This is a genomic window from Clostridium collagenovorans DSM 3089 (genome assembly GCF_900130005.1).
In the GTDB taxonomy this organism is placed as follows: domain Bacteria; phylum Bacillota; class Clostridia; order Clostridiales; family Clostridiaceae; genus Clostridium_D; species Clostridium_D collagenovorans.
In genome coordinates, this window is the sequence record NZ_FQXP01000003.1 from 922,742 (window position 1) to 971,458 (window position 48,717).

Annotated in this window: 43 protein-coding genes and 1 other annotated feature (1 of these 44 running past the window's edge); of the genes, 20 read left to right on the plus strand and 23 right to left on the minus strand. The window is 28.3% G+C overall.

Going from position 1 to position 48,717, the window contains the following annotated elements:
* The 3 genes from BUA48_RS04315 to BUA48_RS04325 all read right to left on the minus strand — a co-directional run.
* Positions 1–495, minus strand: partial view of a DUF6709 family protein gene (locus BUA48_RS04315; protein ID WP_072830421.1) — the beginning only. The gene continues 564 nt to the left of window position 1, outside the view; 495 of the gene's 1,059 nt are visible here — the first part of the coding sequence; the start codon lies at positions 493–495; its stop codon lies off the left edge, out of view.
* 495 nt (positions 496–990) lie between these two features.
* Positions 991–1,653 (minus strand): hypothetical protein, encoded by a 663-nt coding sequence (locus tag BUA48_RS04320; protein WP_072830423.1) that lies wholly within the window; start codon positions 1,651–1,653, stop codon positions 991–993.
* Positions 1,654–1,725: 72 nt separating this feature from the next.
* A complete protein-coding gene (locus tag BUA48_RS04325; RefSeq protein WP_072830425.1) occupies positions 1,726–2,292 on the minus strand; it encodes a TetR/AcrR family transcriptional regulator in 567 nt (188 codons plus the stop codon).
* Between the two features lie 519 nt (positions 2,293–2,811).
* Here BUA48_RS04325 and BUA48_RS04330 point away from each other — a divergent pair.
* The 3 genes from BUA48_RS04330 to BUA48_RS04340 are packed head-to-tail and all read left to right on the plus strand — an operon-like array spanning position 2,812 to position 6,358.
* Positions 2,812–3,312, plus strand: coding sequence for an NADH-quinone oxidoreductase subunit NuoE family protein (locus BUA48_RS04330; protein ID WP_072830427.1), 501 nt, complete (start codon positions 2,812–2,814; stop codon positions 3,310–3,312).
* 12 nt (positions 3,313–3,324) lie between these two features.
* Positions 3,325–4,563 carry a complex I 51 kDa subunit family protein gene (locus tag BUA48_RS04335; protein ID WP_072830429.1) on the plus strand — a complete coding sequence of 413 codons (1,239 nt, stop codon included), beginning with the start codon at positions 3,325–3,327 and terminating at the stop codon, positions 4,561–4,563.
* Between the two features lie 37 nt (positions 4,564–4,600).
* The gene (locus BUA48_RS04340; protein ID WP_072830431.1) at positions 4,601–6,358 is read left to right on the plus strand and encodes an NADH-dependent [FeFe] hydrogenase, group A6; all 1,758 of its coding nucleotides are present in this window, start codon (positions 4,601–4,603) and stop codon (positions 6,356–6,358) included.
* 299 nt (positions 6,359–6,657) lie between these two features.
* Here BUA48_RS04340 and BUA48_RS04345 read toward each other — a convergent pair whose 3' ends face one another.
* From BUA48_RS04345 to BUA48_RS04370, 6 genes are all read right to left on the minus strand, one after another.
* A complete protein-coding gene (locus BUA48_RS04345; protein WP_072830433.1) occupies positions 6,658–7,200 on the minus strand; it encodes a nitroreductase family protein in 543 nt (180 codons plus the stop codon).
* Between the two features lie 375 nt (positions 7,201–7,575).
* Positions 7,576–9,615, minus strand: coding sequence for a tetratricopeptide repeat-containing diguanylate cyclase (locus tag BUA48_RS04350; protein ID WP_072830435.1), 2,040 nt, complete (start codon positions 9,613–9,615; stop codon positions 7,576–7,578).
* A 98-nt stretch (positions 9,616–9,713) separates the two neighbouring features.
* Positions 9,714–11,849 carry a DNA helicase RecQ gene (recQ, locus tag BUA48_RS04355; protein WP_072830437.1) on the minus strand — a complete coding sequence of 712 codons (2,136 nt, stop codon included), beginning with the start codon at positions 11,847–11,849 and terminating at the stop codon, positions 9,714–9,716.
* Between the two features lie 299 nt (positions 11,850–12,148).
* Positions 12,149–12,892, minus strand: coding sequence for an ABC transporter permease (locus tag BUA48_RS04360; protein WP_072830439.1), 744 nt, complete (start codon positions 12,890–12,892; stop codon positions 12,149–12,151).
* A gap of 2 nt (positions 12,893–12,894) precedes the next feature.
* Positions 12,895–13,548, minus strand: coding sequence for an ABC transporter ATP-binding protein (locus BUA48_RS04365; RefSeq protein WP_072830441.1), 654 nt, complete (start codon positions 13,546–13,548; stop codon positions 12,895–12,897).
* 435 nt (positions 13,549–13,983) lie between these two features.
* A complete protein-coding gene (locus tag BUA48_RS04370; RefSeq protein ID WP_072830443.1) occupies positions 13,984–14,601 on the minus strand; it encodes a DNA-3-methyladenine glycosylase in 618 nt (205 codons plus the stop codon).
* 379 nt (positions 14,602–14,980) lie between these two features.
* Here BUA48_RS04370 and BUA48_RS04375 point away from each other — a divergent pair, with 379 nt between their 5' ends.
* Positions 14,981–15,550 (plus strand): LemA family protein, encoded by a 570-nt coding sequence (locus BUA48_RS04375; protein ID WP_072830445.1) that lies wholly within the window; start codon positions 14,981–14,983, stop codon positions 15,548–15,550.
* Between the two features lie 2 nt (positions 15,551–15,552).
* Positions 15,553–16,386, plus strand: coding sequence for a TPM domain-containing protein (locus BUA48_RS04380; protein WP_072830447.1), 834 nt, complete (start codon positions 15,553–15,555; stop codon positions 16,384–16,386).
* 94 nt (positions 16,387–16,480) lie between these two features.
* Here BUA48_RS04380 and cls read toward each other — a convergent pair whose 3' ends face one another.
* The gene (gene cls / locus BUA48_RS04385) at positions 16,481–17,914 is read right to left on the minus strand and encodes a cardiolipin synthase (protein WP_178138943.1); all 1,434 of its coding nucleotides are present in this window, start codon (positions 17,912–17,914) and stop codon (positions 16,481–16,483) included.
* Positions 17,915–18,148: 234 nt separating this feature from the next.
* On the opposite strand from cls, the gene BUA48_RS04390 reads away from it, so the two are divergent.
* Positions 18,149–19,912, plus strand: a complete 1,764-nt coding sequence (locus tag BUA48_RS04390; protein ID WP_072830451.1) for an ABC transporter ATP-binding protein — start codon at positions 18,149–18,151, stop codon at positions 19,910–19,912.
* 108 nt (positions 19,913–20,020) lie between these two features.
* On the opposite strand, the gene BUA48_RS04395 is transcribed toward BUA48_RS04390, so the two are convergent.
* The 5 genes from BUA48_RS04395 to BUA48_RS04415 form a co-directional block, all read right to left on the minus strand.
* Positions 20,021–20,194, minus strand: coding sequence for a (2Fe-2S)-binding protein (locus tag BUA48_RS04395; protein ID WP_072830453.1), 174 nt, complete (start codon positions 20,192–20,194; stop codon positions 20,021–20,023).
* Positions 20,195–20,249: 55 nt separating this feature from the next.
* Positions 20,250–20,441, minus strand: coding sequence for a ferredoxin (locus tag BUA48_RS04400; RefSeq protein WP_072830455.1), 192 nt, complete (start codon positions 20,439–20,441; stop codon positions 20,250–20,252).
* 266 nt (positions 20,442–20,707) lie between these two features.
* Positions 20,708–21,955, minus strand: a complete 1,248-nt coding sequence (locus tag BUA48_RS04405) for an NAD(P)-dependent oxidoreductase (protein ID WP_072830457.1) — start codon at positions 21,953–21,955, stop codon at positions 20,708–20,710.
* A gap of 449 nt (positions 21,956–22,404) precedes the next feature.
* Positions 22,405–25,944 carry an AAA family ATPase gene (locus BUA48_RS04410; protein WP_072830459.1) on the minus strand — a complete coding sequence of 1,180 codons (3,540 nt, stop codon included), beginning with the start codon at positions 25,942–25,944 and terminating at the stop codon, positions 22,405–22,407.
* 257 nt (positions 25,945–26,201) lie between these two features.
* Entirely contained in the window at positions 26,202–27,545 is a 1,344-nt protein-coding gene (locus tag BUA48_RS04415; RefSeq protein ID WP_072830461.1) for an MATE family efflux transporter, read from the minus strand.
* Positions 27,546–27,874: 329 nt separating this feature from the next.
* Here BUA48_RS04415 and BUA48_RS04420 point away from each other — a divergent pair, with 329 nt between their 5' ends.
* The 4 genes from BUA48_RS04420 to BUA48_RS04435 all read left to right on the plus strand — a co-directional run bounded on the left by BUA48_RS04420 (position 27,875) and on the right by BUA48_RS04435 (position 32,199).
* On the plus strand, positions 27,875–28,705 hold the full coding sequence (locus BUA48_RS04420; protein WP_072830463.1) for a MerR family transcriptional regulator: 831 nt from the start codon (positions 27,875–27,877) through the stop codon (positions 28,703–28,705).
* A gap of 315 nt (positions 28,706–29,020) precedes the next feature.
* Positions 29,021–29,851, plus strand: a complete 831-nt coding sequence (locus BUA48_RS04425; RefSeq protein ID WP_072830465.1) for a Cof-type HAD-IIB family hydrolase — start codon at positions 29,021–29,023, stop codon at positions 29,849–29,851.
* A 17-nt stretch (positions 29,852–29,868) separates the two neighbouring features.
* Complete coding sequence (locus tag BUA48_RS04430) at positions 29,869–31,299, plus strand: NAD(P)/FAD-dependent oxidoreductase (protein WP_072830467.1); 1,431 nt, start codon at positions 29,869–29,871, stop codon at positions 31,297–31,299.
* A gap of 6 nt (positions 31,300–31,305) precedes the next feature.
* Entirely contained in the window at positions 31,306–32,199 is an 894-nt protein-coding gene (locus tag BUA48_RS04435; protein WP_072830469.1) for an FAD-dependent oxidoreductase, read from the plus strand.
* A 63-nt stretch (positions 32,200–32,262) separates the two neighbouring features.
* Here BUA48_RS04435 and BUA48_RS04440 read toward each other — a convergent pair whose 3' ends face one another.
* The 5 genes from BUA48_RS04440 to BUA48_RS04460 all read right to left on the minus strand — a co-directional run bounded on the left by BUA48_RS04440 (position 32,263) and on the right by BUA48_RS04460 (position 35,330).
* Positions 32,263–32,454: a hypothetical protein gene (locus BUA48_RS04440; protein ID WP_072830471.1), complete on the minus strand. Its 192-nt coding sequence runs from the start codon at positions 32,452–32,454 to the stop codon at positions 32,263–32,265.
* A 98-nt stretch (positions 32,455–32,552) separates the two neighbouring features.
* Complete coding sequence (locus BUA48_RS04445; protein WP_072830473.1) at positions 32,553–33,377, minus strand: class I SAM-dependent methyltransferase; 825 nt, start codon at positions 33,375–33,377, stop codon at positions 32,553–32,555.
* A 246-nt stretch (positions 33,378–33,623) separates the two neighbouring features.
* Positions 33,624–34,142 carry a nitroreductase family protein gene (locus BUA48_RS04450; protein ID WP_072830475.1) on the minus strand — a complete coding sequence of 173 codons (519 nt, stop codon included), beginning with the start codon at positions 34,140–34,142 and terminating at the stop codon, positions 33,624–33,626.
* Between the two features lie 236 nt (positions 34,143–34,378).
* The gene (locus tag BUA48_RS04455; protein ID WP_072830477.1) at positions 34,379–34,699 is read right to left on the minus strand and encodes a PadR family transcriptional regulator; all 321 of its coding nucleotides are present in this window, start codon (positions 34,697–34,699) and stop codon (positions 34,379–34,381) included.
* A complete protein-coding gene (locus tag BUA48_RS04460) occupies positions 34,689–35,330 on the minus strand; it encodes a hypothetical protein (protein WP_072830479.1) in 642 nt (213 codons plus the stop codon). The genes BUA48_RS04455 and BUA48_RS04460 overlap by 11 nt, the downstream gene beginning before the upstream one ends.
* Positions 35,331–35,720: 390 nt before the next feature.
* Positions 35,721–35,938: a binding site (T-box leader), on the plus strand.
* A 144-nt stretch (positions 35,939–36,082) separates the two neighbouring features.
* On the opposite strand from BUA48_RS04460, the gene BUA48_RS04465 reads away from it, so the two are divergent.
* The 7 genes from BUA48_RS04465 to BUA48_RS04495 all read left to right on the plus strand — a co-directional run bounded on the left by BUA48_RS04465 (position 36,083) and on the right by BUA48_RS04495 (position 43,446).
* Positions 36,083–36,808, plus strand: a complete 726-nt coding sequence (locus tag BUA48_RS04465) for an amino acid ABC transporter permease (protein WP_242944291.1) — start codon at positions 36,083–36,085, stop codon at positions 36,806–36,808.
* Positions 36,795–37,529 carry an amino acid ABC transporter ATP-binding protein gene (locus tag BUA48_RS04470; RefSeq protein WP_072830481.1) on the plus strand — a complete coding sequence of 245 codons (735 nt, stop codon included), beginning with the start codon at positions 36,795–36,797 and terminating at the stop codon, positions 37,527–37,529. Before BUA48_RS04465 ends, BUA48_RS04470 begins: the two co-directional genes overlap by 14 nt.
* 9 nt (positions 37,530–37,538) lie before the next feature.
* Positions 37,539–38,708 (plus strand): M20 family metallopeptidase, encoded by a 1,170-nt coding sequence (locus BUA48_RS04475; RefSeq protein ID WP_072830483.1) that lies wholly within the window; start codon positions 37,539–37,541, stop codon positions 38,706–38,708.
* A gap of 52 nt (positions 38,709–38,760) precedes the next feature.
* Positions 38,761–39,627, plus strand: a complete 867-nt coding sequence (locus BUA48_RS04480) for a transporter substrate-binding domain-containing protein (protein ID WP_072830485.1) — start codon at positions 38,761–38,763, stop codon at positions 39,625–39,627.
* A 77-nt stretch (positions 39,628–39,704) separates the two neighbouring features.
* On the plus strand, positions 39,705–40,841 hold the full coding sequence (locus tag BUA48_RS04485; RefSeq protein ID WP_072830487.1) for a patatin-like phospholipase family protein: 1,137 nt from the start codon (positions 39,705–39,707) through the stop codon (positions 40,839–40,841).
* 332 nt (positions 40,842–41,173) lie between these two features.
* Positions 41,174–41,881, plus strand: a complete 708-nt coding sequence (locus tag BUA48_RS04490) for an ABC transporter ATP-binding protein (protein ID WP_072830489.1) — start codon at positions 41,174–41,176, stop codon at positions 41,879–41,881.
* Positions 41,881–43,446 carry a putative ABC exporter domain-containing protein gene (locus BUA48_RS04495; protein WP_072830491.1) on the plus strand — a complete coding sequence of 522 codons (1,566 nt, stop codon included), beginning with the start codon at positions 41,881–41,883 and terminating at the stop codon, positions 43,444–43,446. Before BUA48_RS04490 ends, BUA48_RS04495 begins: the two co-directional genes overlap by 1 nt.
* Positions 43,447–43,659: 213 nt before the next feature.
* Here BUA48_RS04495 and BUA48_RS04500 read toward each other — a convergent pair whose 3' ends face one another.
* Both BUA48_RS04500 and BUA48_RS04505 read right to left on the minus strand, forming a co-directional pair.
* Positions 43,660–44,763 carry a uroporphyrinogen decarboxylase family protein gene (locus BUA48_RS04500; RefSeq protein WP_242944292.1) on the minus strand — a complete coding sequence of 368 codons (1,104 nt, stop codon included), beginning with the start codon at positions 44,761–44,763 and terminating at the stop codon, positions 43,660–43,662.
* On the minus strand, positions 44,738–45,418 hold the full coding sequence (locus BUA48_RS04505) for a corrinoid protein (RefSeq protein ID WP_072830493.1): 681 nt from the start codon (positions 45,416–45,418) through the stop codon (positions 44,738–44,740). The genes BUA48_RS04500 and BUA48_RS04505 overlap by 26 nt, the downstream gene beginning before the upstream one ends.
* Positions 45,419–45,942: 524 nt before the next feature.
* Here BUA48_RS04505 and BUA48_RS04510 point away from each other — a divergent pair.
* Positions 45,943–46,380: a MarR family winged helix-turn-helix transcriptional regulator gene (locus BUA48_RS04510; protein WP_072830495.1), complete on the plus strand. Its 438-nt coding sequence runs from the start codon at positions 45,943–45,945 to the stop codon at positions 46,378–46,380.
* Positions 46,373–47,812 (plus strand): MATE family efflux transporter, encoded by a 1,440-nt coding sequence (locus tag BUA48_RS04515; RefSeq protein WP_072830497.1) that lies wholly within the window; start codon positions 46,373–46,375, stop codon positions 47,810–47,812. The genes BUA48_RS04510 and BUA48_RS04515 overlap by 8 nt, the downstream gene beginning before the upstream one ends.
* Before the next feature lie 54 nt (positions 47,813–47,866).
* On the opposite strand, the gene BUA48_RS04520 is transcribed toward BUA48_RS04515, so the two are convergent.
* Positions 47,867–48,526: a YczE/YyaS/YitT family protein gene (locus BUA48_RS04520; protein ID WP_072830499.1), complete on the minus strand. Its 660-nt coding sequence runs from the start codon at positions 48,524–48,526 to the stop codon at positions 47,867–47,869.
* A 119-nt stretch (positions 48,527–48,645) separates the two neighbouring features.
* On the opposite strand from BUA48_RS04520, the gene BUA48_RS15980 reads away from it, so the two are divergent.
* The coding region (locus BUA48_RS15980; protein ID WP_341465234.1) for an IS1 family transposase at positions 48,646–48,717 on the plus strand (72 nt) is incomplete at its 3' end.

Below are 48,717 nucleotides of genomic sequence, written 5' to 3' on the forward strand. Positions count from 1 at the left end.
GCTATATTCATAATTTTCAAAAACTTCTCTATACTTCTGTACAGTCATTTTCATTAAATCCTCTGAAATAAGTTCCGGCATACCTGCTATAGATATCTTCTCAGGAAGTTTTGTGTTTTCATCTGAACTGTAAGTATAATCTACTATTTCATTAAATTTTTTAAACTCATCTTTATCTAAATTTATTACATAAATTGAATTATCATCAAGCGCAAAATGAAATCTATCAATTGGCTCCTTTGTTTCATAGATATACCTATCTCTTTCAAGTGTCGCAAATTCTTCAGTTAATAACTGTACATCAATTTTAGAGTATTGATTTTCATTGACTGCATCTAAAAATTCAATTGGTTCTGGCAAATCATTATTTTGCGTATTTATCCAAAAATACCCACTTATTCCCCCCAATACAATTAAGCATATACATAAAAATATATTTATGTAGTGTTTAGTAAATGTTTTTCTTATTATTTGTCGTCCTTCCTCTTCCTTCATAATAACCCCTCGTTATATAATATTTTAATAAATTATACCACCTTTTTCATTAACATTTAAAGTATTTTTTTTATTTTTTTTACATATAATTTATATTATTTACATTTTTAATATTTTTTATAATAAAACCCTGTTTAATATTGTATCCTTTATGGATAATTTGGATATATAGATATATTTTTTTCTATTACGCTTCATTTATTAAGTGTAAATTCTACTAACTTATAAGTTTATACTTCATTCTAATCCTATATTTTAACTGATTTTATATTTATAATATAAAAAAGAACATTAATTAAAAACTATATCTTCTAATTAATGTTCCTTATACCTTATTTATAGATGTAGTAACTCAATAAAACTATACATCTATATTATATTAAGTTTATATTAAATAAATTTATCCTTAAGACCACAATATGAAACTACAAAGGTAAATATAATTTATTTTATATAGTACTTATTCTAAAAAACTCTTCATTAAATATGCTAAACTTATCTTTGATTTTTAAATTCCTTATATCCCATATAAACTATCCAAACATATGCTAAGGTTTTAGGAATCATTAACATACCTACCCAACTAATTTTACTTGCCCATAATACAACTGGTATGTAAAATCCAAAGGATAAAATTATAGCTAAATACATAAATTTAAAACTATTATCCTTATTTTCTTTCGCTTTCTTATAAAATATGTAAATAATTATTGCTCCTAGTATAGCAAAAGGAATATTTCTATATACCCCCCATGAAACAGGAGAATGATAATTTAACCATTCATTTTGTGGGAAAAGGCATAAAATAATTCTAACTGCTGCTAATAAATAGATGCTTATAGTTAAAGACTTATTCTCTTCAGCTTTATATCTTTCTTTCCATACATAGTATAGAATCACATAAAAAATCGTCATTGTTATAGAAGTAATAAATTTTCCTACTCCTAATGCTGCTGCATGAGCTTCAAGTCCATCGGTTAATAATGCATATGCTCTAGGAACTAAATGGAATGAATCTCCTAATCCTAAAATTACTGCCATAAAACCAAAAAGTTTATGTTCACTTTTTGCTTTACTGTTTTTAATCATTTTAACACCTAAAACTATTACAGTTGTTAAATAAATAACATCAAATAATGTTTCCATAATTGCTTGCATAAAAATCACCTCTTCTTAAATTTGAACATTGTTCATTTGAGATTATATTAAAAATCATACCAAAGTATGATTTTATTCATAACATAACTTTATAAGTAAATTTTTAAAAAAGTTAAAGTCTGAACTTTGTTTTTTTAATAGCAAAATTATATTATCAAAGATAAATTCTGAAAATAACTCCTTTTCCTTTTCAGTCTTAATTAAGCTAGGTTTTATATTTTCGTCCTTAATCATTAAGGATAATATAATAGATTTTACTATAAAAAAGTATTCTTGCTCTTTTTTCTTGCTTAGTAACTTCTCTTGAGCACTTAATATAGATAATTGCTCAAGCCAATCTTCTTCAAATCTACTTAAGTAAGTATTTAATTCATCATATATTTTTTCTAAAGAATCTAAAAAGTTCATATTACTTAATTTACTAAAATCTATTTCAGAAAAAATATCTGACCAAAAGTTTTCTATTACAGCCACAAGCAAATCAGCTTTAGTAGGAAAATAATTATACACTGTACCTATAGAAATATCACTTTTTTTAGCTACCTTTCTAATATTAATACTTGCTATTCCCTCATTAAATGCAATATCCTTTGCTGATGCTAAAATAATTTGTTTTGGGTTTTCATAATGTTTAGCCATGTTTTATCCTCTCTTATTGAACATTGTTCATTATCATTATAATTTACAAGATTTATATTGTCAACTTTCAAATTTTATTCTCTTTTTCTTTTTTTGCATAATTATTAACAATGTTTTCACTTTCTTTAATGTGTCTTTGTACTTTCTTTAACAATGTTTTTCAAATTAATTCCTATTTTTCTTTAAAGTATACTTTTTTAATATATTTTAAATTGACTAAATTATTTAAAAAATAGCCCTGAAGCTAGCTATTGTCTAAAGTCTTTTAAAAAGGTTTTTCATCGAAGAACTTTATTTTTTAAAAAATTTTCTTTGATTAAGTACTTGAATTTACTATTTTAAGAGTGTATTATTAACTCATACACGCACTATATATTTCCATGAAAATCAAATTAATTTTAAATAAAAGAATCATTTTTATAATGTTTTATGAATAAATATATTATTAATATTGCATTTTTAAATTTGTATTGCGTAATATAACAATTTTAATTAATATTCGAAAATGGAGGTAAGGGAATGAACCGATTTACTCAAAAAAACCGAGGTTTAGATAAGGCCTTAGCCAATAAAATTAATAATATTATAGTTGAGCACGACAATGACAATACTCAACTTATAGGTATACTTTTAGATATACAATCAGTAATAGAAAGACATTATATTCCTGAAGAAGTTTCTTATTATCTTTCTGAAAAATTGGACGTGCCTCTTAGTAAAATCTATGATGTTATATCTTTTTACTCTTCTATATCAGATACACCACGTGCTAAATACCCTATACAAGTTTGCAATAGTATAGTTTGTAAAGTTAATGATAGCACTACTTTATTTGAAACATTAAAAGATATATTAGGTATTGAGTTAAATGAAGTTACCTATGATGGCAGATTTACCTTAGAAAAAGTTCCTTGTTTTGGAGCTTGTGATATTGCCCCTGCTATAAGAATCAATGGTATTGTATACGGTAACTTAAATACTAGAGAAAAGATTCAAAATATTTTAAATAATCTTGATTAGGAGGTAATTATTATGGCTAAAACCGTAAACTTTATAAGCAAAAACTTTGGAAAATATGATATAAACTCAATTGACTCCTATGAAAAAATTGGAGGCTTTTCTGCACTTAAAAAAGCTGTTACAATGGATGGCTTTGATATAGCTGCTAACTTATCACTTTATAAGATAAAAGGTCGTGGTGGTGCTGCTTATGAAATGGGTAAAAAATGGTCCCAATCTAAAAAAGTAATTCATCCAGATAAGGTTGTTATCTGTAATGCTGATGAAGGAGAACCATGTACTTTTAAAGATAGAACTGTAATAGAAAATGATCCTTTCAGATTAATTGAGGGAATGATAATTGCTGGTTATAGTGTAGATGCTCAAAACGGCTATATATACCTTCGTGAAGAATATAGTCATTTAAGACCCTTACTTTTAAATGCTATAAAGCAATCTAAAGAAAAGGGTTATCTTGGTGAAAACATTTTAGATAAAGGCTTTAGTTTTAATATACACCTTTATTCTGGTGCTGGTGCTTATGTATGTGGTGAAGGTACTGCCCTTATTGAATCTATAGAAGGAAATAGTGGTAGACCTAGAATGAAACCACCTTTTATAAAACAATCTGGTTTATTTAGCAAACCAACCTTAGTTAATAATGTTGAAAGTTTATCTCTTGTTCCAAGCGTCTTATTAGATGATGATAAAGAATATTTAACATACGGAACTGAAAACTCTATAGGTACTAAGTTAATCAGCGTTGGTGGTAATGTTAAAAATCCAGGTGCTTTTGAAATTCCTTTTGGAACAACACTTAGAGAAATAATTTATGATTTAGCTGGTGGAATAACTGATGATAATGAAATACGATTAATTCAATTAGGTGGAGCTTCTGGTAAAATAGCTGATGGCAAAATCTTAGATATTCCTTATACCTATGAGGATTTATCAAATCTAGGATTAACAGTAGGTTCTGGTGCTATTTTAGTAATTGATAAGCGTACAACTGTTTTAGAATTCTTAAAAACTACTCAAGAGTTCTTTAGTCATGAAAGTTGTGGTCAATGTACACCTTGTAGAGAAGGTAATAGACATATAGCTTTAATTCTAGATAAATGTATAGCTGGAACTGCTACTAAGGAAGATATATCTACTATGAAGAGAATTGCTAAAATTATGTGTAATGCATCCCTATGTGGACTTGGAGAAACTGCTCAAAGTGCTTTATTATCTGCAATGCATTGGTTTAAACAAGATTTCGAAGTATAAAGCTCAAATTATAATTAATGGAATGAGGTGTAACCAAATGGAAGAAAATACAACTATGGTGAACATTAAAATAAATAATATACCCCTAAAAATCAAAGCTGGTACTCGTATAATTGAAGCTGCTAAGCTTGCAAATATTGACATACCTCATCTTTGCTATCACCCTGATCAAAGTGTAAAAGCTCATTGTAGAATGTGTGTAGTTGAAGTTGTAGGAAGTAGAAAATTATTAGCTGCTTGCTCTACTGTTGTTTGGGAAGGTATGGAAGTTCATACTGATACAAAAATAGTTAGAGATACTCAAGTAGGTATTTTAGAATTGATTCTTGCAGATCATAAACAAGATTGTTTATCTTGCTCAAGAAATCAAAATTGTGAATTACAAAATTTATGTAGCCGTTTTAATATATTAAGACCTTCACTACAACCTGTTAACATAAAACATGAAGTTCAGAACTGTAACCCAAGTATTGTACGTGACTTGTCTAAATGTATTAAATGTGGTAGATGCGTTAAGGCTTGTAGTGAAACTCAAGGTGTACATGCTTTAACTTACTCTCATCGTTCTGGTAACTTCACCGTTACTACAGCTTATAATAAACCTTTGGAAGATACAGATTGCGTTTTCTGTGGTCAATGTACTTCTGTTTGTCCTGTTGGAGCTATTGTTGAAAAGGATGATACACAAAAGGTTTGGGATGTAATTCATGATCCTAAGAAACATGTTATAGTGCAAGTTGCCCCTGCTGTTAGAGTTGCTTTAGGTGATTCTTTTGGTTTGAAAAATGGTGATATTGTAACTGGTAAAATGGTTAGTGCTTTAAGAATTTTAGGTTTTGATAAAGTATTTGATACGAACTTTGCTGCTGACCTTACTATTATGGAGGAAGGCTCAGAGTTATTAAATAGAATTAAAAATAAGGGAACTTTACCTTTAATAACTTCTTGTTCACCTGGCTGGGTTAACTATATCGAAAAGAATTATCATGACTTTTTAGATAATTTATCTACAGCTAAATCTCCTCAGCAAATGTTTGGAGCTATTTCAAAAAGTTATTATGCTAAGGTTGCTGACATTGATCCAAAGGATATCGTTACTGTATCAATAATGCCTTGTACTGCTAAAAAATATGAAGCTAGCCGTCCTGAGATGACTAACAACGGAATAAGAGATGTTGATATAGTTTTAACCACAAGAGAATTAGCTAAAATGATTAAATACGTAGGACTAAATTTCCCTAACCTAGGTGAAGATAACTTCGATAGTCCTCTTGGTGCTAGTACTGGAGCTGGTACTTTATTTGGTACTAGTGGAGGAGTTATGGAAGCAGCTCTTAGAACTGTATATGATGTTTATACTGGAAAAGAGTTAAAGAAATTAGACTTTAATGAGGTTAGAGGATATGAAGGTATTAAAGAAGCTTCTATTTCTCTTGGAGATAAGACAGTTAAAGTTGCTGTTGTACATGGCTTAAAAAATGCCAAAATAATGATGGAAAAACTGAAATCTGGTGAATGTGATTATACATTTATAGAAGTAATGGCATGTCCAGGTGGATGTATAGGTGGAGGTGGTCAACCCCTACACTCAACTACTGATATAAAGAAACTTCGTATGGATGCACTTTATTCAATAGATAACTCTAAGAAACTAAGAAAGTCTCATGAAAATCCTGATATTCAGACTCTTTATAAAGAATTCTTAGGAGAACCTCTTAGTGAAGTAGCTCATCATCTACTTCATACTGATTATACTTCTAGAAAAAAAGCTTATGACTTTTCTCATTTAGAGTAATAAGCTTTATATTTACAGAATTTTAGTATATGATGTATAAACTTATTTCTACTATTAAGTAAAAGTAGTATATATTATATAAAATTTTATATGGTAATAAAGACTGTAGGATACTCTTCTACAGTCTTTTTAATTAAAATCATTAAATAATATCTTAGCTTAGTTCTTGAATAATTTAAGAGTAGCGTTCATAAGATGATTTGTAGAATTGCTAATTTTTAATAAGCTCTTTATAAACATAGTATTACAATATTTATAAGGTAAAATAATATTTCAATTTATTCTATGCCTAAATCATATTAATATTTATTAAAAGCTACTATATCCTCTATGTTTTTTCTCTTTTTCTCTCTAGGATTTTCATTATTATTATATCCCAAAGATACTATTAGTTCTATATCCCTATTTTTAGGAATACCTAAGGCTTTTTTTATCTCTTCATTTTTGAACCATCCTATAATACAAGTACCTAATCCTAATTCTGTAGCCTGTAGGCATAAATGCTCTACTGCTATACCAACGTCCATAGAAGTATAATCCTTCTTCTTAATACTTGAGCCTATAGCTGAAGTTAAATTTCTCTTTTCTCCAACTACAGCTATAATAACTGGAGCAGTTAATACAAATTTATTTATTCCAATAACAGAATCATAAATTTTGTTTTTTATTTCACTTAATATTTCTTTATCATTTACAACAACGAACTTCCATGGCTGGGAATTGCATGCAGATGGCGCAAGTCTAGCAGCCTCTATACATTTTAATATCTTTTCTTCTTCAACTTTCTTATCTATATATCCCCTTACACTTTCTCTTAATTTAACTAATTCTAAAAATTCCATGTTTCCTCCTTGATAACTTGACTTATCAATATATTATTACACTGGTTACAAATACCATTATAATTTAATATAAAATAAACTTTCAATATTTATACTATTATTTACATATTACTATTGTTAAAAGTTAACCTATAAGAAATTCAAATAGAAAAGACTAGGTTATAGTATATCTAAACCTAGTCTTTAAACTGCAAAGTTTTCTCTATTCTATCTTCTCCAATTTCAGTGTTACTAAATACTTCAGTAGCATTTTCTAAAAACTCTTTAGGCTCTGCAATAGATAAACTGAAGGCTATTATTCCCCACCACTACCTAAAAGACAAAATTCCACCATAATTATCACCTTTAATACTAAAAATTATATATTTTCACTTATTAGTCAGTTATCTTATAATTATCTCTACCATTTTCTTTAACTTCATATAAATTTTTATCTGCTTTCAATATTACATTATCTATATCATAAATTTTTCCTATACTTGCTCCAATGCTAATAGATACCCTATCCTTCACCTGTGATTTTTTATGTTCAATATCTAACTCTTTAATTTTATTTATTAAATTTTTTAGTTTATGTTCAATATATTCACCATCATAATTATCTAATAATATATAAAATTCTTCTCCACCATATCGTCCAACCACATCATTTTCAAATACCTTATGTAAAGTTTCAGCAACTTGTAGAAGGACCTTATCCCCCTCTAAATGTCCATAATTATCATTATATAATTTAAAGAAGTCTATATCTATCATTATAAAAGTAACTTTTCTTTCCTTATCTAGCTCTTGTAAGTCCTTTATAACTTCATGCAACTTTCTTCTATTCCATACTCCCGTCAACGAGTCTCGTAATGCTAATTCCTTTAGTTTTTTATTATATTCTTCCTTCAACTTTAACTCTCTTCTATATTCTGTTGATTTTAATCTCAACACCACAATTAAAGCAATTATAATAAGTGCCACAATTGTTCTTTGAAACTTTAATCTATTTATATCCTCTTCATTTTCCTCTGCCTTTATCTTCTCACTTACATAGATAAGTGATTGCTTAATATTTTTGTTTCTTATTTCTCCTTCTACTTCTTCTCTTTCCTCTTCTACTTTATAAGCCTTTTCATATTCATTTAAAACACCATAGGTCTGTCTTAGTTTGGTAAGCGAAGTTGATAATCCAGAGGATGCCCTATTTCTCTCTTTTAATGTATCTACTGTTTCTTTATAGGCTTCTAAGGCTTTATCATATTCACCCATATTATACCAACAATCTCCATATCCAGAAGTTATATATACCTCAGCATCTAAATATAACTTTTCCTTACTTCCCTTATTATATTCAGCTTTTGCTTTATCTAAATATTTTATTGCTTCCTTAGGTTTATTAATCAAATTCAAATTGCCTGCAGCCATGGTATATGCCCAAACATATTCCTTTGGTCTCTCATATTCATCTAAATTTTCTATTTCATTTAAAAGTTCCTCTACTATCTCAAGAGATTTATTATACTCTCCATTGCCACAGTACGAATCTGATAAATATGCTAGCGTATTAATTTTTCTTTGCCTTGAAGAGTTTACCTCTTCTAGCATTAAAGCATTATTTAATATACTAATAGATTTTTCATAATCATCACTATAAGAAAAAGTGCTTCCTAATTCAATTAAAGCATCTGCTTCTAAAGCTTTCATTCTACCTTTCCTAGCTATCTTTAATGACTTTATATTATATTCTAAAGCTAAATCTAATTTATTATCTAATAAATAATACTTACTTAATTTTAAATATATATTAGCTAAAATTTCTTTACTTGGTTTAAGTGCCTTAGCCCTATTTAATATTTCTATGGCTATTCCAATTTTCCCCTCTTGATTTTGCAAAATATTAGCTCTGCTTATATACATATTAGCAATTAAGTTATTGTACTTGTGATCGTCTCCTAATTCTATTGCCTTTTTAAAACTTTCACTGGACTCTTCATACCTTCCAAGTTCAAAGTAATTCTTAGACATTTCATTATGACTCATAATTGATATTCCTTTTAAATAAGTACTATCTTCTTTATTAAAATCTAAGGATATTTTTATGTTTTCATTTGAACTTGTGTACTCACCAATAATATTCTCATAATATCCAATTATAAAATATGCCTTTACTTTAGTTTTATTATTATTAGTTTTATTGATAATTTCTTGCAACTTATTATTTAATTCACTAATCTCTTTTGAACTTAACTTTAGCTCCTTATTTTCTTCTATAAAATCAATAAGCCTATTTAACTTCATTGACTCCTTTAAACTTATGTCTCCTGAAAGAATACTACTAAATCCTATTACTATAACAAATCCAAATATAATCCATATACTCTTCTTTCGTTTAAATATATTTTTACTAAAACTCACATTGTTTACTTTCACTTTTACTCTATTTCCCCTTTGTACAAAAGTATACCCATAAGCGTAAACCGTAAATTAATTTAATAACCGTAAATATAAAAATAACATAAATATAAATACTACTTACTAATGTTCATAGTATATTTTAAAATAACATATTTAATAATATCATAAGTTATAGTATATGGTAACGCTTCCTTAATAGGCTTTAATTTGTTATATCCTATTTTCTCTATAACCTGCATTACCTGTTTTTCTTCTTCCTGTGAAAATAAGCTTGAAAAGTCCACCTCAAAATCCACCTTATTTTCTTCAGATATATAATTATTTATATGAGATATAACAGTTGATACAGCAATATTTCTTTCTTTAGCTGTTTCTAAAATAGATTTATTTTCTTTTATGCAATCAATTGTAACCTCATAAGAAGGCTTTTTACTTGAAGTCCTTTTTATAATCTGCCCTTCACTATAATGAAACTCTACTTTTAAATCATTTTTATCAACATAATCCTTGATACTTTGTAAAAATCCTTTTCCATATGTATCTAACTTTTTCTCTCCAACTCCACTTATATCTAAAAGTTGACTTTCATTTACTGGCATTCTTATACTCATTTCTTTTAAAGTTCCATCTCCGAAAACTATATAAGGTGGCACTCCTTCTTTACTTGCAATTTTACTTCTAAGAGCTTTAAGAATTTCAAATAACTCATTTTCCTCAAAGAATTTCTCTACCTTTATCTTTTCTTTTAAAACAATTCTTTCGTTTCCTTTTAATAACTCAAAGGACTTTTCATTCAATTGAATAACAGGATATGTCCCAACACAATTTATATATCCCTGTGAAATTAAAGTATTAATAAAGTTTTTTAATTCTTCCTTTGACACTTCTTGCATTATACCATAAGTAGATAATTCATCTAATGCTAAGTCTAAGAGTTTCTTATTTTTAGACCCCCTTAGTACATCTATAATCATCCCCATTCCATAAGGTCTTTTCATTCTATAAACACAAGAAATAACCTTCTGTGCCTCCACAGTCTTGTCTATAACTTCTCCAGTAAATTCACAATTACTGCAATTATTACAATCCTCTTTTCTTTCTTCTCCAAAATAATTTAATATAAACTTTCTATAACAACCATTGAAATAAACCAAGTCTATCATATTTTGCAATTTACTAAGTTCATTTGATTTTCTAATAGGTGAATTTAATGAACTATCTATCATATATCTTTGAACCTGTACATCACTAGAGGAAAATAAAAGTATACACTCAGACTCATTAGAATCTCTTCCTGCCCTACCTATTTCTTGATAATATCCCTCTATATTTTTAGGCATATTATAATGTATAACAAATCTTATATTAGGCTTATCAATTCCCATACCAAAAGCATTGGTTGCAATCATTACTGAAACTCTATCATAAACAAAATCTTCTTGATTAACCTTTCTTTCATTATCAGAAATACCTGCATGATATCTAGTGCAGCTTATGTTTTGAAGCTTTAATAACTCATATAAAGAATCTACTTCTTTTCTAGTAGCACAGTAAATTATTCCTGACTCTTTGTTATTTCTTAAATAGTCAGTCAAATATCTTCTCTTATCAACAGCTTTTTCTATTACTATCTTTAGGTTTTCTCTATCAAAGCTAGATATAAATACCCTTGGATCCTTAAGTTCTAAAAGTCTTATAATATCTTCCCTAACTTCTTTGGTTGCAGTTGCTGTAAATGCTGATACCACTGGCCTTTTTTCTAATAATCTTATAAAACTAGCTATATGTTTATAACTACTTCTAAAATCATGACCCCATTGAGAAACACAGTGTGCCTCATCAATAGCTATTTGAGAAACTTCTATTTGTGCTATTAAATTTAAGAAGTCATTAGATTCCAATCTTTCTGGAGCCACATAAAGTATCTTTATATTATTCTCTTTAACCTTTGAGAATATCTGATTTATTTCCAGTGTGGAAAGTGATGAATTTATATATGCAGAGTTTATTCCAATATTATTTATAGCATCAACCTGATCCTTCATAAGTGATATAAGCGGAGAAACTACTATAGTTATTCCACTTAGTATCATAGCAGGTATCTGATAACAAATAGACTTTCCTCCCCCTGTTGGCATTATAGCCATAACATCATTTCCTGTAATTATATCATCTATTATCTCTCTTTGATTGCTTCTAAAATTCTTGTACCCATAATATTCTTTTAAAATATCTTTTACTTTATCCAAAACTTATCTCCAATCCATGTACTAATACTCTATATATTTAAATAATCTTTCCTAACATTATAACATAATATTCCTACCCATAAAGCTTCTTAATATTTAATATAATATATTTAACCTTCATTCCATATTTAACAATAACTTTTTTTATCTATAGTTTTATACATTAAAACCTTTATGAAAGTTATAAATAATAATTGAAATAAAATATAAGAGCCCTATTTATAAAGATAGACTTAAAATAATAAAGCTATATTTATAAATAGGACTCATTTTACACCATAGTTTTTATTTTATGTTTTTTATTTCAACTGCTTTCTTTCATTAAAGAAATCCTTATAACATAAGTAAGTTGCCATCATAGTAGCTATAGATGAAGATGATAAAATCATAAAAGTAACCATAATTTGAAACTTAATTGCCATTAAGGGAGATGAACCTGCTAATATAAGTCCTGTCATCATACCTGGCAAGGCCACTATTCCTAAGGTTTTAGCTGAGTCAATAGTAGGTATAATTGCTATCTTTATACTTTCTCTTAAGATATCTTTAGAAGCCTCTTTAATATCTGCACCTAAGGATAATTTAACTTCAATCTCTACTCTTCTATTTTTAAAACAATTATTTAAATTCCTATAACTTAATCCTATTGCAATCATAGAATTACTTATAACCATTCCTGCAACTGGTATAACCTCATTAGGCGTAAATTCTATTGCCTTAGCCACTAACAAAACTGAAAGTACCACCATTGTTCCAATAAACATGGAAATAAAGGATATTAAAACTACATTTTTAATACCTTCCCCTCTTTTTTTAGTATTAACTGCTGCATTTATCATCATTATTATTACTAAAGCTATTGTAAATATTGGTCTTTCTAATCCAAAAATTATATCTAATACGTAACCAACTATTACAAGCTGTATAACTGCTCTTACTATACTAATTACTATTTCTTTTTCTAAAGCTAAATGTTCTTTATATGAAATAAAAATAGGTATTATAATTAATGCTGATGCTATAATTAAAGATATTGTATCCATTATTAAATCCTCTCTATACTCTTTACTTGCCCCTCTGAAATCTCAATTCTTTTGTTAAAAATCCTCTCACTTTGCTCTAAACTATGGGTAATCCATATAACCGTTACTCCCTCTTTGTTTAATTCTTCTATATATTTCTCTATAACCATAGCATTCTCTTTATCTAAAGCAGAGGTAGCTTCATCTAACAATAAAATATCTGGTTTATAAATTAAGTTTCTAATAATTGATATTCTTTGCTTCTCTCCCCCTGATAAAGACTTTATGTCCTTTTCTAAGAAGCTCTCATCTAAATTGAACTTCTCAAGTAACTTAACAATTCTTCCTTTATCAATCTTCTCTTTTCTTATATTATAAGGAAACTCTAAGTTTTCATAAACCTTATCCCCAAAAAGATGTGGTAATTGAACACAATAACTTATTTTTCTTCTAAGTTCAATAGGGTTGTACCTCTTATAGTTCTTCTCTCTATAAATCAGTTCCCCCTTTGATATTGGAATTAAATCTGCACATATTTTAAGTAAGGTACTTTTTCCACTTCCAGAAGAGCCAATTATAGATACACAATCACCTTCTTCTATTTTCATGGAAATTCCCTTTAATATTTTTGTATTATCTGCTTCATAATGCAAATCCCTTATCTCTAAAATACTCATTAAAATCTCACCTCTTAATAACTATAAATTAAAAATATACCTTCAAATATATTTTGAAATCAACATTTATTTTTATTTAACAGTATTGGAACTGTAAATGTTGTTTTATTTTTAATATAATTAAACTTATCTTGTTATTATATCATATTAGCTTCTTTACTCTTTATATTTAATTTATATTTAACATTAGTAGCATAAAATAAATTCACTCTTTATTTTATTAGAGATCTCTATTATTAATTGATATATTATATGTTTTATTACTAACTCGTAAGTATCATTGATATTGCAAAAGTATCTTAACTTAAGTATATATTTTAAAAACAATCCTTATACTTTTTTATAATAAAAAATAAAGAAGCTAATGCCTTAATGTTTCTTTAAAATGCATTAGCTTCTTAATATATATTCCATATTAAACAAGCTATCTATTTTCTATTTTTTAGATACATAGAAATTGTCTTTTATATAAAATCTCCAAAGAAAATCAACAGCTTCCTCTGCATAATCTATGCCTACTCTTTTTGCTTCCACAACCTCATAGTTAAATTCATAGTTTGGATTTTCTTCAACATAAAGAGTGTCATTTTTTATAACGCTTGCGCAATTATAACTCTTATCAATACCCATTGCAATACAAAGTTTAGCTGGACCATTAGTTATAGATCTTTTCTGAGTTTTATTTAAATTATTGAAAAGAAAGTTAAATCTTCTAAGAGACATGGTATTTATTCCTTTTATAGGCTCTATAGCTCTTATAAGTACTCCTTCTGCTTCTCCCTCTTTACCTGCTATTATATTGAAACAGGTATACATACCATATACAGAATATACATATATAGTTCCAGGCTTTTTATAAAGCGCCTCTATACTTGGTGTAATCTTCCCACCATAAGCATGTGAAGCTTTATCTATAGCCCCTATGTATGCCTCTGTTTCAACAATTATTCCCTTTAAACTCTCTCCATTTATCTCATGTACTAATACCTTTCCTAAAAGATCCTTTGCTAACTCTAAAGCACTTTTTTCATAAAAACTTTTATCTAATCTCATTCATTTCACCTTCAAAACAAATACTAGACAATTCTCATTTTAATTATCTCTCTTTGTTAATTAATTATGTCTTATGTCAAAATCTTAATATAAGAATTTAATTATATTTATTTCAAAGTGACTTTACAAGCACTTAAAAAATTGTTCTAATATAAAGATTCTTTTTAATTATCTTCACAATTCATAAAAAATATAACTACTTAAGCTTTATTTAATTTTGCCTTGCTCAATATTAGTGTTTTTATAAATCTTTTTAATTCTTAAGGTATTAATTTTAATATACACCATATAAATTTAAATTTTTCCAATATGGTATATATTATTAAGTATTTGTACATATACTATGATATACTATCATATATAGAATTGAGGTGATTTCATGAAAAAAAGCGTTAAAATATTACTAATTGTTTTAGCAATTATTGCAGTTATAGCTTTTCCTATAATAGGTACATATAATAATTTAGTATCTTTAGAACAAAAGGTAGATGCTGCACAATCAAATATTGATACTCAACTTCAAAGAAGGTCTGATTTGATTCCTAATTTAGTTAGCACTGTTAAGGGCTATGCTACTCAAGAGAAAGATATTTTCACCGATATAGCTAATGCTAGAAGTAAACTTGCTGGTGCATCTAATGTATCTGATCAAGCAACTGCTGATGGTGAACTTTCAAATGCATTATCTAGATTACTTGTTGTAGTAGAAAAATATCCTGATTTAAAATCAAATGAAAATTTTAAGGATTTATCTATCCAACTAGAAGGTACTGAAAATAGAATTGCTATAGCAAGACAAGATTATAATACAGCCGTTACAAATTACAATACTAAGAGAAGAAGATTCCCTAGTAATATAGTTTCATCCTTATTAGGTTTTGAAGAAAAACCTCTATATAAAGCTAGTGCAGGTGCTCAAGAAGTACCTAAAGTAGACTTTACAAAATAAGTATGAACCTTAAATCTTTATCTTCAAAACTGAAAATATTTTTATCTTCTCTCTTTATATTTATTTTTACATTTTCTTTTGTTGCATATGCTGCTACAAATTATCCTACTCCAAGTAATTTAAAGTATATTAATGATTACGTTGGAGTCGTAAATCAAACTGAAGCTGAGAATATTATATCTATAGGCAAGGAGCTAGAAAGCAAAACTTCTGCTGAGGCTACTGTTGTTATAATAGATTCAACGCAGGGCGTACCAATTGAAGAATACGCCGTAAATCTCTTCAGGACCTGGGGAATAGGTCAAAAAGGAAAAGATAATGGTTTACTTATTCTCTTAGCTATAAATGATAAAGCTTGGAGAGTAGAAGTAGGCCGTGGGCTAGAGGGTGCTGTTCCAGATGCTCTAAGCAATAGAATTATGGAATCCCTTGCAAAACCAAGCTTTATTAAGGGTAATTTTGGTGAAGGACTTGTAAATTCCTACAGTAGTTTTTGTGACTATATAGCAAAAGAATATAACGTAACCTTAGATAAATCTCTTAATGTTAAATTACAAGAAAATAACTATGATTCTTCTGAAAATACTGGAGCTGGAATTATCTTTGGAATAGTTATGTTGTTATTTTTCTTAGATTTAATTTTTAATAGAGGTAGAGTATTTTCCTCCCTATTCCAAGCCATTTTCATAAGTAATGCTATTAATAGAAGAAACGGTCCAAGAGGCGGTGGCTTCGGTGGTGGCTCTGGTGGAGGATTTGGAGGTGGAGGTTCTTCCGGTGGTGGAGGATTCGGTGGTGGCTCCTCTGGTGGTGGAGGTTCCTCTGGCGGTTGGTAAGCTTAAAATTAAACCATGTATTTTCATAGTTCTATTGTTCTTAAACAATGATTCTATTTAAATACATGGTTTTTAATATATTATTAAACTATTTTTATATTATAGGTGCTAAAATCCTCAATATAGACTCTACAATTCTTCTTCCATAACTTCTATTATTAAAAAGCTCATAATTTAGTTCTATGGTGTTTTTTAAGTCTTCCTTAAATATATCATAATATCCTATTGTAAATTTATCATCATAAAACAAAGTACAAATCTCATTATTAAGTTCTAAACTTCTAATATCTAAATTTACAGAACCTATACAGGTCAAGTAATCATCAATTATAAGAGTTTTTGCATGTATATATCCCTTATATTGAAATACTTTTACATTATATTTTATAAGTTCATCTATATAATAATCCGATACTGCCTTTAATAAAAAACTAGGTGGTATCAAAGGAATCATAAGATTAACCTCCACACCTGAAGCCGCTGCGGTTTTTAAGGCATTAAGTATAATATCATCTGGAATTATATAGGGAGTTTGAATACATATTCTTTTCTTTGCAGTATTTATCATCTTACAATAGGCCATTTTTATATTACTTTCCTTACTCTCTACTCCACTAGTTAATATCTGTATAGGTAAGATTTCCTTTGTTTCCTTATACTTAAAATACTTTTCTAGATTTTCAACATCTATCTGTACATTACCCTCACGACTTAAATAAAACCAATCCTTAATAAAATAATATTGAAGAATCCCTACACTTTCTCCTAAAAGCCTTACATGGGTATCTCTCCAAGGATTTTTTCTTTTATGCCCATTGGCATATTGTTCTCCTATATTCATACCCCCTGTATAAGCTATCTTTCCATCAATAACTACTATTTTTCTATGATTTCTAAAATTAGTACCTAAACCCCATAATCTAAATTTCCTAATAAATCCTCCATCTTTTATAAGCTTCTCATAAAATTTACTTTTAGTCGCTATATTTGCTATACCATCAAAAATAATTCTAACCTCTACACCCTCCTTTGCCTTTTCTTCTAGTAATTTTATTAATTTCTCTCCTACTCTATCAGGGTGAATAGTGTAATACTCTATATGAATGCTTTCCTTTGCATTTCTTATATCCTCAAATAAAAGCTTGTACTTTTCTTCTCCACTAGTTATTACTGTTGCTTCATTATTTTCTAAAAGTAGACTTTCATTATTTTTAAGATTAAATTGAATCATAGGAAGTAATTCTTTAAATTTTTCTGTACCTTTATTAATATTAAAAGCTTTTATTTCTTGTAATTGTTTATTTAAAACTTCTAAATATCCTTTACACAGATCCTTGTTTCTCTTCCAATAAGATAATTTTATAGTTATAGTACCTCCAAATATTAAGTAAGCAATAAAGCCTACAATAGGAACTGTCCATAATATAATAATCCAGGTTAACATTTCTTCGGGCTTTTTTCTCTCTATAAATATTAGAGATACAGTTAATATTAGGTTAATAAGTGCTATAATACCTATAATCGTCATTTCCATCCCTCATTTACTTTTTCTTTTAAGTTTATATTATAGTATAGTATAAATCGCAATAAATATCTTTAAAGTTTTTATGAATAATATTTCATAAAAATATCTGAGATATTGATAGAATTTTCTTTATTTTCTTGTAATTATTTCTTCAAAATGCTAAACTGCAAAAGGTATATCTTCAAAATCAAGTTATATACCTGTAATCTTAAAACTTAAAACAAAGGAGGATAAAATATGAAATTAAAAAACTCTAAATTTATATATCCATTATATAAATTATTCAAATTATGTAAAGACTTAAAACTTCAAATTTGTATTACAGCATTAGTACTTTTACTTAGTAGCTTTTTTGCAATATACCCTATTCAGTACCTTCAAAAAGCAATAGACATAAGTGTTAATTCTTTACATGGTGATTCCATAAAAAGCTTTTTATTAGTAAGTGCTGTTTATCTTATACTTCATATATTAAATGTATTTTTCACTGGAATATTTCAATATCTAAGTGCAAATTTAGAAGCTAAGATAGGTCATAAAGTGCGAATAGAGTTGTTTTCTAAGTTGCAAAGTTTACCTTTATCTTTTTATGATGACTCTACAACCGGGGACTTATTAGTTAAATTAATGCAGGACAGTACTATAACCGTAGACGGTATACTAAAACCTCTAATTTTCATATTGAAAGAACTATCTATGTTTGTAATTGGCTTTTATTATATGGCTAAAATAGATATTGGTATAACCTTAATTATGATTCCAATAGGAATTTTATTATGCTTCTTTATAACTAAAACAGGACCTAAAATACACTCTTTATCTCAAGATGAAAGAGATTCTAATTCTATTTTATGGAGTAAATTTAATGAATTTATTCGTGGTGTAAAAGAAGTAAAATCCTATGGGCAAGAAGAAAACTCTTTAAATGAGATATCACAAAGTAGTCTATGCACTAATAAAAAAATACTGAATCTACAAAAATACACAATAGTAACTGGTAGTATAAATAGTGCGTTTTTTATGGGAATAATATGTTTAATTATAGTTTTAGGTGGTTATAAAGTTGGGACAGGCACCCTTTCTATAGGTGGCTTAAGTGCCCTTATGATGTATAACGGCTTGCTTATAGATCCTATGCTTAATTTCACATCCTTTTATCAAGAAACCCAAAGAATTTTAGTAAGTATAGAACGAATTTTTTCTATCCTTGATAAAGAAGGTGAGTATATTTCAAAAGAAGATTCCTTCAATGAAAATATTTTTTATAATAAATTAGAAGTTAAAGAGTTATGTTTTGCTTATAAAGATACTAAAATTTTAAATAATGTGTCTTTCACTATCAATAAAGGAGAAAAAGTTGCTTTTGTTGGTGAAAGTGGTTCTGGTAAAAGCACTATGTGTAAATTACTTATGGGCTTTTATACTGCCCAAGAAGGTAAAATAAGTTTTGATAATAAAAACATTAATGATATTAGCTTAAGCAAGATTCGAAGTACTGTTGGAATTGTTTTTCAAGATACATTTTTATTTTCTTCAAGCTTAAGAGAAAATCTTTTATTTGTAAATAAAACAGCTACTGAAGAAGATCTAAATAGAGCCTTAGAAATATCCGGTATCAACCTATTTTTAGATAAACTTCCTAAGGGACTAGATACCCCTTTAGGTGAAAATGGAATGCAATTATCCGGTGGGGAAAGACAGAGAATATCCATAGCTAGAGTAATATTAAAAAATCCTGAACTTATAATTTTAGATGAAGCTACCTCATCTTTAGATCCAATTACTACTTCCAAAATAATAAGAGATTTGCTCATTTACTTTGAAAATAAAACTATAATATTTACAGTTCACAAGTTAAGTAATATAGCTCAGATATGTGATAATATTCTTTTATATAATAAAGGTGAATTGCTTGAAGAAGGCACACATGAAGAATTGATGCGTAAAAAATCTATGTATAGTAAGTTATACTTAGCACAATTTATAGAGGAAAACTCTTAAAATAAAGGGGCTGTAACACTAATAAATTCATGTTCAATATTATATATTTCTAAATATATAATATTATGAAACTTACTCTTGGTGTTACAACCCCTTTTTAATATTTTATTATTTATTTTCTTCTATTAAAGTATTAATTTTTCCTTTACATCTTGCACCACGACAGCAACCTTTACCTGCGGAAGTTGTTTCTTGTACTTGCTCGTAAGAAGTTGCTCCTTCTTTTATAGCCTTTATTATTTCTTCTTCTGTTATTCCTTTACATAAACAAACCTTTGACATAATAATCTCTCCTTAATAATTAAAGTTTACAACTTAAATTTAAAAATTTGTTGTCTTAAAAATTCTCTAAACTTATTGCATGTACTGGACAATATTCATAAGCTAGCTTAACATAAAACTCTAACTTTAATGGTATTTCTTCTTTTATAGCTACTGCTACTCCATTTTCTATTGAAAATACATCCTCACATGCACCTTTGCACATACCACAAGCAATGCAAATATTTTTATTAATATATGCTTTCATAAAATTCCTCCAAACCTTGAAGTATAATTTATCATAGCGTTTTCTTATACTCTGCTTTTCATATGTATCAAGAGGTCTATACTTATATTATTAACTAATAATTATTATTTGTCAATATATTTTATTCTTATTTTTATATAAGATCCTTCATATATATTCTAAAAATACTCTTTAGTATATTTATATTTCATTTTTCCTATTAAATAACTCCAAGTTTAACTATAGAAAATTACTTATATAATAATCTAAAAAGTTATACTTCCTCTCTATTTCTTTTCTTCACAATAATTATCTATGGCATCTGCAACTATTTTAGCATGTGCCACAGCTTCCACCACAGTTTTAGCACCTGTTACTACATCCCCTGATGCAAAAACTCCCTCTCTAGTTGTATTCCCATTTTCATCTACAAGCAAAAGCCCTTGCTTATTAGTTTCTAGCTTAGTTGTATTAGCTACTATATTATTTTTAGGGTTTTGACTAACTGCTATAATAACATCATCACACTCTATGACCTTTTCTGACCCCTCAATTACTTTAAAGCTTACAGTTCCATCATCAGCAACAACTTTTTCAACATCTTCAAACTTAACACCCTCATCTAAAATTTCTACTGGTGATTTAAAAAGCTCAAACTTTATTCCATCTTCTTTAGCTTCTTGTATCTCAAGCTTTGTCGCAGTCATATGATCAAAATCTTTTCTATAATATACAAATACTTCTGAACCATTTCTTTTAGCAACCCTAGCAGCATCCATAGCAACATTTCCTGCTCCAATTACTATAACTTTTTTCCCAAGATGGAAAGATTCTGGAGACTTAAGATAGTTAATAGCATAATTTGCATTGCCTAAAGTTTCTCCCTTTATGTGTAAAGGTTTTGGATTCCATACTCCTGTTCCAATAAATATTGCATCATATCCATCCTCTAATATTTTATCTATTGTTAAAACAGGACCAACTAGAGTGTTATATCTTATTTTAACATTTAAACTTAAAAGCTTTTCTTCAATTAAATCTAAAATATCCTTTGGCAATCTAAATCCTGGTATTCCGTATCTTAAAACTCCACCTAATTTATCATTCTTTTCGAATATAGTTATTTTATATCCTCTTTGTGCTAGTATAAATGCTATAGCTATACCCGCTGGTCCTGAACCAACAATAGCTACTCTATGATTCTTTTTATCTAATTGCTTTAATTCTGTATTTTGTAGGTATTTCATAGATATATAGTGTTCTATATCTCCGAAATTTATAGGCTCCCCTTTTATCCCTCTTATGCAATTACCAGAGCATTGCTTTTCATGTGGACAAACTAAAGAACATATTACTGAAAGAGGATTATTTTTAAACAAAAGCTCTCCAGCTTCTTCAATCTTATTTTCTTTATAAAGGTTAATAACTGTAGGAATTTCCGTACTTATAGGACAGTTATTTTTGCATCTAGGCTTTTTACATAAAAGACATCTATTTGCATCATCATTAATTTTGCCTAAGTCAATTTTTATCATAGTAGTCTCCTCTTTTTAATGTCTTTCCATTAAGTATTTATTATTAATTGATATTTACTATTGTATATTTTTATAATACTAAGTTTTTATAATTCCTTCAATACCAATTGAAATAATTTCAATTTTAAAATTATTCTGAATTAGTATTAACCTAAATTTATAAATTTAATTACTTTATTCTATTTTATTCTCTCATTTAAAATAATGTGTATATTATTAAATAATCTTTAATCTCGCTAAGTTAAGTTTAGACAGTGAGAAATTAGAGCTTAAGTCTATATTTTTTAAATTTAAGTTACTCTATAAACTAAATTTTTTAACTTTTAATATAAAAAAAGCTACTAAGCAAAAGATTGTTTTACAATATATACTTTTTCTCTTACACCTTATATATTGCAAAGCTAAGCTTTCACTTAATAGCTAATTTTCATTTAAAATAGATTGATATTTTATATTAATTTATTTTTTAATTTAGAAAATTCTTCTTTTGTTATAATATTTAAATCCAATAAATTTTTTAGTTTAATTAATTCACTTACTATAGAAGAATTGTAGTTTTTTCTCTCTTCATTTTCACATACACTCTCTTGCGCTTCTATATTTCTTCTATGGAAAGAGTTTTTATATAAAAACTCTTCTTTACTAGCATAAATATCTGTATTTTCAACTGTGCTTAATTCTTTTGCATTTGATTTTTCATCAGCAACTCTTATACTTTGCGCTCTTATTAAAATATCCAAGTATTGCTTTATCATTAAGCCGTTTTTAAGTAATAATTTTTTATTATTACTTAATTCGTGTATAACTTCATTTAAAGCTTCTTCACCTTTATCACTTAAGGTGTAGCCTTTTTTATCTAAAATACTTAAAGCTATGTTAAATAACTCCTTCTCCTCATAACCTTCAAAATCTAACCATATTGGAAATCTATAATTTAAAGATTGATTATATGCAACGAGTTCCTTCATCTTATCTTGATTTCCTGATAAAACTATAATTATTTTATTATTGTTTTTATCCATAAATTTAATTAGCTCTGAAGTTAATTCTTTACATTCCTCTTGGTTAAGTAATAAGTCAGCTTTATCTATAAAGAGAATCTTTCCTAAATGCTTATTAAATATATCCTCTAACTTTATTCCTTTACTCATCATAGAAATAAGTTCGTGCTTATCAATTTCAACTATATGTTTGGCCTTAACTATTCCCATGCTATAATACATTTCAGATAATATATTTAACACAGTTTTTTTACCTGTTCCAACTTCACCAGTGAAAACCATGTTCATATATTTATTTATATCACTTCTCATACCAAGTTTTCTTCGTTTATCTTTAACTTTAATAAGCTTATATTGATTTCTTAAAAAATTCTTTATATTTTCATTAACCACTAAGCTACTTAACTTTTCTTCTAAATCAAATTCTTGATCATATTCAGAAACATTAATTTTTTCTATGTCCTTGGCATTAATTAAATTCATTTCATAGACACTTGTATCATTTTCAGCTATTCTAATACTTTGATTTCTAATTATGCTTTCTACATAATTTCTAACCATTCTACCGTTACCTGATTGTGAATCTGAGCTTTCATATATCTGAACAAAACTTTTTTTCAATGCAACATATGCATTCTTAGAAATTTTAAATCCCTTAGCTTCAATTAATCTTATAGCCATTTCTGAAAGTTCATTAGGATTATAATCCTCAAAATTAGTCCATAGTGGGAATCTTGATCTTAAGCCTATATTAACATCAAAGAATTCTTCCATTTCCTCTTCATATCCAGCTAAAATAACTATTACTTCCTTAGAGTAATCCTCTATTAGTTTTAATAAAGTTTCGATAGCCTCTCTTCCTAAGGAATCATTAGCAAGGGTATAAGCTTCGTCTATAAATAATATACCACCTATAGCTTCCTTAAATTTAGCTTCAGTTTTCTTTGAAGTTTCACCTGGAACTTCTGATACAAAGCTGGATCTATCAGTTTCTACTAACTGACCAATCTTTAATAATCCCATGCTATTTAGCATTTCAGCAACTAATCTTGCTATACTTGTTTTCCCTGTACCTGGATTTCCTGCAAAAACCATATTTAAATTTTGTTCTATCTTAGTGCTTACTCCAACTGATTTTCTCTTTTCTTGAGCTACAATTAATTTATATTGACTTCTTAAGAGATTTTTAACTTCTTCCAAACCTATAATTTCTTCTAATTTTTCCTCTAAGTCAAACTTTGCATTAATTTTAAAGTTAAAGTTATCTCTTTCTAGCAAATCAATTTGTCTTTTACTATTAGTTAAGTACTTTTTAGATGCATCTAAAATAGCATTTTCTATTATGTTTCTAACAAATCTAGCATTTCCTAAATCATTTTTACCGATTAATTGATTTCTAGTAAACAAATCTATTAAACCTGATTTTACATTCTTAGCTATTTTATATCCCTTTGATTTTGCTATATTTTCAGCTATTTCATACATTTCTACAGGGTTATAATCCTTAAATTCTATTCTATTAGAAAATCTTGATTTAAGTCCAGGGTTAAAGGATAAGAATCTATCCATATCTTCCTTATATCCTGCTAATATAACTATTAAGTTTTCTCTGTTATCTTCAATTCCCTTTAATAAAGCGTCTACTATTTCTTTTCCTACTTTATCTTCTTCACTTTCACATAAAGAATATGCCTCATCTATGAATAAAATCCCTCCTATAGCGGAGTTTATTATATCAATGGTTCTTTTAGCTGTATCATTTATGTTTTCAGTAACAAAGTCAGCTTTACTTACCTCTCTAAATACTCCCTTTGATAAAATACCTAAGGCATTTAAATATTCAAAGGTAACTCTTGCTGCATTAGTTTTGCCTGTACCAGCATTTCCCTCAAAAATCATGTTCATAGATATTTTAGAGGTTTTCAAACCTAATCTCTTTCTTATCTTTTGAACCTTATAATTATTTTCTACATTTATAATAAAATCTTTTAAGTCCTTCATTCCTATTATTGAGTCTAATTTATATTTTGCTTCCTCAAGAGTTGGAGTAAGGTAATCATCTAACTTAAATACACTTTCATCACACCTACAATAAATTTCGTTATTTTTTACGTATAATAAAAACTGTCCTTCTTTACATAATCTCTCTTCAATTATTAAATTAGTTATTGGTTTATATATCTTGTAAGAAAGATACTCGCTTATACCAAAGCTCCCATCCTTAATATAGTTTTCTTGAAGAAATGTACAAATACCAAAATCATCTTCATTGTCATTATCTTCATTTACTCCTAATTGAATATCTACACTTAACTTTTCTTGTATTTCTTCAATACCCTTTATTAATTCTCTTCTTACTAAAATATTTCTTTCCTTATTATCTAGTGATCTTGAGTATAAAAACTCAAATTTATTACTTTTAAACTTCTCTTGGAATTTTTCTCCAAGCTCTCCCTTTTCATCATTGTATATATAAATGAAAAATTTATCATGGCAAATAAATTTATCTATTTTATTTTCATCACCATTGTCTGCTTCAACTAAAAACTTATTTTTAATAACATAGTCATGATTTAATTTTAAACAAGTATTCGGATATAACTCCGATAATACCTTTAGGATCTCATCATTAGCCTTTTCTGCATTTTTAAATATTATACAAGGTGAATCACTATTTAGTTTTTCATATAAATCAGTTAAAAAAGCATTATATCCTAAATTGAAATCATATGATGCAAGGTTTATCTCGTCTACCTCTCCACCTTTTAATATTTTCTTACTTTTAAACTCTTCAAAAAGTAACCTTACACTTGCCTTCTTAAAAGTCCCTCTTTCACCTACAAGAACTAAAATTCCTCTTTCATCTTTTAAAAACTGCTTTTTGAAATAAAAGCATAAATTATGAACCAAATTTCTTTGTCCTAATAACTCATCATTTAATTTTTGCTCAATGTCTAAAAAACTTTTTTCTATATCTACGTTACTCATCTCTCATCCTCCTTTTACTTATGTTTATCTATATACCAATTTTCTTATACCCTACTTCAAGATGTGTTTTATTAAACTATACCTATGTTTATCTTTATTGTAAAGATTTATGTACAAAAAATTACATTATTTTAAATACTATTAAAATAATATCAAACTTTATACACTTTATTTTCCAAAATATTTTATTTTTGTATAAATAAAAAGGACCGGTACCTTAAGATAACTATCTTATTGCACCAAGTCCATTTTGTATTTTATCTTGTTAATATTATTTCCTCTCTACTTTTTAATAAATAAAGACATATTCCAAAGGTAACTACCTCTGCAAATGGAACAGATAGCCAGATTCCATCACTACCATACAGTTTAGGTAATATAGCTACTCCTATTAATATAAAAATAAGTCCTCTTGATAAGGCTATAATAACTGATTCCTTTGCAAACCCTATGGATGTAAAGTATGCTGAATTTACTATGTTAAATCCAATCATTAAAAAGCTAATTGCAAAAAGTTTAGAACCAACTACTGCAAGCTGCACAACCTCTTCACTACTACTTCCAAACAATGAAACTAAATCCTTACCAAAAATAAAGAAAATAAGAAATAAAATTATTCCTATTATAGTACAAACTATATAAGATAATTTAAGTACACTTTTTACTCTTTCATGCTTTCTAGCACCATAGTTATAACTAATAATTGGACCTATTCCATCTCCAACTCCAAACATTACATAAGAGGCAAATAAAGCAATATAATTTATAGCTGTAAATGCCGCTACTCCTGAGGCCCCTGCTACTTTCATAAATGCCATGTTGAAAACATAAGCTGTAATAGCTGCTGCAATAGATGTCATTCCCTCTGAAGCACCATTATATACTATTGGTACTACAGTGCTTTTATCGTATTTTCCCACAAATATATTTAACACATTTTTTCTGTTCATTTGTGGCCAAATAACATAAAGCACACCTACACTATTAGATAATCCTGTTGCAATTCCAGCACCCATGGTGCCTAATCCCATTACCTTAATTAATAAGTAATTTAAAATTATATTTGCAATAAGACCTAAAGTCATAGACTTAAAATATAAATCAGGTCTCTCTACTAATCTATTTGAAAAACCAAATTGAAATACTAGAAACATTGGTAATAAAAATATAGATAACATCTTTATATAGTTCGCTGTATCCTTAACTAAAACATCATTAGCTCCTAAAAGCAAGGCTATTTTTTCACTAAAAAAGAATCCCGAAACACCTAAAATTATTGCTATTATTATAAGTAAAATTATTGAGGTCTTAAATATATTTTGAGTCTTTTTAATATCTCCCTCACCTAAACTTCTCCCCATGTAACTTAATGAACCTACACTTACCATCATTGAAGAAGCTATTGTTAATTGGAAAAATGGCTGAGCAAGGTTTACACTTGCTAAGGCATTTTCACCTACAAAGTTTCCAACAGATAAACCATCTATAATAATCTGCATACCGGCTATAACCATTGATATAATTGCTGGTATGGAATACTTAATAAATAATTTTGTTATATTTCCCCTTCCTAATATATTTTCCTTACTACTTGCTTCCATGATAATTTCCTCTCTTCTAAAAGTTTAAAATAATTACCTAACTAAAATATATTGTACTGTTAAGCTTACATTAATTACGCCTTATATTCTTTTAAAGCATTTTAATATATAATTTCTAATTAATATTCTACACTTCTATTAGTCCGTGTATGTATTCTATAATGAGGGTTATGCCTAAATAGAATGCAAAGGGTTACTTAGAATATATATAATTTTCCTAATACAATATATAATAGATAATATTATTTTTCCTATTCATTGATTATTTTTTCTACATAAATTAGAATAAAGTATACTGTTACTGTATAGTCAAGAGAGGATTTGAAAATATGAACAAAATTTTGAAAACTTATTTTACAACGGGTGAATTTGCAAAGCTTTTCGATATAAAAAAACAAACCTTATTTCACTATGATGATATAGGTGTTTTTTCTCCAGAAATAAAGGGGGAAAATGGCTATAGATACTATTCCTTTGGTCAAATTGAGGTTTTTAATGTTATTACCATATTGAAGGACCTTGAAATGCCCTTGAAAGATATAAAGGATTATTTAGATAAACGTAGTCCCGAAGAACTTATTTCTTTATTAAAGAAAGAGAAGGAAGTAATTGAAGATAAAATTAAAGAACTTAATAAAATACATAGTTTAATTCAAAGAAAAATAGATATAACAGACTTTGCTTGTAATGTAGATAAAAGCTCCTTAAAACTAGAAAAGCTTAGAAATTCTCTTTTAGTTAAAACAAAAGCACCTGAAATATCCACGCATAAAAATATAGCTATTGCCCTAGCTAATCACATTAAATACTGTGATGAGCATAACATTTATAGTGCCTATTCTATTGGTGGAATGCTAACTTTAGATGATCTTAAAAATGAGTTATACTCAAATTATAAGTACTTCTATACAGAATTAGAGGATACTTCAAACTCTAGCTCAAACTTTGAAAAAGAAGAAGGTCTTTATTTAATTGCTTACCATGAAGATGGTTTTTATACTATAGATGAAACTTATAAAAAGCTTTTAAATTTTATAGAAGAAAATAAGCTACTAGTAAAAAGTTACTTTTATGAAGATGTGTTACTAGACGATCTTTCTGTTAAAGGTTATGAAAATTACACCTTGAAAATTTCAGTTAAAGTTGAAGAATCTAATTAATAAATGTTAAGGAAATCCATTCTCAAGGTTTTCCTTAACATTATTTTATTTCTTCTTAGATATTTCAATTACCTTAAGAATAAAATCACTTTTCTTCTCTGCGCTTTTAGAGATAGAATTACTTTAGCATTTGTTTTAAAATTAACTCCAAGTTTATTTCATTAAGGATTGTTATTTTTATATATAACTATTTACTTATTATTTATAGAAATATTTCTAATTTTACTTATTTGTAATGAACTAATATAATAATAAATGTAAGATATACTAATAGTTATAAACCATAAAAATGTTTTATAAAGGAAGGAAAGTTTTATGACTATAAAATTAATTTGTATTGATATGGATGGCACTCTTTTAGTAGATACTCAAAAGGTATCCGAAGAAAATAAAAAAGCTATAAAAGAAGCTATTAACAAAGGTGTTCATGTTGCTATTACTACTGGTAGGCTTTATGGCTGTGCCAAATTATATTCTGATTCAATAGGATTAAAAACTCCTATTATAGCCTCTAATGGAGCTTTTATAGGTGATGTAAATGGAGATACAATATTTGAAAATCCATTATCTCAAGATAATATAAGAGACTTTTTAAGAATAACATCAAAATATGATTTATTTTCATATTTAACCACTAATTCAAATATTTTATCTTTTAAAGAAGTTCCTGAGGATCATATGTATAAGGTACTAAATAAAAGCTTGAAAAAAGATGATCAAATAATTTTTCATACTCTAGATAATATAAATTCTGTATATGATTTTCATGATGAAAATATATTAAAAGGAGTTTGTGTTGAAAAAAGTGATTTTTGTAAATTAAATAAGGCAAAAGAAGAATTAAAAAGTTGTAGTTCTGACCTAGAAATTGTTTCTTCTTGGAATAATAACTTTGAGGTAATGAAAAAAGGAAGTTCCAAAGGAGAGGCAGTAAAACAACTAAGTAAATTCTTAAATATAAATAAAGAAGAGGTTATGTGCATAGGTGATAGTGAAAATGATTTATCTATGATTCAATATGCAGGTATAGGTGTAGCTATGGGAAATGCTTCAGATGAAGTTAAATCTAAAGCACAATATGTTACTGATACAAATGTTAATTCTGGTGTTGCTAAAGCAATACAAAAATTTGTTTTAAATAATTAATAGTGGAGGTATTTTATATGAGAGATGTAGTTATTATTGGTGCTGGCGTAATAGGTTGCTCTATAGCTAGAGAACTATCTAAATATAATTTAAATATATGCTTAATTGAAAAGGATAATGATGTGGCTACTGGTATTTCTAAAGCTAATAGTGGAATTATTCATGCAGGCTTTAATGAAAAAAATGGCACTTTAAAAGCTAAATTTAATGTTGAAGGCAATAGACTTTATGATTCTTTATCAAAGGAACTAGATTTTACCTTCAAAAGAAATGGTGCTTTTGTCTTAGCCTTCAATGAAGAGGATTTAGAAACTTTACATAATTTAAAATCTAACGGTGAATCCTTAGGTATTGAAGGCTTAGAAATTCTTTCAAAAGAAGAGGTTTTAAAAATAGAAAAAAATATAAATCCTAAGGTTTTAGCTGCATTACATGCTAAAAGTTCTGGTATAGTAAACCCTTATGAAGTAACTATTGCCTTAGCTGAAAATGCTGCTCTTAATGGAGTAGACTTCATATTTGACGCTGAAGTTACATCTATTGAAAAGTGCATAGATTCCTATAAGTTAAAATTGAAAAATAATGATTGCTTAGAAAGTAAAGTTGTAATTAATGCTGCTGGACTTAATAGTGATTACATAAATAATCTTATTAATAATGAAAAATACGATTTAATACCTGTAAAAGGTGAATATTGTTTATTAGATAAAATTGCAGGCAATATGCTTAACAAAACGGTTTTTCAAGTTCCTAATAAAATAAGTAAAGGTGTTTTAGTTACCCCTACTGTTGACGGTAACCTTTTAGTTGGTCCAACTGCTAACAGTATAAAAGATAAATATAGCTTAGAAAATACTAAGGATAACTTAGAGCTATTATTACAAAAGGCTAGTAATAGCATTGTGAACATTCCTACTAATAGAATATTAACAACCTTTTCTGGACTAAGACCTCATTTAGAAAGAAAAGATTTTATTGTAGAAGAACTTAAAGACAATAAAGGATTTATTAATTTACTTGCAATTGAATCTCCTGGATTAGCATCTGCTCCTGCAATTGCTCTTTATGTAAAAGACCTTGTTTCTAAAACTTTACCTTTAAAAAGTAAAGAAGATTTTAACCCTTATAGAAAGAGATTATTAAGATTTACCGAGTTATCTCTTGATGAAAAAAACAAATTAATATCTAAAAATCCAGCTTACGGAAAGATAGTTTGTAAATGCGAACTTATTTCAGAAGGTGAAATAGTAGATTCTATAAACAGACCTTTAGGCGCAAAAACTGTTGATGCTGTTAAAAGAAGAACTAGAGCTACTATGGGTGGATGCCAAGGTGTTGGATGCTTATTACCTATAAGTAAAATAATTAGTAGAGAATTAGGTATAGATATTTCTGAAGTTAATAAAAATGCTGATTCTTCTCCAGTTGTTGGTTTTAAGGAGGTTTAATTCAATATGATATACGATTTAATAATAGTTGGTGGCGGTGCTGCTGGAATGCTATGTGCTATTAACAGTAAAAAATCAAACTTTGAAAAGGTTCTTTTAATAGAAAAGGATGTAGTCTTAGGTGGAGCTTTAAACTTAATTAACTATAATATTAGTGAAAAAGAAAATTTAAGTGGAAAGGAATACAAAGATAAACTTTTAAATGAATATGATGAATTAAATATATCTACTTACTTAAATACCTTAGTTTTAAACATTAATGATTGTAACAATATAGTTTGCGTTAGTCCTGAAAGAGGAGTTGAGGAACTTAAAGCTAAAAATATAATTCTAGCTAATGGTGCCAAGGAAAAAAACCGAAACTTTCTTTCTATGGTGGGCGATAGATGTGCTGGAGTTATTACCTTAAGAAATGCGAAAAAAATCTTAGCTATGGATAATATGATTCCTGGAAAAGAAATTGTCTTATATGGTGATAAAAATTTAAAACTCATAAAAGATGACTTAAAGAAAAAGAATTTAAATATAAAAGCCATTATAGGTACTGGTCTTAGTAAAGAAAGCAAAAATATATGCTCTAATATCTATGAAGGTTTTGAAATTACAAACATCTTAGGTAAAGATAGAGTTAATTCTGTAATTTTAACTAAAGACAATGAAGCTCTAAAAATAGACTGTGATACTGTTATTTTAGCTCAAGATTTGCTAAGTGATGGTTTAGTATCTTTTAGAAGCAACATAAGTTTAAACCCTGCTACAACAGGACCTAAAGTCAATGATAATCTAGAAACCTCTAGAAAAAATATCTTTGCTTGTGGTGATGGAATTTACATTCATAATACCATTGAAGAAATTGAAGATGAAGTGTATAAATTGATAACTCACTTAAGCGGTTTATAGATTATATTATAAGACTATGTTTAATAGAAAAACCATATCTAATTAACAGATATGGTTTTTTTATTACTCTTCATATAATTTCTCATCTAAAATCTTATTTAGTTTATTTTGAGCCATCCATAGCTTCTTTTGCTTTCTATTATAAGCTACTAAGCTAGATTTATTGTTCATATTTGCTTCCATTTGCTTCATATATTCTTTATCAGCAATTTTAAATGCATCTTTAATTACTAAAAGTTCTTCCTTAGTAAACATAAAATCTCCTCCATTAACTTTAATACTAAAATATTTCTATTATATTTTAGCATTTATTATGAATTAATCCTATGTTTCATTGAAATTTATTTTATTTATTATTTCTTTTTAGCTTTAGCAAGTAAAAATTCTCCATTATCCACCATAGTTGGCTTAGTATAGGTTTCTAATTCAATTTTAAAAATGGTCTCTAATCCTCTATTGTCAGTATTAAAGTCATTAATTATTTCTGCATTTCCACAACTAATGCATGGACTTCCACCTAAGAAGACCTCCTTAAATCCATTACATTTAAGCAAATACTCAAGTTCCTTTCCTTCAAAGAAATGTCTTGGTGGTTGAGAAACCATTTCATGCTCTCTTAAATCACCTGTCTTAATAACCTCTTCTATATTCCAATACTCTGGTCTTTCAAAGAAATCGTAATTTCTTGAGCCTAAAACCATCTTAATTATACCCCATCTGTTGTTTACACTAAGTGCCAATAAACCTTTCTTATTTAAAACTCTGTTAAATTCAAGAATTGCTTTCTCTCTATTTTCCATTACATAAGATAATGGAGCACCATAACATATAATCATATCAAATTCTTCATCTTTAAACTGTGATAAGTCTCTTATATCACCTTGAATAAAACCTTCTATGTTTTCTTCAATTTCCGCCTCTTGAATCTTCTCTTTAGCAATTCTGAGTTGTTCACTAGAAATATCAAATAAAGTTACTTTACACCCTCTTTTAGCAAGTTCTATACTATATCTTCCTGCCCCACAACCTGCATCTAAAATCCTCATTCCCTCTTTTAAGTGCTTTTCTATAAAGTCCATGTGCAATAAATAATTTATTCTACTATATGAACTTTCCTCTAACCTGTACCACTCCTTGATTCCATATTTATCATAAAACTCCATTACCTTATTACCCATAAACCTTCCCCCTTAATGTAAACAATTTCGCCTACATATAAATATAGATTACAAAGAACCTTTCTTTTAAAGTTCCTTGTAATCTCTTTAAATAATTTTATTGTTTTTATTAGTAAATTAAATTTAAAAGCTAAGATTAGAATTTAACTCTATCTGAACTTAAAATTACTTATATGATTTACTATTATCTAAAAAACCTTCATTTTAATAAATGTAATAACCTTATATTAACTTTTTAAATATACTTTATATATATTTATTATAGTGAACTCTTGCTTCCTTAATACATGGATCTTCGTATGCTTCCTTCACTTCATTTTTATATCCTATACTTAATACACTTAGTACTCCGTAGTTACTTGGTATATTTAAAAGCTCTCTTATTTCTGCTTCTGAATCCCCAGTCTCACTTTGTCTTCCTCTCATTTGTATCCAGCAAGATCCTAACCCTAAATCCTCTGCTTCCATTTGAAGAATTATAGAAGTTATTGCTGCGTCCTCAATCCAAGCATCACTTTTTTCTTTATCTCCAATTACTACCATTGCTAAAGGTGCTGTTAATAGTCCCATTGTGCCCATTTTTTTGCATTGTTCTAATTTTAATATTGTTTCCTTGTCTTCTACAACAATAATTTCAACTTCTTTTTTATTCATTGATGTCGGTGATATTAAAGCTGACTTAATTAATTTTTCTACCTTTTCTTGTTCTACTTTATCCTCTTTATAAGCTCTTACACTTCTTCTTGTTTTTAATAATTCTAGCATTAAATTTTCCTCCTTATATCCCTTGAATAAAATCAATTTGTCTCAATTTTATAAAATAATTTATATAAAATTTTCTGTTATTATACCATTTAATCACTTGTATTCCAATATATTTTACATTCTTTTATATTAATTTGTAAAATTATCTCTTTTATATTATTTTCTTAAAATATCCTGTAAAACTTTATGAGTTATTATTAAAAATCAACTTAAATACTACAGCCTTTTTAATATAATTATTCTTCCCACAATACCTTAACAGCTTCTGTTATTTTATCCCATGCGGTTTTAAAAGATTCCATTTCCTCTATACCACTCTCTGTCAAAGTGTAATACTTTCTAGAAGGTCCTATTTTAGATTCCTTTTTCACTCCTAGTATAAGTCCCTTCTTTTCTAATCTTAAAAGAAGAGGATATAATGAGCCCTCTGCAAAATCTGTAAATCCCAATAGCTGTAGCTTTGTATAAATTTCATATCCGTAAGTTTCTTCTCTAGATATTATCTTTAAAATAACTCCATCCATGAGTCCCTTTAATAGTTGAGAACTATCTGACATAACTATCACTCTTTTCCTTTAGTTTATATGAAAATACTAATGCAATATATCCTACTATTTCTATTATTAAAAAAACTATTACTACAAAGTAACTTATATTAATACCTTTAGTTATTCCATAAATTTCCTCATGAAAGAAATTCATTATATACATTGGCATAAGTAAAATCATCATTTGAAGAAATTGTCCTAAATTAACAGACTTCCTATAAAGAAATTTATGACTTAAATAATATGCAACTGCTCCCATTACAAATCCTATAATACCACTAAATATCGTAGCTGCTGAAATAGGCTCAGTATTTCCTAGTATCCATGAATTCATAATGTAAAAAAAGCTAGCCAACATTGCTCCTAAAAAAGCTTGTTGAAAAAAGTAATTTAAAAATCTTCTTGTTCCCAAAGTAGAGTAATAAGACTCTAAAATATCCCTTATAAAACTATCTACACTTACTCCAATAGCTTCCTTTAAGCTATTTCCCATATTTTGATTCCTATAAAATAAATCAAGCAAATCAGCATCAACCTCTTTTCTAAAAGATCTTGGCACCATGAATTGTAACCTATAATCTATTTTTTCAAAGGCATCATAATATTCTCCCTTAAGACAATACTTATCTATTTTTTTCATCAATAATCACCCCTTATGGCACTACCTTGTTATGCATGATTGTGATTACATTGTATAGCAAGGTAGCTTCAATGTCAATTATTTCTTTATTCATTTTATAGTGAATATTTATTCACGTACTATGATTTCAAATTTTATATTCTTGATTATTCATTTCTAAATCTCAGTAATATATATACCTTTTTCTTTTATAGAACCTAAGTTTTTCTACTTTTTTTATTTTAATCTAAATTTTTCAGCAATAAACCTTGTATCTTAAATTTAAATTCTTAATTATTCCAAGTAAGCATATTTATGAAATTAAGCATATTTATAAATTTATTTTGCATATTTATTTAATTTTCTATTGACATCATGAAAAAACATAATATAATAATATTTAACAATATGAAAAACCCAGTGATTAAGAGAGTAGTTATAATGATATGTTTCAGCGAGCTAATGGTTGGTGGAAGTTTAGCATCATACTTATAATGAACCGCACTTATGAGGGGACTACCTGAACTAATAGTAGGGTATTCGGTTAGCTTACCTTACAAGCATGAGAGGGTATAAATATTAATTTTATACCAATTAGAGTGGTACCACGGAAATTTTTCGTCTCTTAGTTTTATACTAAGAGGCGTTTTTTATTTTGAATTAGGAGGATATTTATGATGACACTACTTCGGAGATTTAAGTTTTTAACCTTAGAGAAATTTCTACACTATTTTTTTAGTTGTAATAAAAATTATTTTTAGGAGGAATATTATATGTTTATTTTAGCTACAAGCATAAACATGGACTTTAGTAGCATGACAAAGTACATGCCTATGTTTATGGAAGGTATCTTAATGACTCTAGCTTTATCCTTAGCAACTGTTATATTAGGTACTTTAATAGGATTCATAATGTCTTTATTAAAAAGATCTCAATTTAATATTTGGGGAATTAAGCCCTTAAATATTTTAGCAACTATATATACTCAAGTTATAAGAGGTACACCTATGCTTTTACAAGTATATTTAATTGTATATGGATTACCTGGTATAGGAGTTCAACTCCCTAAAATTGCAGGTTGGGAGGACTCAAGGGTATTTATAGGCTGTGTAGCTGCCCTTGCGATTAATTCAGGTGCCTATGTATGTGAAATTTTCAGAAGTGGACTAGCTGCCATTGATAAGGGTCAAAGTGAAGCTGGTAGATCCTTAGGTTTAAGCAGTAAACAAACTATGAGATATATAATTGTACCTCAAGCTATAAAAGTAATTCTTCCTGCTCTTGGAAATGAGCTTATTATGATGATTAAAGAATCCTCTATTGTTTCAGTAGTTGGATTATTCGATATTATGTATACCCACAATATTGTTAAAGGTGCTACTCTTAGAACCTTTGAGCCACTAATAATTGCTGGTGTTATCTACTTAATTTTAACTACAATTTTAACTACCTCTTTAGGATTATTAGAAAGGAGATTGAATACAGATGTTGCAAAGTAAAAATTTAAAGAAGTCCTTTGAAAAACAAGAAATATTAAAGGGAATAAATGCTCATATTCACAAAGGTGAAGTTGTTAGCATAATAGGTCCCTCTGGTTCAGGAAAATCTACCTTCTTGAGATGTTTAAATCTAATGGAAGAACCTACTTCCGGTGAAGTTTACTTTAAAGGTCAATTAATAAGTACTGTGAAAGATAAAACTTTTGATATAAACCACATTAGAGAACATATAGGAATGGTTTTTCAACATTTTAACCTTTTTCCTCATATGACTGTAATTGAAAATATTAAATTAGCTCCAATGAAAGTAAAAGGTTTAAATAATACAGAGGCTACAGCCTTAGCAAAGGATTTATTACTTAAAGTTGGTTTATGTGATAAGGCTAATTTCTACCCTAACAAATTATCTGGTGGACAAAAACAACGTGTTGCCATAGCTAGAGCCTTGGCTATGAACCCTGATGTAATGCTTTTTGATGAACCAACTTCAGCTTTAGATCCTGAAATGGTAAAAGAAGTTCTCTTAGTTATTAAGGATTTAGCTTTAGCAGGTATGACAATTGTCATAGTAACTCATGAAATGGGATTTGCTAAGGAGATTTCTTCAAGAGTCTTATTTATAGATGAGGGTACAATCCTTGAGGAAGGTACTCCAGAGGAAATATTTAATAACCCTAAAGAAGAGCGTACTAAATCATTTTTAAATAAGGTTATGTACTAGGAGGTATTTATGCAAATTTATGATAACTTAAAAAAGAATGTAAATAAAAATGTTGATTATTATATGTCCTTAGTTAAATCAATGTATGATAATCCTGAAGTTGGAAATGAGGAATTTGAAACTATGGAGCTGCTATGTAATGCTCTATGTAATCTAGGATTTGAAGTGAAAAAAGAATTTATAGTTCCAACAGGTTTCATAGGAGAATATTCTTCTCCTAAAACTGGACCAACAATAGCCTTCTTATGTGAATATGATGCTTTACCAGAAATCGGTCATGGCTGTGGTCATAATTTAATTGCAGGTATAGGCATAGCTTCAGGAACTGCTTTGAAATCTGTCATAGATGATATAGGAGGCACAGTTTTAATTGTAGGAACCCCTGCTGAAGAAAACTTTGGTGGAAAAGTTTCTATGGCTGAAGCTGGTGTTTTCGATAAAGTTGATGTTGCATTGATGCTCCATCCTTCTACCCATAACAGCTTAGGTGGAAAAACTCAAGCCTTGAATCCTATAAAGTTTGAGTTTTTCGGTAAAAATGCTCATGGCTGTACTCCACAAGAAGGAAAAAGTGCTTTAGATGCAGCTGTATTAAGCTATATAAATATTAACTTATTACGTCAATTTACAAAAGAAAATACTCATATTCATGGAATATTTAAGAATGGCGGCTCTGCTGCAAATGTAATTCCAGCATATGCTTCTCTTGAGTATTACTTTAGAGGAGAAACTATGGACTATGTTCAAGAGCTTAGTAAAAAAGCCATGAAGTGTGTTGAAGGAGCTTGCCTAGCAACAGAAACGAGCTTCAAAAGTTTAATTTATGAATGTCCCTATGAAGATATGCTGATTAATTATGAACTTACAAAACTCCTAAAGAAAAAATACGAGGAATTAGGTTTAAAGGATATTGAAGATGTAGATGAAACTCCAACTGGTTCTACGGATATGGGTAGCGTTAGTTATAAGTGCCCTTCTCTTCATGGATATATTAAGATTGCTGACTCTTCTGTAAATGGTCATTCAAAGGAAATGGCACAAGCTACTATTTCATCACAGGGTAAAGCTGCTCTTATTAATGGAGCCTATGCTCTTTCCTCTATTGCTGTTGATTTAATATGCAATGATAGTTTACTAAAAAAAGTAAAAGATGAATTCAAAAAATCTACTGAAAAATAATTAAACTTATATAAAAACTACTAAAAAAATAACTATATTGGAGGAATATAAAATGAAAAAAATAATTACCTTATTATTAATACTTACTACTTTAATTACTTTTGTCGGATGTGGACAAGCTCAAAGCAATGAAGCTTCTAAAAATAAGAAAGATGCATTAGAAGAGATAAAAAAATCTGGAGCTTTGGTTGTGGCTACTTCTCCTGACTTTGCTCCAAATGAGTTTTATATAATTGATGAAAAAGGAAATAAGCAAATTATTGGCTCTGATATTTCCTTTGCTCAAGCAATTGCTGATGAAATTGGAGTTAAATTAGAAATTAAAGCAACTGATTTTAATGGTGCATTATTAAATGCTCAATCTGGTCAGGCTCATATGGCCATTACTGGACTTGCTTATACTAAAGAAAGAGCTAAAGTTCTTCAATTTTCCCATGGGTATTTAAGAGAAGACTCTGAAGGGTTCCAAGGAATATTAATGAAAAAAGAAACTGCTGAAAAATATAAGACCTTAGAGGACATAAAAAAAGCCAATTTAACTATTGGTGCACAACAAGCCTCAATCCAAGCTGAATTAGCTGAAGGTTTAACTTCACCTAAAAATGTTAAACTCCTTGCTACTATTGATGTACTTGCAATGTCTTTAAATGCTGGTGATATAGACGCTGTTGTTGTTTCTTCTTCCTCTGCAGACCCATTAAGAGCTACCTTCACTGACCTTGTAGTTCTACCTAAAGAAAACTTTAACTTAGATAGTGAAAATGTTTATTCTCAAACTTATGTAGGATTTCCTATGGGTGATGAATACACATCTTTAATTGAAGTTGTTAATAAAGTTATAAAAGAAAATACTGAAAACAAGAACTTTGACAAATGGGTAACTGATGCAAAATCTAAAATGGATTTTCAAGTAGAATAAAGATGTCCCTAACCTCTCTCCATCTTCATATTATGTAATGTAACACTTATTATGAAATATATGGTGGTGAATAACAAATGAAAGTAGATTTAGTATGCGAAGGTGGAGGGGTTAAAGGTATTGCCTTAGTTGGTTCTATATGTTATTTAGAAGAGCAAGGCTATACCTTTGAAAATATAGCTGGAACCTCAGCTGGTGCAATAGTTGCCTCCTTGTTAGCCGTTGGATATAGTGCAAAGGAACTAAAGGATATACTTTTTAATTTAGATTATAAAAATTTTAATGATAAAAATCTTCTTCAATCAATTCCATTGATTGGACAACCAATAAGTCTTTTAATTAATAAAGGAATATATGCTGGTGAATATGTAGAGACCTTTCTTACTGAAAAATTTAAAGCTAAAGGAAAAACTAAATTCAAAGACATCTCTGTAAATGGTGTTAGTAGACTTAAAGTAATTGCTTCTGATATTACTAATAAAGATCTTCTTATTCTACCAGATGATTTAGCTAAGTATGGATTAGATCCTATGGAGTTTGATATAGCAACTGCTGTGAGAATGAGCATGAGCATTCCGTTATATTATAATCCTGTAATAATAGAATATAAAAATATATCTAGTTATATAGTGGATGGAGGACTTTTAAGCAACTTCCCTATCTGGATATTCGATACCATGAAAATTCCTGATTGGCCTACCTTTGGACTAAGGTTAGTATCCGATAATGATTATGCAATTCCAAATAGTTCTCCTAATATTATATCTTATATTACTAATATAGTAGATACTGCTATTTCAAAAAATGAAACTGTTTATTTAACTGATAAAAACTCTGTAAGAACTATTGATATTCCAACATTTAATATAAAAACAACAGATTTCAATATATCCAAAGCGGATACTACCTTACTTTTTAAATCTGGATATAATTCTGCTAAAAAGTTTTTAAATGGCTGGAACTTTGAAAACTATATAGAAAAATACAGAAAAGAGCCTTGTGAAGAATCTGGTTTTGAAGATAAAGAAATTCATAATTCTAAAAATATTTCTTCTGAAAATACTGTAACTATGGATTCTGAAAATAGTTCTTGCGAGGAAAATATCACTTCAAATGATAATAATTATAATATTGAAGATATCTCCACTGAAGAGGTTACAGATAATTCTTCCTCTACAGAAACTTCAGTTCCTGAGGCTGTAATTATCCCTTAAAGATTAAAGCATTTATTAATATTAAAAACTAAAATGTAACCTATAGAGTAGCTAAAAGCAAATCGCTACCTTATAGGTTTTTCATTTTATAAATGCAACTTATAATTATTAACTTATGTAAGCTAATTCTGTACTATTTTTTCATTTTTAAATAATAGAGTTAAGATTTTCTTAATTTATGAAATTTAATATTGACTTATATATACATCAATAATATTCTTAGCATATATTGTAATTTTTTTAAAGCTTAAACTTAATATCTCTAAAATTTATCTTAAGTTTTAGAGTACTTAAGTTTTAATTTTAAATATTATTTAAGGAGGATTTTTTTAATGTTCAAAGTTTCTAATGTCACGAAGAAATACGGTAAGCTTATTGCCAACAATGATATAAGTTTCACTGTAAATGATGGAGAGATAGCAGTACTATTAGGGCCTAATGGTGCTGGAAAATCTACTATTATAAAATGTATCGCTGGACTTTTAAGATTTCAAGGAGATATTGATATATGTGGTAATCACAATAAATCCTTAGAAGCCAAAAGACTTCTAGGATATATACCTGAAATGCCTGCTATTTATAATTTATTAACCGTTGGAGAACATCTAGAGTTTATAGCAAGAGCCTATGACCTTTCTGATTGGAAAACCTATGGAGACTCCCTATTAACTAGATTCGAGCTTATGGATAAAAAAGATACTTTAGGAAAATCCCTTTCAAAGGGTATGCAGCAAAAGCTTAGTATATGCTGTGCTATACTTCATAAACCTAAGGTAATAATATTTGATGAACCAATGGTTGGCTTAGACCCACACGCAATAAAAGAATTAAAAAAGATGTTCACGGAACTAAAAGAAGAGGGTGCTTCTATTTTAATAAGTACACATATGCTTGATAGTGTTGAAAATTATTGGGATGTTGCTCACATAATGGTGAAAGGTTCCTTTGCAGCTACTAAATATAATAATGCCTCTTCTACTGATGATAAGACTCTTGAAGAGTTATTCTTTGAAATTACTGAAAGGATGGCTGTTGAATAATGAAATCTTTATTATATATTTGTTTTACAAGTATAAAGAATTCCATAAAAGACCTTAAGCATAATCCTGGAAAATTGATATATACTATTTTTATGCTTGCATTTTTTGCCTTTATGATTATTGCATCTACTAAATCACCAACTAAGGAAGCTAGAGATATTACTGAACTTCATGTGATAATTTTAGCCTTATATTCATTTTCTTTTGTTGGAATCCTTATGTCAGGACTTTCTTCTGGTGCTAGCTTTTATTCTATGGCTGATGTAAATATAATTTTTCTAAGTCCTATTTCATCCAAAGTCATATTACTATATGGACTTTTAAAACAAATGGGAACTTCTTTATTGATGGGTTTTTTTCTCTTATTTCAATATGCTTGGTTAAACTCTGCTTATAATTTATCATTTAAAGGACTTATAGCTATCTTAATAGGCTTCTGTATATCCATTATATGTGGACAAATAACTGCTATGGTAATTTATTGTTTTTCAAGCAACAATGAGAAAAATAGAATTTTAATTAAAGCTATACTTTTGGCTATTGGTGCTATTGTGGGTGCTTATATAGTGCTTCCTGTACTATCTAGCAGTGGAAATAAATTAAATGCTTTACTTTCTCAAGCAAATTCTTCATTCTTAGAATTTATTCCTATAATAGGCTGGTTAAAGGTATTTGTAGTAGGACTGTTATCTAATAATTACTTAATCTCAATATACGGATTACTACCTACAATCTTCTATATTCTTTTATTTATCTTCATAATAAATAAAATTAATTCTGACTTTTATGAAGATGTATTAAAAGCTACAGAGGTTTCTTTTAGTGCAATAACTGCTCAGAAAGAAGGAAAAGGAGTAGATGTGTCTCCTACTAAAGTTAAACTTGGCAAAATAGGAATAAATAAGGGCAATGGTGCTTCTGTATTTTACTATAAGCATATGCTTGAAAACAGGAGAGCTAAAAGTTTTATTTTAGACATGCCCTCTATTATATTCATAATTATAACAATAATTTTCGCTGTATCCTTGAAAAATGAAGGACTTCTTCCCGTATTTATTTTTTCAACTTATATGCAAATTTTTTCATCTTGTATGGGAAGATGGCTTAAAGAGCTTACTATGCCATATGTATATATGGTTCCAGTTAGTCCCTTTAAAAAATTAATTATGATTTTTGGAGAAAATATATATAAAACCTGTGTAGAAGCTTTAGTTTTATATATACCTATTGCTTTAATAATAAGACCTTCAATATTAGAAGTAATTGCATGTATACTTGCTAGAATAGGATTTGGACTCCTTTTCATGGCAGCTAATATTTTAACTGAAAGATTTATTGGTTCTGTACCTAATAAAGGTTTAATAATATTTTTATATTTTATAATTATAGCTCTTATATGTTTACCTGGCATTGTAATAGGTGTTTTACTTGGGTCTTTCTTAGGTATATCTAACCCAATAGCCTTTGCACTATTTTCTACTTTCTTATGGAATGTACTAGCCTCAGCTTTAATTACATTCCTATGTAGAAATATTTTAAGCTATGCAGAGCTTAATAATAAATAATAACACTATATATCTTTCAATTATTATTCCTAAATTCATACTTAACTTTTTCTAATAGCTTTATAACTATAGTTAAAGTTTTTTGATTAAATATATGTTCTACATTCCTGTTTAAACTATATTTACTTAAACTAAAAAACAGAGAGTAGTTTATAAATATACTCTCTGTTTTTTATTGCATGTAATTTTATTTTGTCTTATATTTTATATTAATTACTCGTATAAGCTCATGCTCATAAGCTTATCTAGTTTTTCATCTGTAATCGGCCATCCTATCTCTCTTGCTGTATCCATCATTGTATGAATATTTATTATAGGCGTCTCTACTGGAAGTCCGCATCCAGACATTACTCCAAAGCCCTTAGGGGATTTATACCCTTTTTTAACACATTGAATAACACTCTTTCTTACTTCTTCCCTAGTTCCACTGTACATAATTGTAGATGGATCTACGTTTCCTGTAATTTTTATTTTACTTCCTATTTTATCTATACATTCACTTAAATCAACCACATTATCTATACTAAATCCGCCTACTCCAACTTCTACGATATCATCAAAAATACCATTTGTTTTTCCACATATATGAATAGAACTTCCAACGCCCTTAGCTTTAAGGAAATCTACAAATTCCTTTATGTATGGCTTTCCGAACTCTCTAAAATGTTTTGGACTAATAACTGTGCAAGAACTCATTGGCTCTGCAATGCTAATTCCAACTCCAGTTTCTATAGCTGCACTTGCAAATCTCTTACAACTTTCTAAAGAAATTTTACATAGTTCATGCACTGCTTCAGGGTTAGTTATTAATAATTTAGTCATTTTTTGAACGCCAATTAAAAAGAAAGCACTTGTAAAAGGCCCTACTATTAAAGCTGTACAAGGAACCTCTTTACCTATTTCATTTTGAACTATACTCATAGCTTCTATATGTATAGGTAATCTTGCATCTCTACATGGATTAACTGGCTCTAAATTTTTAATTTCATCTACTGAAGTAATAGCTGGTTCTAAAAGATCTACTGTATTGTCATCCGGATACTTCATTTTAGCACCCATTGCCTCTGATAAAATAAATAGATCCGTAAAAATTTTTGCACCGTCACCGCCAAAGGCTCTATGAGTATCTATAACAGCCTGTGCTAAAGCTTTTGAGCTAGTATTAAACTCCGATATTTTACAACCGGATACCCTAGCTATTCCATTTGAAAGGTTGGGATTACATTGTATTCTGTCTACATCTTGTCCCTTAGAAAGAGCTATAGCCCTTTCTAGAGGAGTCATCTCATCTCTAAACTGCTTCATTAACTGACTCATTCAAAACACCTCTAACTAAATCTTTAGCAAGTCTTGCAGCTTTAGATGCCTCTGCAGCATATCCATCTGCTCCTATTTTGTTAGCAAAACTTTGTGATATAGGTGCTCCCCCAACCATTACCACAACTTGCTCACGAATCCCTTCTTCTTTCAGTAATTCTATAACAGTCTGCATGTTATCCATAGTAGTTGTCATTAATGTAGACATACCTACTAAATTAGCATCTAACTCTCTTGCCTTTTTTACAAATTCACTTGGTGGAACATCTCTCCCTAAATCACAAACATCAAAACCACAAGTTTCTAGCATAATCTTAAAAAGGTTCTTACCTATATCATGAGTATCCCCTTCAACTACACCTACTACAGCTTTGTATTTAGTTCCACCTTCTTCTTTTTTTAGATGAGGTCTTAGTATATCTAAGCCTGCATACATTGCATCTGAGCACATTAAAAGTTCTGGTATATAATACTCTTCTTCTTCATATAAGACACCAGCCTTATCCATTCCCTTTGCAAGTCCATCCGCTATACCTTCATAAGCATCAAAACCATTTTCTACAAATTCCTTTGACTTTTCTAAAGTAACTTCTTCTTCCATATCAACTACAGAAGCAGCTAATTCTTCTAATAACTTTTCTCTTAATTTATCCATTTTTTCCCCCTAATTATATAATACTCTAAAACATACTATCAACTTAATTTTACATGGCATAATATGCCTTTTCAAATTTATATTTTAAATAGATTGATATATATCTATTTATTTCTTCTCTTTATTACAAATTATGTAAATAAGATGCTAGCTAGAATTATTTTTAAGTACAAAATAAACTATGTTCTTTTCATTTTTTAGTTTAAATACATAGATATTTAAACTTACTGTATATTCAATCATCTATCTTAAATATTAAAAACATTTTTCTTTTATTAAATTATATATGATACTTAAATATTTTTTTACAATTTTTACATAGTTATTAATTATTTTATAATTCGCATTTTATATCTATTAAAGTTAACCAAAGCCTATGTATAATAACTATTTCCATAAATAGACTCTATACATTCACACTTTCACTCTTAAATATATGAATAATTTTTCAACTTAAATAGTTGCAAGTGCAACTATTTTTTGATATAATTTCTCTTATAATAAAATTAAAAGCGGTGATATTTATGAATAAACCTAAAGATACAATTGGTAAGTGTGTTGCTCAATTATATAGAATCAATTCAAAATTCTTAGTTAAAAAATATCAAAAATTTAATATTGGCTCTGGCCAATACTTCTTTTTAATAGAACTTTATAGAAAAGATGGAGTAAGTCAAGAATATCTCTCTGATAAGCTTAATGTAGATAAGGGAACTACAGCAAAAGCAATGAAGAAATTAGAGGAATTAGGATACATTAAACGTTTGAGATGTGAAAATGATAAAAGACTTTATAAAATATTTTTAACGGATGAAGCCTTAGAAATAAAAGAAGAGTTTTTTAACATTTTAAATGAAAATGATAAGAAAGTTAGATCATTAATAACTGAAGATGAATTTAACATGGTTACGACTATATTACAAAAAATTTCGAAAGGACTAGGTGATGAAACTCATGGATAATCAAAAACGACTGGGTGAAGAGAAAATACCCAAACTACTTATAAGTTTCTCTATACCAGCAATTATAGGTATGATTGTAAATACATTATACAATATAATTGATAGAATATTTATAGGTAATATACCTGAGGTAGGAAATTTAGCTATAACAGGTGTTGGAATAACCCTACCTATAATGACTATAATTTTAGGCTTTGGACTATTAATAGGAGTTGGTACTTCTGCTAGGATTTCTATAGCCCTTGGGCAAGGTAGAAAAGAAACAGCAGAAAAATTACTTGGTAATGCTGTTACCTTAATTATAATTGCATCTATTATAATTACTTGTTTAGGTCTTATATTTATCGATCCTATACTTAAAGCCTTTGGGGCTAGTGCTGATACCTTAGTTTATGCAAAAGATTATATAAGGATAATATTCTTTGGTACTATTTTCAGTTTAGGTAGTGTTGGACTAAATCACTCCATAAGAAGTGATGGTAATCCTAAAGTAGCAATGCTTTCTATGTTATTAGGGGCTGGTACAAATATAATTTTAGACCCTATTTTAATTTTTGGATTTAACATGGGGGTTAAAGGTGCTGCTATAGCAACTATAACTTCTCAACTTATATCTGCAATTTGGATATTTTATTATTTTACTAAGGGTAAAAGTATTTTAAAAATAAAACTTCCTAATTTAAAATTAGAAAGACATATAGTTCTTAGTATATTTACAATTGGTATGTCTCCTTTTGCTATGCAAATAGCTCAAAGTTTAGTTCAAGTTGTTGCAAACAACTCTCTTAAATACTATGGTGGAGATATGGCTATAGGTGCTATGACTATAATAAGTAGTATTTCTTTAATGGCTACTATGCCAATTGTAGGTATAAATCAAGGTGCACAACCTATTATAGGATATAACTATGGTGCTAAAAAATATGATCGTGTTAGAGAAACCTTAAAGTATGGAGTTGTAGTTGCAACCTTAATAGTTACTCTAGCATTCTTATTAGTAGAGATTTTTCCTAACACTATAATACAAGTATTTAATAATGATCCAAGTTTAAGAGAAATGGCAATAAGAGGTGTTAGAATTTATTTATTTATGCTTCCAATTGTAGGCGTACAAATTATAGCTTCTAGTTACTTCCAAGCTATTGGTAAAGCTAAAATATCAATGTTTTTAAGTCTTTTAAGACAAGTTTTAATTCTTATACCATTAATTTTATTATTACCTAAATTACAATTGTTTGAAGGATTAGATGGAATTTGGTTTGCAGGTGCTATTTCTGATTTTATTTCCACAATAATTTCTACTACCATATTCTTTGTATCTGTAAAGCATTTAAAAAAGAAAACCGCTTCACATACTGATGATTTGGATGTTACTATAAGTAAAAATAACAAACTGCTTTACAATGAAATTTCTGCAGATAATTCTAAATAACTTTAAAATAAAATGAGAATTGGATTAATCCAATTCTCATTTTTATTTTAAAGTTTAATTTCTATTTAATACAAATTGACCTATGTTGTCACTTATAGACTGATGCTGAATTTTATTTCCTTCAAAATTACATATCTTAAATACAAATTGAATAGAGTATCCTAACCCAATAGCTGTTATTATAGTACCTATACCTGCATATCCTCCTAGTAAATATCCGCATATAAGTGCACCTATTTCTAAGCAAGTTCTTACAACTTTAATAGGTTTATTGGTTCTTTTACTTAAAGCCATCATTATTCCATCTCTTGGACCACACCCCAAGCCTGAACCTATGTATAAAACACATCCAAAGCCCATTAAGAGCATCCCTATAACAAGCATTCCTATTCCTTGAAAAAATGAATTTCCCTTTGGTATTAGATTATTAAACATAATTAAGTCCATAAATTTCCCTATAAAAATCATATTTAATACTGTACCAAGTCCTAATTTTTCCCCTAAGATTACTCCCAATACTACAAATAAAACTCCAACCATTATACTTGCATTACCAATAGTTATACCTGCCATCTTAGAAATACCATGATGAAGTACATCCCACGGCGACATTCCTAAATTTGCATTAATCATAAATACGGCCCCACTTGAACAAATAAAGAAGCCTATAAATAATCTTATAAGTCTTATACCTAGGTTTCTAAAATCTTTCATAATTCTCCCCCACTTTCTTTAGCCGTTCTGTTAAGTTATATGAACATTGCACTTCTCTCACCTTAGAAGTATACTAAGTTTTCCTAAGACAAAATATCCCCCCGAAGGAGAGAAGAGCAATGAACAAAACAAACATAAAATGTCCTCGCTGCCATTCTGATCAATTATACAAGTTTGGAATGGATAAGCAG

Coding starts and splice junctions, on each gene's coding strand:
- BUA48_RS04480 (WP_072830485.1), top strand. CDS start 38,761: ATGAAAAAAATAATTACCTTATTATTAATACTTACTACTTTAATTACT.
- BUA48_RS04490 (WP_072830489.1), top strand. CDS start 41,174: ATGTTCAAAGTTTCTAATGTCACGAAGAAATACGGTAAGCTTATTGCC.
- BUA48_RS04440 (WP_072830471.1), bottom strand. CDS start 32,454: ATGTTTACTAAGGAAGAACTTTTAGTAATTAAAGATGCATTTAAAATT.
- BUA48_RS04435 (WP_072830469.1), top strand. CDS start 31,306: ATGATATACGATTTAATAATAGTTGGTGGCGGTGCTGCTGGAATGCTA.
- BUA48_RS04470 (WP_072830481.1), top strand. CDS start 36,795: ATGTTGCAAAGTAAAAATTTAAAGAAGTCCTTTGAAAAACAAGAAATA.
- BUA48_RS04360 (WP_072830439.1), bottom strand. CDS start 12,892: ATGGATACAATATCTTTAATTATAGCATCAGCATTAATTATAATACCT.
- BUA48_RS04325 (WP_072830425.1), bottom strand. CDS start 2,292: ATGGCTAAACATTATGAAAACCCAAAACAAATTATTTTAGCATCAGCA.
- BUA48_RS04425 (WP_072830465.1), top strand. CDS start 29,021: ATGACTATAAAATTAATTTGTATTGATATGGATGGCACTCTTTTAGTA.
- BUA48_RS04510 (WP_072830495.1), top strand. CDS start 45,943: ATGAATAAACCTAAAGATACAATTGGTAAGTGTGTTGCTCAATTATAT.
- BUA48_RS04515 (WP_072830497.1), top strand. CDS start 46,373: ATGGATAATCAAAAACGACTGGGTGAAGAGAAAATACCCAAACTACTT.
- BUA48_RS04485 (WP_072830487.1), top strand. CDS start 39,705: ATGAAAGTAGATTTAGTATGCGAAGGTGGAGGGGTTAAAGGTATTGCC.
- BUA48_RS04370 (WP_072830443.1), bottom strand. CDS start 14,601: ATGAGATTAGATAAAAGTTTTTATGAAAAAAGTGCTTTAGAGTTAGCA.
- BUA48_RS04395 (WP_072830453.1), bottom strand. CDS start 20,194: ATGTCAAAGGTTTGTTTATGTAAAGGAATAACAGAAGAAGAAATAATA.
- BUA48_RS04500 (WP_242944292.1), bottom strand. CDS start 44,763: ATGAGTCAGTTAATGAAGCAGTTTAGAGATGAGATGACTCCTCTAGAA.
- BUA48_RS04330 (WP_072830427.1), top strand. CDS start 2,812: ATGAACCGATTTACTCAAAAAAACCGAGGTTTAGATAAGGCCTTAGCC.
- BUA48_RS04380 (WP_072830447.1), top strand. CDS start 15,553: ATGAACCTTAAATCTTTATCTTCAAAACTGAAAATATTTTTATCTTCT.
- BUA48_RS04450 (WP_072830475.1), bottom strand. CDS start 34,142: ATGCTAGAATTATTAAAAACAAGAAGAAGTGTAAGAGCTTATAAAGAG.
- BUA48_RS04320 (WP_072830423.1), bottom strand. CDS start 1,653: ATGCAAGCAATTATGGAAACATTATTTGATGTTATTTATTTAACAACT.
- BUA48_RS04405 (WP_072830457.1), bottom strand. CDS start 21,955: ATGATAAAAATTGACTTAGGCAAAATTAATGATGATGCAAATAGATGT.
- BUA48_RS04505 (WP_072830493.1), bottom strand. CDS start 45,418: ATGGATAAATTAAGAGAAAAGTTATTAGAAGAATTAGCTGCTTCTGTA.
- BUA48_RS04430 (WP_072830467.1), top strand. CDS start 29,869: ATGAGAGATGTAGTTATTATTGGTGCTGGCGTAATAGGTTGCTCTATA.
- BUA48_RS04340 (WP_072830431.1), top strand. CDS start 4,601: ATGGAAGAAAATACAACTATGGTGAACATTAAAATAAATAATATACCC.
- BUA48_RS04420 (WP_072830463.1), top strand. CDS start 27,875: ATGAACAAAATTTTGAAAACTTATTTTACAACGGGTGAATTTGCAAAG.
- BUA48_RS04390 (WP_072830451.1), top strand. CDS start 18,149: ATGAAATTAAAAAACTCTAAATTTATATATCCATTATATAAATTATTC.
- BUA48_RS04455 (WP_072830477.1), bottom strand. CDS start 34,699: ATGTCAGATAGTTCTCAACTATTAAAGGGACTCATGGATGGAGTTATT.
- BUA48_RS04520 (WP_072830499.1), bottom strand. CDS start 48,526: ATGAAAGATTTTAGAAACCTAGGTATAAGACTTATAAGATTATTTATA.
- BUA48_RS04475 (WP_072830483.1), top strand. CDS start 37,539: ATGCAAATTTATGATAACTTAAAAAAGAATGTAAATAAAAATGTTGAT.
- BUA48_RS04345 (WP_072830433.1), bottom strand. CDS start 7,200: ATGGAATTTTTAGAATTAGTTAAATTAAGAGAAAGTGTAAGGGGATAT.
- BUA48_RS04445 (WP_072830473.1), bottom strand. CDS start 33,377: ATGGGTAATAAGGTAATGGAGTTTTATGATAAATATGGAATCAAGGAG.
- BUA48_RS04410 (WP_072830459.1), bottom strand. CDS start 25,944: ATGAGTAACGTAGATATAGAAAAAAGTTTTTTAGACATTGAGCAAAAA.
- BUA48_RS04375 (WP_072830445.1), top strand. CDS start 14,981: ATGAAAAAAAGCGTTAAAATATTACTAATTGTTTTAGCAATTATTGCA.
- BUA48_RS04460 (WP_072830479.1), bottom strand. CDS start 35,330: ATGAAAAAAATAGATAAGTATTGTCTTAAGGGAGAATATTATGATGCC.
- cls (WP_178138943.1), bottom strand. CDS start 17,914: ATGACGATTATAGGTATTATAGCACTTATTAACCTAATATTAACTGTA.
- BUA48_RS04365 (WP_072830441.1), bottom strand. CDS start 13,548: ATGAGTATTTTAGAGATAAGGGATTTGCATTATGAAGCAGATAATACA.
- BUA48_RS04400 (WP_072830455.1), bottom strand. CDS start 20,441: ATGAAAGCATATATTAATAAAAATATTTGCATTGCTTGTGGTATGTGC.
- BUA48_RS04495 (WP_072830491.1), top strand. CDS start 41,881: ATGAAATCTTTATTATATATTTGTTTTACAAGTATAAAGAATTCCATA.
- BUA48_RS04415 (WP_072830461.1), bottom strand. CDS start 27,545: ATGGAAGCAAGTAGTAAGGAAAATATATTAGGAAGGGGAAATATAACA.
- BUA48_RS04465 (WP_242944291.1), top strand. CDS start 36,083: ATGTTTATTTTAGCTACAAGCATAAACATGGACTTTAGTAGCATGACA.
- BUA48_RS04335 (WP_072830429.1), top strand. CDS start 3,325: ATGGCTAAAACCGTAAACTTTATAAGCAAAAACTTTGGAAAATATGAT.